Origin of the sequence: Bradyrhizobium sp. LB8.2, assembly GCF_040548035.1 — a bacterium.
In the GTDB taxonomy this organism is placed as follows: domain Bacteria; phylum Pseudomonadota; class Alphaproteobacteria; order Rhizobiales; family Xanthobacteraceae; genus Bradyrhizobium.
Genome location: NZ_JBEPQV010000008.1, coordinates 56,388 through 113,533 on the forward strand (window position 1 = coordinate 56,388; position 57,146 = coordinate 113,533).

Annotated in this window: 53 protein-coding genes, 1 tRNA gene and 2 pseudogenes (2 of these 56 cut by a window edge); 19 read left to right on the forward strand and 37 right to left on the reverse strand. The window is 62.3% G+C overall.

Going from position 1 to position 57,146, the window contains the following annotated elements:
• The 7 genes and pseudogenes from ABIB06_RS12435 to ABIB06_RS12465 form a co-directional block, all read right to left on the reverse strand.
• Positions 1–178: the 5' end (the start) of a transposase gene (locus tag ABIB06_RS12435; RefSeq protein ID WP_354047227.1), read on the reverse strand. Its footprint begins 497 nt before the window's first position; 178 of the gene's 675 nt are visible here — the first part of the coding sequence; the start codon lies at positions 176–178; its stop codon lies off the left edge, out of view.
• Positions 179–206: 28 nt separating this feature from the next.
• Positions 207–544 (reverse strand): annotated as a pseudogene (locus ABIB06_RS12440) (transposase domain-containing protein); the annotation flags it as partial.
• 238 nt (positions 545–782) lie between these two features.
• Complete coding sequence (locus ABIB06_RS12445; protein ID WP_354047226.1) at positions 783–1,046, reverse strand: SDR family NAD(P)-dependent oxidoreductase; 264 nt, start codon at positions 1,044–1,046, stop codon at positions 783–785.
• Positions 1,047–1,287: 241 nt separating this feature from the next.
• Positions 1,288–2,513 (reverse strand): annotated as a pseudogene (locus ABIB06_RS12450) (TRAP transporter large permease); the annotation flags it as partial.
• A 481-nt stretch (positions 2,514–2,994) separates the two neighbouring features.
• On the reverse strand, positions 2,995–3,597 hold the full coding sequence (locus tag ABIB06_RS12455) for a PepSY domain-containing protein (protein WP_354047225.1): 603 nt from the start codon (positions 3,595–3,597) through the stop codon (positions 2,995–2,997).
• A gap of 128 nt (positions 3,598–3,725) precedes the next feature.
• Entirely contained in the window at positions 3,726–4,130 is a 405-nt protein-coding gene (locus tag ABIB06_RS12460) for a DoxX family protein (RefSeq protein WP_354047223.1), read from the reverse strand.
• A 73-nt stretch (positions 4,131–4,203) separates the two neighbouring features.
• Positions 4,204–5,067: a pirin family protein gene (locus ABIB06_RS12465; protein ID WP_354047222.1), complete on the reverse strand. Its 864-nt coding sequence runs from the start codon at positions 5,065–5,067 to the stop codon at positions 4,204–4,206.
• Positions 5,068–5,162: 95 nt separating this feature from the next.
• On the opposite strand from ABIB06_RS12465, the gene ABIB06_RS12470 reads away from it, so the two are divergent.
• Positions 5,163–6,053: a LysR family transcriptional regulator gene (locus ABIB06_RS12470; RefSeq protein WP_354047220.1), complete on the forward strand. Its 891-nt coding sequence runs from the start codon at positions 5,163–5,165 to the stop codon at positions 6,051–6,053.
• Positions 6,054–6,496: 443 nt separating this feature from the next.
• Here ABIB06_RS12470 and ABIB06_RS12475 read toward each other — a convergent pair whose 3' ends face one another.
• The 5 genes from ABIB06_RS12475 to ABIB06_RS12495 all read right to left on the reverse strand — a co-directional run bounded on the left by ABIB06_RS12475 (position 6,497) and on the right by ABIB06_RS12495 (position 12,545).
• On the reverse strand, positions 6,497–7,723 hold the full coding sequence (locus ABIB06_RS12475) for an ABC transporter substrate-binding protein (RefSeq protein WP_354047218.1): 1,227 nt from the start codon (positions 7,721–7,723) through the stop codon (positions 6,497–6,499).
• A 63-nt stretch (positions 7,724–7,786) separates the two neighbouring features.
• Positions 7,787–8,662, reverse strand: coding sequence for a VOC family protein (locus tag ABIB06_RS12480; protein WP_354047216.1), 876 nt, complete (start codon positions 8,660–8,662; stop codon positions 7,787–7,789).
• Entirely contained in the window at positions 8,659–9,861 is a 1,203-nt protein-coding gene (locus ABIB06_RS12485) for an FAD-dependent monooxygenase (protein ID WP_354047214.1), read from the reverse strand. Before ABIB06_RS12485 ends, ABIB06_RS12480 begins: the two co-directional genes overlap by 4 nt.
• Positions 9,858–11,480, reverse strand: coding sequence for an FAD-dependent monooxygenase (locus ABIB06_RS12490; RefSeq protein ID WP_354047212.1), 1,623 nt, complete (start codon positions 11,478–11,480; stop codon positions 9,858–9,860). Before ABIB06_RS12490 ends, ABIB06_RS12485 begins: the two co-directional genes overlap by 4 nt.
• Before the next feature lie 192 nt (positions 11,481–11,672).
• Positions 11,673–12,545, reverse strand: a complete 873-nt coding sequence (locus tag ABIB06_RS12495) for a fumarylacetoacetate hydrolase family protein (RefSeq protein WP_354047210.1) — start codon at positions 12,543–12,545, stop codon at positions 11,673–11,675.
• A 131-nt stretch (positions 12,546–12,676) separates the two neighbouring features.
• Here ABIB06_RS12495 and ABIB06_RS12500 point away from each other — a divergent pair, with 131 nt between their 5' ends.
• Positions 12,677–13,438: a GntR family transcriptional regulator gene (locus tag ABIB06_RS12500; RefSeq protein ID WP_354047209.1), complete on the forward strand. Its 762-nt coding sequence runs from the start codon at positions 12,677–12,679 to the stop codon at positions 13,436–13,438.
• 54 nt (positions 13,439–13,492) lie between these two features.
• Here the strand turns inward: ABIB06_RS12500 and ABIB06_RS12505 are convergent, their stop codons facing one another.
• From ABIB06_RS12505 to ABIB06_RS12530, 6 genes are all read right to left on the reverse strand, one after another.
• Positions 13,493–14,494, reverse strand: a complete 1,002-nt coding sequence (locus tag ABIB06_RS12505) for an NADP-dependent oxidoreductase (protein ID WP_354125594.1) — start codon at positions 14,492–14,494, stop codon at positions 13,493–13,495.
• Between the two features lie 475 nt (positions 14,495–14,969).
• Positions 14,970–15,953: an HlyD family secretion protein gene (locus ABIB06_RS12510; RefSeq protein WP_502916531.1), complete on the reverse strand. Its 984-nt coding sequence runs from the start codon at positions 15,951–15,953 to the stop codon at positions 14,970–14,972.
• Between the two features lie 59 nt (positions 15,954–16,012).
• Positions 16,013–17,653 (reverse strand): efflux MFS transporter permease, encoded by a 1,641-nt coding sequence (locus tag ABIB06_RS12515; RefSeq protein WP_354047205.1) that lies wholly within the window; start codon positions 17,651–17,653, stop codon positions 16,013–16,015.
• 99 nt (positions 17,654–17,752) lie between these two features.
• On the reverse strand, positions 17,753–18,394 hold the full coding sequence (locus ABIB06_RS12520) for a hydrolase (RefSeq protein ID WP_354047203.1): 642 nt from the start codon (positions 18,392–18,394) through the stop codon (positions 17,753–17,755).
• A 107-nt stretch (positions 18,395–18,501) separates the two neighbouring features.
• Positions 18,502–18,915 (reverse strand): DoxX family protein, encoded by a 414-nt coding sequence (locus ABIB06_RS12525; protein WP_354047201.1) that lies wholly within the window; start codon positions 18,913–18,915, stop codon positions 18,502–18,504.
• A 5-nt stretch (positions 18,916–18,920) separates the two neighbouring features.
• Positions 18,921–19,148 carry an NAD(P)H-dependent oxidoreductase gene (locus ABIB06_RS12530; protein WP_354047199.1) on the reverse strand — a complete coding sequence of 76 codons (228 nt, stop codon included), beginning with the start codon at positions 19,146–19,148 and terminating at the stop codon, positions 18,921–18,923.
• Positions 19,149–19,274: 126 nt separating this feature from the next.
• On the opposite strand from ABIB06_RS12530, the gene ABIB06_RS12535 reads away from it, so the two are divergent.
• On the forward strand, positions 19,275–20,186 hold the full coding sequence (locus ABIB06_RS12535; protein WP_354047197.1) for a LysR family transcriptional regulator: 912 nt from the start codon (positions 19,275–19,277) through the stop codon (positions 20,184–20,186).
• Positions 20,187–20,317: 131 nt separating this feature from the next.
• Positions 20,318–20,836: a hypothetical protein gene (locus tag ABIB06_RS12540; RefSeq protein WP_354047195.1), complete on the forward strand. Its 519-nt coding sequence runs from the start codon at positions 20,318–20,320 to the stop codon at positions 20,834–20,836.
• Positions 20,837–21,234: 398 nt separating this feature from the next.
• Here the strand turns inward: ABIB06_RS12540 and ABIB06_RS12545 are convergent, their stop codons facing one another.
• From ABIB06_RS12545 to ABIB06_RS12560, 4 genes are all read right to left on the reverse strand, one after another.
• Positions 21,235–21,675, reverse strand: a complete 441-nt coding sequence (locus ABIB06_RS12545; RefSeq protein ID WP_354047193.1) for a hypothetical protein — start codon at positions 21,673–21,675, stop codon at positions 21,235–21,237.
• Complete coding sequence (locus ABIB06_RS12550; RefSeq protein WP_247821067.1) at positions 21,668–21,877, reverse strand: helix-turn-helix domain-containing protein; 210 nt, start codon at positions 21,875–21,877, stop codon at positions 21,668–21,670. The genes ABIB06_RS12545 and ABIB06_RS12550 overlap by 8 nt, the downstream gene beginning before the upstream one ends.
• A 608-nt stretch (positions 21,878–22,485) precedes the next feature.
• Positions 22,486–22,557: transfer RNA gene (locus ABIB06_RS12555), tRNA-Glu, on the reverse strand.
• A 361-nt stretch (positions 22,558–22,918) separates the two neighbouring features.
• Positions 22,919–23,119, reverse strand: coding sequence for a hypothetical protein (locus ABIB06_RS12560; RefSeq protein WP_354047191.1), 201 nt, complete (start codon positions 23,117–23,119; stop codon positions 22,919–22,921).
• 623 nt (positions 23,120–23,742) lie between these two features.
• Between ABIB06_RS12560 and ABIB06_RS12565 the strand changes: the two genes are divergently transcribed.
• Positions 23,743–23,979 (forward strand): helix-turn-helix domain-containing protein, encoded by a 237-nt coding sequence (locus ABIB06_RS12565; RefSeq protein WP_354047190.1) that lies wholly within the window; start codon positions 23,743–23,745, stop codon positions 23,977–23,979.
• 870 nt (positions 23,980–24,849) lie between these two features.
• Here ABIB06_RS12565 and ABIB06_RS12570 read toward each other — a convergent pair.
• The 11 genes from ABIB06_RS12570 to ABIB06_RS12620 all read right to left on the reverse strand — a co-directional run bounded on the left by ABIB06_RS12570 (position 24,850) and on the right by ABIB06_RS12620 (position 36,372).
• Positions 24,850–25,530 carry a response regulator transcription factor gene (locus ABIB06_RS12570; protein ID WP_038944287.1) on the reverse strand — a complete coding sequence of 227 codons (681 nt, stop codon included), beginning with the start codon at positions 25,528–25,530 and terminating at the stop codon, positions 24,850–24,852.
• Between the two features lie 295 nt (positions 25,531–25,825).
• Positions 25,826–27,406 carry a Do family serine endopeptidase gene (locus tag ABIB06_RS12575; protein WP_354047188.1) on the reverse strand — a complete coding sequence of 527 codons (1,581 nt, stop codon included), beginning with the start codon at positions 27,404–27,406 and terminating at the stop codon, positions 25,826–25,828.
• 225 nt (positions 27,407–27,631) lie between these two features.
• Positions 27,632–28,114, reverse strand: coding sequence for a cytochrome c-type biogenesis protein (locus ABIB06_RS12580; RefSeq protein WP_354047186.1), 483 nt, complete (start codon positions 28,112–28,114; stop codon positions 27,632–27,634).
• 4 nt (positions 28,115–28,118) lie between these two features.
• On the reverse strand, positions 28,119–30,101 hold the full coding sequence (locus ABIB06_RS12585) for a heme lyase CcmF/NrfE family subunit (RefSeq protein WP_354047185.1): 1,983 nt from the start codon (positions 30,099–30,101) through the stop codon (positions 28,119–28,121).
• The gene (ccmE, locus tag ABIB06_RS12590) at positions 30,098–30,607 is read right to left on the reverse strand and encodes a cytochrome c maturation protein CcmE (protein WP_354047183.1); all 510 of its coding nucleotides are present in this window, start codon (positions 30,605–30,607) and stop codon (positions 30,098–30,100) included. The genes ABIB06_RS12585 and ccmE overlap by 4 nt, the downstream gene beginning before the upstream one ends.
• A gap of 37 nt (positions 30,608–30,644) precedes the next feature.
• The gene (ccmI, locus tag ABIB06_RS12595; RefSeq protein WP_354047181.1) at positions 30,645–31,760 is read right to left on the reverse strand and encodes a c-type cytochrome biogenesis protein CcmI; all 1,116 of its coding nucleotides are present in this window, start codon (positions 31,758–31,760) and stop codon (positions 30,645–30,647) included.
• 131 nt (positions 31,761–31,891) lie between these two features.
• A complete protein-coding gene (locus tag ABIB06_RS12600) occupies positions 31,892–32,161 on the reverse strand; it encodes a hypothetical protein (RefSeq protein WP_247350265.1) in 270 nt (89 codons plus the stop codon).
• Positions 32,162–32,261: 100 nt separating this feature from the next.
• Positions 32,262–33,659 carry a hypothetical protein gene (locus ABIB06_RS12605; RefSeq protein WP_354047342.1) on the reverse strand — a complete coding sequence of 466 codons (1,398 nt, stop codon included), beginning with the start codon at positions 33,657–33,659 and terminating at the stop codon, positions 32,262–32,264.
• A gap of 159 nt (positions 33,660–33,818) precedes the next feature.
• Positions 33,819–35,195, reverse strand: a complete 1,377-nt coding sequence (locus ABIB06_RS12610; RefSeq protein ID WP_354047179.1) for an ATP-binding protein — start codon at positions 35,193–35,195, stop codon at positions 33,819–33,821.
• 121 nt (positions 35,196–35,316) lie between these two features.
• Complete coding sequence (locus ABIB06_RS12615; RefSeq protein WP_247349962.1) at positions 35,317–35,988, reverse strand: response regulator transcription factor; 672 nt, start codon at positions 35,986–35,988, stop codon at positions 35,317–35,319.
• A gap of 228 nt (positions 35,989–36,216) precedes the next feature.
• Complete coding sequence (locus ABIB06_RS12620) at positions 36,217–36,372, reverse strand: hypothetical protein (RefSeq protein ID WP_247317895.1); 156 nt, start codon at positions 36,370–36,372, stop codon at positions 36,217–36,219.
• Positions 36,373–36,608: 236 nt separating this feature from the next.
• On the opposite strand from ABIB06_RS12620, the gene ku reads away from it, so the two are divergent.
• The 4 genes from ku (at position 36,609) to ABIB06_RS12640 (ending at position 38,603) form a co-directional block, all read left to right on the forward strand.
• Positions 36,609–37,592: a non-homologous end joining protein Ku gene (gene ku, locus ABIB06_RS12625; protein WP_354047177.1), complete on the forward strand. Its 984-nt coding sequence runs from the start codon at positions 36,609–36,611 to the stop codon at positions 37,590–37,592.
• Positions 37,593–37,652: 60 nt separating this feature from the next.
• Positions 37,653–37,889 (forward strand): hypothetical protein, encoded by a 237-nt coding sequence (locus tag ABIB06_RS12630; RefSeq protein WP_354047175.1) that lies wholly within the window; start codon positions 37,653–37,655, stop codon positions 37,887–37,889.
• Between the two features lie 175 nt (positions 37,890–38,064).
• Positions 38,065–38,247: a hypothetical protein gene (locus ABIB06_RS12635; protein ID WP_354047173.1), complete on the forward strand. Its 183-nt coding sequence runs from the start codon at positions 38,065–38,067 to the stop codon at positions 38,245–38,247.
• A gap of 191 nt (positions 38,248–38,438) precedes the next feature.
• Positions 38,439–38,603 (forward strand): Flp family type IVb pilin, encoded by a 165-nt coding sequence (locus ABIB06_RS12640; protein ID WP_247349953.1) that lies wholly within the window; start codon positions 38,439–38,441, stop codon positions 38,601–38,603.
• Between the two features lie 38 nt (positions 38,604–38,641).
• Here ABIB06_RS12640 and ABIB06_RS12645 read toward each other — a convergent pair whose 3' ends face one another.
• A complete protein-coding gene (locus ABIB06_RS12645) occupies positions 38,642–38,950 on the reverse strand; it encodes a phosphatase PAP2 family protein (protein WP_354047340.1) in 309 nt (102 codons plus the stop codon).
• A gap of 639 nt (positions 38,951–39,589) precedes the next feature.
• On the opposite strand from ABIB06_RS12645, the gene ABIB06_RS12650 reads away from it, so the two are divergent.
• Together ABIB06_RS12650 and ABIB06_RS12655 are read left to right on the forward strand one after the other, a co-directional pair.
• A complete protein-coding gene (locus ABIB06_RS12650) occupies positions 39,590–41,152 on the forward strand; it encodes a hypothetical protein (RefSeq protein WP_354047171.1) in 1,563 nt (520 codons plus the stop codon).
• A 157-nt stretch (positions 41,153–41,309) separates the two neighbouring features.
• On the forward strand, positions 41,310–42,305 hold the full coding sequence (locus tag ABIB06_RS12655) for a glycosyltransferase family 2 protein (RefSeq protein WP_354047170.1): 996 nt from the start codon (positions 41,310–41,312) through the stop codon (positions 42,303–42,305).
• 108 nt (positions 42,306–42,413) lie between these two features.
• Here the strand turns inward: ABIB06_RS12655 and ABIB06_RS12660 are convergent, their stop codons facing one another.
• Positions 42,414–43,796 carry a hypothetical protein gene (locus ABIB06_RS12660; protein ID WP_354047168.1) on the reverse strand — a complete coding sequence of 461 codons (1,383 nt, stop codon included), beginning with the start codon at positions 43,794–43,796 and terminating at the stop codon, positions 42,414–42,416.
• Positions 43,797–44,060: 264 nt separating this feature from the next.
• Between ABIB06_RS12660 and ABIB06_RS12665 the strand changes: the two genes are divergently transcribed.
• From ABIB06_RS12665 to ABIB06_RS12680, 4 genes are all read left to right on the forward strand, one after another.
• Entirely contained in the window at positions 44,061–44,483 is a 423-nt protein-coding gene (locus ABIB06_RS12665) for a hypothetical protein (RefSeq protein ID WP_354047167.1), read from the forward strand.
• Positions 44,484–44,668: 185 nt separating this feature from the next.
• Positions 44,669–46,333, forward strand: a complete 1,665-nt coding sequence (locus ABIB06_RS12670; protein WP_354047339.1) for a thiamine pyrophosphate-requiring protein — start codon at positions 44,669–44,671, stop codon at positions 46,331–46,333.
• Between the two features lie 107 nt (positions 46,334–46,440).
• Positions 46,441–48,942, forward strand: coding sequence for a GAF domain-containing sensor histidine kinase (locus ABIB06_RS12675; protein WP_354047165.1), 2,502 nt, complete (start codon positions 46,441–46,443; stop codon positions 48,940–48,942).
• Between the two features lie 18 nt (positions 48,943–48,960).
• Complete coding sequence (locus ABIB06_RS12680) at positions 48,961–50,664, forward strand: alpha/beta hydrolase (RefSeq protein WP_354047163.1); 1,704 nt, start codon at positions 48,961–48,963, stop codon at positions 50,662–50,664.
• 3 nt (positions 50,665–50,667) lie between these two features.
• Here ABIB06_RS12680 and ABIB06_RS12685 read toward each other — a convergent pair whose 3' ends face one another.
• Together ABIB06_RS12685 and ABIB06_RS12690 are read right to left on the reverse strand one after the other, a co-directional pair.
• Entirely contained in the window at positions 50,668–52,251 is a 1,584-nt protein-coding gene (locus tag ABIB06_RS12685; RefSeq protein ID WP_354047162.1) for an MDR family MFS transporter, read from the reverse strand.
• Positions 52,252–52,406: 155 nt separating this feature from the next.
• Positions 52,407–52,922 carry a YcgN family cysteine cluster protein gene (locus ABIB06_RS12690; RefSeq protein WP_354047161.1) on the reverse strand — a complete coding sequence of 172 codons (516 nt, stop codon included), beginning with the start codon at positions 52,920–52,922 and terminating at the stop codon, positions 52,407–52,409.
• 294 nt (positions 52,923–53,216) lie between these two features.
• On the opposite strand from ABIB06_RS12690, the gene ABIB06_RS12695 reads away from it, so the two are divergent.
• From ABIB06_RS12695 to ABIB06_RS12710, 4 genes are all read left to right on the forward strand, one after another.
• A complete protein-coding gene (locus tag ABIB06_RS12695; protein WP_247447743.1) occupies positions 53,217–55,505 on the forward strand; it encodes a transglycosylase domain-containing protein in 2,289 nt (762 codons plus the stop codon).
• 9 nt (positions 55,506–55,514) lie between these two features.
• Entirely contained in the window at positions 55,515–56,093 is a 579-nt protein-coding gene (locus ABIB06_RS12700) for a DUF1214 domain-containing protein (RefSeq protein ID WP_354047157.1), read from the forward strand.
• Positions 56,090–56,674, forward strand: coding sequence for a DUF1254 domain-containing protein (locus tag ABIB06_RS12705; protein ID WP_354047155.1), 585 nt, complete (start codon positions 56,090–56,092; stop codon positions 56,672–56,674). The genes ABIB06_RS12700 and ABIB06_RS12705 overlap by 4 nt, the downstream gene beginning before the upstream one ends.
• 358 nt (positions 56,675–57,032) lie before the next feature.
• Positions 57,033–57,146, forward strand: the beginning of a protein-coding gene (locus tag ABIB06_RS12710) for a hypothetical protein (protein ID WP_354047153.1). 123 nt of this gene lie beyond the right edge of the window; 114 of the gene's 237 nt are visible here — the first part of the coding sequence; it begins with the start codon at positions 57,033–57,035; the stop codon falls past the right edge of the window.

Consider the following 57,146-nt stretch of genomic DNA (forward strand, 5'->3'; position numbering starts at 1 on the left):
CGGCTTCCTCGCATGCCAAGATCTGTCCGCTGCTGAAGTAGCCGCGATCGGCGACGACATCGAGGCTCGTGGCTTCCAGCGTCGTTTTCGTCTCTTTGGCCACGTTGGCGAGCTGCGACCGGTCGGTGCCGACGTTGGTCACCTCATGCGTGACGATCAGTTGATGCTTGGTGTCCACGGCGACCTGGACGTTGTAGCCTACGACGCTGGCGCTCGGCGCGCTTGCGTGTAAATCCGCGCACCGTCGTCGTCCTCGCGACAGCCCGCTCCGCCGCAAGCTCATCTTCAGTGGCGTCGGCTTCCAGCTCTTCGAACGTCAGCGCCAATTGGTCAGCCGTGATGATCGCTCCGATCGCTGTCCATAAATTTGGCGCTCGAGCTTGGCGATCCGAAGCTTCTGATGGACAATCAGCGCGCTGTCCTCCGACGCCTTCGCGCGGGCAACCGCAAGCTCGGCTGCAATCTCCAAGGCCTTGGCGCGCTCGACCGCCAGAGCCTCCCTCAGGGCTGCGATATCAGAACCAGAGTTGTGATCAGCATCCATGCGACGCAGTGAATCACAGATCGGATGCGTTGTGACTCCCCAAAAAAGCGAAGATCGCAGATTTATTTCCTCAGCCCGCGCTTTGCGGCCGCCAGCTGAGTTGCGGGTTCCTCCAATCGATGCCCTCGAGCGAGGGGATTGAGGAATGTCCCCAATAGTGAATCTGACAAATCATTTCCGGAGGTGGTCGAGGTTCGGGACCCCCACCATCCTTTGTGCGGCCGCTCATTTCGAGTGATCAGGAAGATCGGCCAGCGAGGCCGAGGCATTCCCGCTTCGTATGAAGTTGAGTTTCGCACAGGAAGCAGTCTCCTGATTCAGGCATCTGCTCAAACCGACCCTTCTCATCCGCCCCTCCGAGAGCGTCGCGGCAGCGGTCAAGGCTTCTTTGGTCCATATCCGCAACGATTGCCCACCAGCCCTCTGCGAGCACGGCTTCGACGACGGCGAGCCCAATGCCGGATGCTCCGCCCGTGACAAGTATTGTCTGCTGACCCGTCATCACTATCTCCAGGACTGCTCTAAGCTGTCTTCAACGAGTGAGGTGCTGCACACGTAGGTGCCTCGTGGTCGCGCCGGCATTCCTTCCGCATAGGGATTATTAAGCTCCTTAAGCAGATTATGGGCAAAGCCCACGATGGATGCGCGTGGCATGTCCTCGTCTCCGTGTTTGGCGGGTCTGCCGAAGGACCCGGCTTGATTGCACTAGGGAATGTCCCTAGCCCGATGGCTAGGGACGGGGCTCACGAGAGAAAGCCGATCGAGATCCACGGCACGGCCGCGACGATGATGGTGCCGATCAGCAGAGCAAGCATGTAGCCCAGAATTGGCTTCGTACCCTCCGCCGGCTCGACCCGACCGATTGCACAGGCGGCGTAGTAGCCAACGCCGAAAGGCGGGGCGAACAGGCCAATGCCCATCGCCAGAATGACCACCATCGCGTAGTGCACCTCATGGATGCCAACCGCCTTGGCGATCGGGAATAGCAGAGGTCCGAACAGCACGATCGCAGGGATGCCTTCCAGGACCGAGCCCAGTATGACGAAGGCGACGATCGACACGGCCATGAACGTGGCAGTGGCGGCTCCGCCGGGCAGCCCGGTCATGGCGGCTGCGAGCGAGCGCGAGAAGCCGGACTGGGTCAGGCCCCATGCCATTCCGGTGGCCGTTCCGATGATCAGCAGGATGGAGCCGGACAGGCAGGCTGTGTCGACCAGCATCGGCTTCAACTTCGTCCAGTCGAACTGGCGGTACAGGACCAATCCGATAATGATGACGTAGACGATGCCGATCGTGGACACCTCGGTCGCCGTCGCAATACCTTCGACGACGGCGGCCCGGATCACGAAGGGCAGTGCGATCGCCAGGATCGCAATCAGGAAGTTGCGTCCGATCTCACGCTTGGTCGCACGCTTGACGTGGCTGAGATCCTCTTTCCGGTAACGCCACCAGACAACGAAGCAGAGGGTAATAGCGAGGACGACGCCCGGCAGAAGCCCGCCCGTGAAGAGGGCCGCGATTGATACGCCTGTCACCGAGCCAATGGTGATCAGGACGAGGCTTGGCGGAATGGTCTCGGTCTGGGCTCCGGTTGCAGAAAGCAGTGTCACGAGATCGCCAGGCTTCGCGCCACGCTGTTTCATCTCCGGGAACAGGACCGGTGCGATCGCCGCCATGTCGGCCGCCTTCGCGCCTGAGATGCCCGACACCAGATACATCGCCCCGACGAGCACATAATAGAGCCCGCCCGGACGTGCCCCAACAGGCTCGCCAGGAAAGCCACCATCGCTCGCGCCATCCCCGTCATCTCGATCAGAAGACCGAGGAGGACGAAGAGCGGCACGGCCAGGAGAATGAGATGCGACATGCCCTCGTCCATGCGACCGACGAGAACCATGAGAGGTGTCTGTGTTGTCAGCGTGAGATAGCCGAAGATCGCGAGCCCGAAGGCAAAGGCGATCGGGACTCCTCTGCGAACGAGAACTGTCTCGATCTGGTGCTGTTCCTCAACGGCCTTCCGGTGGCAACCGCCGAACTGAAAGACCGATTTCACTCAGAGCATCGACGACGCCATAGACCAGTATAGGTTCGACCGTCATCCGCGACCGAAGGGACAGGCTGTCGAGCCGTTACTGAGCTTCCCGAGCGGTGCCTTGGTTCATTTCGCTGTCAGCAATAGCGAAGTCCACATGACGACGCAGCTTGCTGGTCCAGCGACCGCTTTCCTGCCCTTCAACGAGGGCGACCACGGGGCGAAGGGTAAAGCAGATCTGATCGACGTTTGACTGCCGCGTCGCACGACCGAAATTCGACATAGGCGACGGACCGCTCGCGCTTCGGCTCGCGCAGGAAGCTGATGCAGCATTAGGCTGATGGGATCGGCCGCTGGCTCGATCCCAAGATGGCGCGCAGGCTTGAATCTCCTATCATCAGGCTGGTTGCGCAGCGCCTTAGTGGTGAGTTGACCTTTGCTTTTCGACTTTGGGGGGCTCGAGCATGACTTCCTTCAAGCGTTCGCCGCTGGCAACGACGATCACGAAGTTGAGTTTGCCATTCTGTTTCACCAGCCCCCCAGCCAGAGCGCTTCCGGCTGCGGCCTTCTCGGCAACGCGCACGGCATCCGACAGCTCCTGCTCGATCCATTTCAGGGCTATGATGTTGACCAGGTCTTCTCGATCGAGTTCCTTCAGGGATGACGCAACTTCCCTTTCGGTGATGCTTCCAGTATTGGCGTCTATGACATTTTCCCAAACTTGTTCGTTTTTCACAGTCCTCACGCGATAGACCGGCACGCCCGATATCTCGAAGCTAATATCGGCGGTCCTCGAGCCGTCGTGCAAATGCTCCGCGATCGCTATGGCCTGACTGAGTGCTACGCGTGTTGTTCGAAATTGCTCGAGCACGCGACGGGTTGCTTTCTCCTCGGCGTCGCCCTGTGCGGCCGCGGCTGGGCTTTCTGCGCCTAAATGTGGATCAGCGACGCCGGCTATCGCTCCGGTAGCCGCGATCGTGGCGGACCAGAGCATGAAGGCAAACAAGCGCTTCTTCGACATAGGCTGAATCCCGTGATTGTTGCTTCAAATCCAGCCGCTTCTTGCTTAGTTCGCTTGTGAACATTTCTGGAGGATTTGCCGCGCCGCGGCGAGATGGGTCTCGCCGCTCCTTTTTTTGATCCGGCCGCTCACGCGGAGACGGAAGCGGACTGGTGCCGGTTGTCCAGGCTGAACGCGCCGGCACCGAACGCAACCACCTGTAGAAGGCCTCCGGTGATCGCGAGGTTTTTCATGAAGTGGATCATCTGGTTCTGGTCGGCCATGCTGTTGTGGAACAGCACGGCCGCGGCCAGCGTGAAGATTGCCAGGGCTGCAGCGACGAGGCGGGTTTGAAAGCCAACCAGCAGGGCGAGCCCGCCAATCACCTCGACGATCGCGGCGACGGCGAAAGCAGCCGGAGCAAATGGCGCCCCAGCGGATTGGATGTAGGCGATGGTGTTGGCGGGAGCAGCGATCTTCGACAGACCCGACAAGACGAAGATGAGTGCGATCAGCAGGCGACCCAGTGCAGGCAGATACGTAGGCGTAGGCATGGAAGAACTCCTGGTTTGAGTTGGTTGGATTGACGGCTTGTTCCGACGGTAATGATGGACCCGATGAGGCATGTCAGATCTGTCCCATCCGTCCCGCGTGATAGTCACGGGCCGCGCGTTCGAGTTCGGCGATGGTATTCATGACGAAAGGACCGTGGCGGACGATGGGAGCATCGATTGGGTCGCCGCCAACCAGCAGCAGCTCACTGTTCTCCTGCACTGCGAGTTGAAGCGTGTCCCCGGACGTAAGGCGGGCAAGCTGCCCCGGCCCGATGGTCTCGTCGGCAATGGCGATCTTGCCCGTCATGACATAGAGCGCAAGTTCACGTGCGCCCGACGCATCAATGCGCAGTGTGCCGCCGGACATCAGGCTGGCGTGAACCACGAAGGGACTGCCGGAAGTCCAGACGGGACCGGTGACGTTGCCGACCTGCCCTGCAATGAGGCGCACGGTTCCGTTGTCATGCGGCAACAGCGGAATCTCGCCGGCCTTTACATGCCTGTAGGCAGGATCCGCGTGCTTTCCGCCTTTCGGCATATTGATCCACAACTGCACCCCATGCACCCGGCCGCCCGTGCGCACCAGGGCCTCGTCCGGCGATTCGTCATGGATCACACCGCGGCCGGCGCGCATCCACTGCACCTCGCCTGGCCCCATCGCGCTGACATTGCCGAGGCTGTCCTTGTGCACCGAGCGCCCTTCGACGAGCAGGGTCAGAGTCTCGATGCCGGCGTGGGGATGAGCCGAGGCGCCCTTGGCTTCGCCCGGCTGCACGTCGATTGGACCGAAATGATCCAGGAAGATGAAGGGGCCAATGGCCTCGAAGGCGGACGAGGGAATCGCGCGACGAACCTCGAATCCGTCTCCTTCAAGGGTATGGAGGGCGGCATGGAGGGTCGCGACGTTGCGCTCGCGCGGAAGCGTTAAGGTATTCATGGGCGATCTCGTTTGTACCGATGCGTGAGCGATACCCGCCCTTCACATTTCAGAAAATACGGATAATGTAGAATAGATTGTTCAGGATTTTAGAAATGATAATCGGCACGCCCACAATCGATCAGCTCCAGATTCTGGCGACCGCGGTGGAGTGCGGCAGCTTCGCCGCGGCCGGACGGCGCCTCAACCGTGCCACCTCCGCGATCGCCTACGGGATCGACAATCTCGAGGAGCAGCTCGGGGTTGCCGTGTTCGATCGCTCGGGGACAAGGAAGCCTGAACTGACCGAAGCCGGACGTGCGCTGCTCGCTCACGCACGCTCAGTTCTGCAGGGTATGGAGAAGATGCGCGCAAAGGCCGCGAGCCTCCGCGAAGGCGAGGAAGCAGAGGTCTCGCTGGTCGCTGACGTGATGCTCCCAACTTCCCGCCTGGTCGACGCTCTGCAAGCCTTCCAGATTACGTATCCGACAGTTCAGTTACGGGTGCATGCGGAAGCGCTTGGTGCGGTGACCCAGCTCCTGGCAGACGGCACCGCACGGCTTGGAATCAATTGCGCCATGCATCCACTTCCGGATGACATGGACAGGCAGCAGATCGGAAGCGTCAGGCTAATCCCGGTCGCATCGCCGTCTCATCCGCTGGCACGCTCGCGGCGACATTCGCCTGGTGAGCTGCGCGAGCATGTCCAGCTGGTCCTGACCGACCGTTCGCCCCTGACGCAAGGCCAGGATTTCGGTGTCGTCAGTAGCAAGACATGGCGGCTGGCAGATCTTGGCGTGAAGCATGCCTTGTTATTGGCCGCGATCGGTTGGGGCTTGATGCCGGAATTCATGGTCCGCGGCGACCTGGAGGCAGGACGACTCATCGATCTGGATATCCATGGCGTGAAGGATGCGCTGTATCCGCTGCAGGCGATCTGGCGAGTCCAAACGCCACCAGGTCCTGCAACGCAATGGCTGATCGACCGATTTGCAGCGCAGGTCTGAATTCTGCGCTATTGCATGTGCAAGAACGGAAAGCTCTCGCACATATAAAATCCTCGGGCGTCGTGACATCTGCGGTTGCCGTTGACGTAGCTAGCATTCTTTCGCTGATGATACGGACGGCTTCACTCTACCTTTTCATAGAGGCGGATCGTCCAGAAGGCCTCTCTGCGTCAGCCCAATCTGACGGATTCGTGTGCCGTCCCACTGGGGGTGCCGTGCCAATGACGGCAGGCCATGCAGTTGAATCCCTTTTCCAACTTCCTGGCCGTTGGAGAAGCCCTAGAGGCTTGCCGCTGATCGGCGATGCGACGAGCGCGGAATCGCTGGCAGTACGATAACGACAGCGGCCGAGTTGATCGATGCCGGAGAAAGGCTCGGCGTCATCCGCGAGGGAGCAATCGCAGACCTTCTTGTCGTCCAGGAAACCCTTTGCCATGGGACCATCACTTCTCGCTCAGCGTTCCTTCAATGACAGGGCCAAACCGCACCCAGTTCTGTCCGTCGAACTTCTGCAGTTGCATTTGTTCGATCGGGTAGTGGTCGCGGGGCGACGTGCTCAGCCCGACGTCCGGAAGTAGCATCTCGAGATGGACCTGGTTCAAGGCCTCAGCCTGCCTCATTATGTTTTCGCGTGTGAGGTCATCCCAGCACTGCTGGAGTACTGCGACGAGCGCTTGGGCGGCATTGTATCCATAGACCAAATAGAAATTGGTCTTGTCCTCTCCCGGCATGTATTTATCGATGAACTCGGAAAACCTCTTCAAACCGGGATCATCCTTCCAGGCGGTGTCGGCAGGATCCTTGCTGTAGCTCGCCGTGATGATGTCCTTGGCGTTCTCGAAGCCGGCGGGCTTCAAGACCGCGCTGATGGATTGCGAATTTCCGTGCAGGACATGTACGGGCTTCCAACCGATCTCAGCCGCCTTCTTGATGGCTTGCGCCGCGAATTTCGCCGACGCGAAGTTGACAAGGATGCTTGCACCGGAGAATTTCAACTTCACCAATTCGGAATCGATCGTCGGCGCGCTGGTCTCATAGGTGACTTCGGCAACGATGTTGCCGACGGCATTGCCGAGACCATCCTTCAGGCCCTTGATGTTGTCCCGCCCGAAGTCGTCATTGGACGAGAGAACGGCAATCCTGCCATCGGGATAGTTGTTGCGCAGGTATCTGCCGTAAATGCGTGTTTCACTCTGGTAGCTCGGCTGGAATCCCATCGACCAGGGATAGATCTTGTGATCGCCGAAGACGGTTCCTCCGGCCGCGATGAACAGCTGCGGCACCTTCTTGGCGTTGACATATTTGATAACCGACATGGTGGTCGGCGTACCGAGTTGATTAAAGAGGAGAAGGACCTCGTCGCTTTCGATCAACTTGCGCGTCTGTTCCACCGTTTTCGGAGGACTATAGGCGTCGTCGTAAGAGATGAACTCAATCTTGCGGCCGTTGATCCCGCCCTGATCGTTGATCATCTTGAAATAGGCGCCTTCCGTTCTCGCGATGATGCCGTTCGATGACAATGGCCCGCTGTAGGGCGCGGTATTGCCAATCTTGATTGTCGTATCGGATGCGCCGGTATCGTATCGTTTCTCGTCAGCGGCGCCCGGCGTCGCAATAGCGAAGCAAACAAGCACCGCCGCCGCGATACCCAAACAAGCGGCGCCCCGCATGCGTGCGTTCCCTGACATCTCTCTCCCCTCGACTTGTTGTTTCATCAGCCGACGGCCGGACGGTCATGCCGTCTTCAGGTCGAAGTCGAACCGGGTTCCCCAGGTCGTCAATTGCTCGATCGTCCACACCCGAGGACGTTGGGGCAGGTCCTCATGCCAAGGCCGCGGCTCGAAAATGTTGAGCTCCGGAATGAGCACGTCCATGTCGGAATAGAGCTCGATCAGGAAACGGCTCGGGTCGTAGTGATAGGAAGCGAGGTTGTGCCCCGCAGTGTGCCGCGACGGTCCCCACAGGATCGGATGATTTTGCTTTGCAAGAAAATCGGCCACATCATGATGCGCGGCGCGGCTGCGCAGCTCAAACGCAAGGTGATGAAGCCGGGTCTCCGGCGCACCGATGACGTTGAGCACGTGGTGATCGTGATTGCAGGTCAGGAACGTCGCAACTCCTTCGAACCAATCGGTCGTGCGGAATCCGATGGCCGAACAGAATTCCACGAATTTGTCGGCCTCCGGCGTTATCAGGGCAACATGCCCAAGACGCGTTGGAACGACGCCCGAGGCGCGGAAGCCGGGGCCAGGCATCGCCATCTCCGGCAACAGATGGAGCGTGTGCCCCGCAACGACGACCTCCACCAGGACGGGAACGCCCGGCCGCGCGTCGCTTTTCTTTTCGGCAGAGAGGCCGAGACCGCGGAGCGACTTCACCGTCTCGTCGGCCGTTTCCTGTTCGATCCTCAGGCCGAGCGCCGTGAGACGCTTCTCGGGCGCCGGCTTGATGGTGATGTTGTGGTGATCGAGGCCGAGGCTGAAATAGGAGCGGCCGTCGGGTCCACGCTCGGCAGGCGTTCCGCCGAGCACGCGGTCATAATAGGCGACCTCCTCTTCCGCGGCAGGCGTATCGAGATCGACATAGGCGATTTGGAAAGCGCGGGTCATGGTTGTTCCTCCAGATTCGCCGCGATGGCTTCTGCGTCGTAGGCGTAAAGTCGGTTCATTGCCTCGGAACTGCCGCGCACACCTCGCGTGGCGAAGAGGTGATCCCTCTCGAGCTGTTGTGGTCCGTCATGCAGGTGGAAGCTTGTGGCATTGGCGCGAGATCTTTCCTGCACCCCGGTTGCGCGCGGCTTGCGCAATGTGACGTAGGCGCGAAACGCCGACGGAATGTCGAAGGCTGCGTACTTCAGGCAGGCCGCCAGCGCAGCACTGTCCTCGATGGCCTGCGCCGCCCCCTGCGCCATGTAAGGCAGCATGGGATGGCACGCGTCCCCCAGCAGCCCGACACGCCCCCGCGTCCATTCCGGAAGTGGATCGCGATCGAACAACGCCCATTTGAACGTCTCGTCGACGGCGTTGAGGATCGTCGCGATCTGCGGATGCCACCCCTCGTATTTCCTTGCGGCATCGGAGATCGAACCGCGGTCAGACCATTGCTCCCGAGTCCAGGTCGCCTCTTCGCTGACAGCCACGAAGTTCAGGAATCGACCCGAGGAAACGAAGTAATGAACGAAGTGTCCGCCAGGACCCACCCAGTTCGTGACATCGAGCGGAAGGCCGAGATGCGCGATCCGTTCAACAGGTGCGAGCCCCCGATACGCGATCTGCCCCGAGAACCGCGGCTTTTCGACGCCGAACAGGCGCTCGCGAACCTGGGAGTGGATTCCGTCGGCGCCGATGAGGAGATCGCCGCGCTGGGACGTGCCGTCCTCGAAGCGGGCGGTCACGCCCGTTTCGTCTTGTTCGACATCGACCAAACGTCGTCCAAGCTTGATCTCCTTGCGACCGAAGGCGTCAGCTAGAAGGGCGATGAGGTCAGCCCGGTGGAAATGGTAGTAGGGCGCCCCGTAACGGTTCTCGATGGCATCGCCCAGTTCCTCGCGCCCCAGGACTCGGCCGTCCTGCCAGCGACGAAACACGACCGAGGAAGGACGAACCGCGGCCCGCGCCATGGCGTCGCCAAGCCCGTAGCGGCCCAGCAGCCGGGAGACATTTGGGCTGATCTGAATGCCCGCGCCAACCTCGCGCTGCGCCAGCGTCTGCTCGAACAGGGATACGTCGAGGCCGGCCCGACGCAACGCGATGGCCGCCGCCGTGCCTCCGATGCCGGCGCCGATCACCAGGGCATGAAGCGGCTTCACCGGTCCGCTCCCCAGCCGAACGCCGTCGCGAGGATCGCGTCGGCGTTGGGCGTTTTGCTACCCGTTCCCCGCCACGCAATGTGGTGGTCGGGCCGCACCAGCAGCATGTCCCGTCCGTAGACCCCCTTCAGATCGGGCTCGTCGAGCTGCAGGATCGACAGCGGTATCTGCCGTCGCGCCGCCGCATCGACAAAGGGCGACGGATCACTCCCGCGGAAATCGATCAGCGTAAAATTCGGGCCCAACCGATCGTAGAGCGCCGTCCCGTCTTTCAGATATGTACTGGGCAAGCGGGCGCCGGGCGTCGTCGTCGGCTTGTAGACAATGGAATCGAATGGAAAGCGAGTGGCCGAGCTATCTGCGACGATCGGCGATCCCTCATAGATGAAGCCGTGTTCGATCCCGAAACATTCGTTCTCGACGTTGCCGAGCCCGGCGATCGCTGCACTGACTTCCGCCCGGCGCACGGGATTGTCGCTGTTGTCGCCTTCCAGCAGGCCTCCATAGGCTTCGGCAATCTGCATTCGAACTTGCATGTGGCGGCCGGATGCGTCGCGATTTCGTGCCGCCACGGGACGCCGCTCGATCTCATACGATTCGAGCAGGCCGGGCCCGCCGAAACCGTGCAGCGTCGCCGCCAGCTTCCAGCCGAGGTCGACGGCATCGCCGACCCCGGAATTCATCCCATAGCCGCCTGTCGGGATGAACTGATGTGCGGAATCACCGGCGAGCAAGACACGTCCCCTGCCATAACTTTCGGCGACCAGGAGGTGGGGCGTCCACGCATTCGCGACGAGAATGTCGAAGGCGAATGGCCGGCCGGCATAAGCCTCGACGAGAGCGCGCGGATCGAGCTTGGTCGCGTCCTGGCCGGGAAGGACAGGCACGTGAAGCGTCCAGATGTCGTCGTCGTTCTGGGCGATCATCGTTCCAAGCGGCGACTGGTAGTGCCAGGCAACGCCCCAGCGCTGCAGCAGATCGCGCTCGGTCGATCGGAAGTGGATCATGTAGAGCTCGCCGACGCGCGATTGCCCCTCGAGCTGGATGCCGAGCCCCGCCCGAACGCGGCTGGAGCCGCCGTCGCAGCCAACGAGATATTGGCAGCTCACTTGCTCCTGCGCACCAGTCCCCTGCTCCCGCAGTACCGCGATGACACGATCGTCCTTCTCTTCAAAACTTTCGAAGGCGACGCCGAACCGCACATCGACTTCCGGACGCGCATCGATGGATTTCTTCAGAACCGGCTCGATCTCGACCTGCGAGACCCGCATCGGGGGTTCGAGCGGTTGGGTGCCGTCGTTCTTGACACGGATCTGCTTTCGAAACTCGCTCGGGGTCATGTACCGAAAGCGATGCAGCTCATATCCGGCGAGACTTGTGATCCAGGAGACATCGAAGGAATGATCTTCCGGCACCGCGGCATGTCGCAACGCGTCCGCTAGGCCGAACTTGCGAAAAAGCTCCATGCTGCGACTGTTGGTGATGTCCATCTTCGGATGGCGGGTCGTGGTCGCGTTCTTCTCGACCACCATCGAGCGGATTCCGAAATGGGCCAGGACATTCGCGAGCGTCATCCCGACGGGACCGCCCCCTGCTATCAGAATCGGAACTGATTTCATTGTTTCCTCCCGATACAAGCGGCGAACGATCTACGTCGTGCTGCCGCCACCGAATGACGCCCGATCAGGACCCGACCTGATCAACTCCGTTGAGCCAAGGCCGTGCGTTAGTCGACTCTGGTCAAGACCTCGTCTCCACGGCAACCGATACGATGCCCGCTCGAATCCGCGAGTGACAGGATCACCCCGAGTTCAGGCGGCCGCGCGCACCGCGTCTTCTTCAAGCACGATCGGATTGCGCAGAACGCCCAATCCCTCGATCTCGATCTCGCAGACGTCACCGGGCTTCATATAGAGAGGCGGCTTGCGCGCAGCACCGACGCCAGACGGCGTGCCCGTGACAATGATGTCTCCCGGAAATAGCGTAATACCCACGCTGATCAGCGCGACCAGGGTTGCGACATCGAAGATCAGATCGGAGGTCGATGCCCTCTGCATCACCGTCCCGTTCAATCTCGTCTCGAGTTTCAGGCCGCTGGCACCTGACGGAAGCTCGTCGGCCGTGACGAACGCCGGCCCGAACGCTCCCGTGCCGTCGAAATTCTTGCCGATGGTCCATTGTGGCGTGCGGAACTGATAATCGCGAATTGTACCATCGTTGAAGATCGAATATCCGGCGACATGGTCGAGGGCCGCGGACTGCGGGATATGGCGGCCGCCGCGCCCGATGACAGCGACAAGTTCGCCTTCATAGTCGAGCGCCTCCGAGACGGCCGGACGTACGATCGGCGCACCGTGCCCGATGAGGCTCGAGGCGAACCGGCCAAACAGCGTCGGGTAGTCCGGCTGCTGGATGCTGCTTTCGGCGGTGTGGTCCGCGTAATTCAATCCGACGCAGATGATCTTGCCGGGCGCGGACAGCGGCGGCAGGAAGCTCACCGCTTCCGGATCGATCGGCTCGCCCTTGAGCAGCGCCGCGGCGAGATCCTTCAGTGCGTCCGTTCCACCGGCAATGGCGCGCTCGAGCCGGCCATCTCCGCCGTCATTGAGCCCCCAGTGCCGGCCGGCTTGATCGGCCACCGCAAGGCCGCGCGTTCCGTTACTTTCATAAGCAATGAAGCGCATGGCGCGTTTTCCTCCGTGTGCGATCTTCTATATCACATAAACTGCATAATACAATGAAAAATGCATAATTTCGGTAATATGCATATTTATAAGTGACTCCCGCCATTTCGTCCGCTATCTCTATGAGCACCATGGAATCACCCACGAGCCTCACCCACGGAGCCTATGCGGAGCTTCGCTCCGAACTGCTCGCGTGCAACTTCGCGCCCGGAGAGAAGCTGAAGATCGACGATCTGTGCCGTCGATTTGCGGTCGGTTCGAGCGCCGTGCGTGAGGCGCTGTCGCGCCTCGCATCGGAGGGGTTTGTCGTCAGCGAACCGCAGCGGGGCTTCCGCGTCGCCCCATTGTCGGTCGATGCCCTTCGCGATCTCACCGATGTTCGATGCAGCATTGAGGCGCTGTGCCTTCGAGGCGCGATCGAAAAAGGTGGCCTCGAGTGGCAATCGCAGGTCGTCGCCGCCCTGCACCGTCTGACGCATACCCCAGTTTGGGCCGACAAGGCCGCGCGTCGCTACAGCAACGAATATGCGAGGGCTCACGAGACCTTTCACGAAGTCCTCGCAGCGGGATGCGGCAGCCCCTGGCTTCTTCATCTGCGCGCGGTTCTTTTCAATCATTCTGCACGCTACCGGTGGTTTACCGGTCCCTTGTCCAAGGTGGATCGAGACCTCGATAAGGAACATCGCGAGATTGCCGAGGCCGCCTTGGCGCGGGATAGCGAACGCGCGGTCGCACTGATGAACGCGCACCTGCAACTGACCGCAAAAATCGTCCTCGACGCTGTATCGTCCGAGCGCGAGCCGGCTGAGAGAACATCAAAGGCAAAGCCGAGCAAGACTCACGCGCCCGATGGCCCAGGTCTCAAACGCAAGCGCAGCACGGCATCTGCCTGACGACCTGCCCGCTCCCGCCCGGCATGAGCAAACCGGGCGCGGAGCCGGGTGCCGCTACAATTTGATGACCAGCTTCCCGCCATTCTCCCCGGCATAGAGCATCGCAATCGATGCCGGCGCGGCCTCGATGCCGTCCTGCACGTCCTCGCGATACCGAAGCTTGCCGGAACGAATCCAGCCAGCCAGCGCCGCAACTGCCTCTTCATACCGTGGAGCAAAATCGGTGGTGAGAAAACCCTGCATGATTGCGCGCTTGACGAGCAGATGCCGCTCCGGCCGCGGTCCCTCGTTCCAGGGATCCCAGCTCGCATAAGAGGCGGTACCGCAAATCGCGATGCGTGCTCCTACATTGATCTGCCGGACAACGGCATCGTGAATTGCACCTGACGTATTGTCGAAGAACGCGTCGACGCCATTGGGGCAAAGCCCGACAAGCGCTTCATCGAGATCCGCCGTCGACTTGTAGTCGACGGCGGAATCATAGCCGAACTCCTCGATGCACTGCCGGACTTTCTCCGCACCACCGGCGAACCCGATCGTGCGACATCCCTTGATCTTCGCGATCTGGCCCACAGCCGAGCCAACCCCACCGGCGGCCGTCGAGACCACGACGGTTTCCCCTGCCTTCGGCCGGCAGACGTCCAGCAAGCCGAAATAGGCCGTCAAGCCGTTTAGTCCGAGCACACCGAGCGAGAGCGACAGCGGAAGGTCTTCCTCGAGGACCTTCCGCATGACTTGCTGCGCTTTGCCTGCGGCATAGTCCTGCCAGCCGAATATGCCCATCACCTTGTCGCCGACTGCATAGCCAGGGCTTCGCGATTCGATCACCTCTCCGACCGCGAATGCGCGCATGGTGTCGCCGACTTCGATCCTCGGCCAATAGGTGCTCTTGTCGGCAATCCATCCGCGCATGGCCGGATCTGCCGACAGGAAGATGTTACGAACGAGGAACTCGCCGTCCGAAATCCTCGGCACCTCCGTTTCGCGCAGCGCGAAGTCCGTCGGCTGCGGAATTCCGTTGGGACGTGAACTTAGCCATACTTGCCGATTCTTCATTGCTGCTGCCTTTCTATCTCATCGCGCCTTAGGGGGCCGAACTGCGCGTTTCGGTCCAGTCGACCATCGGCTTGCGCTCGGCGAAGAGCCAGGCGCCGTCGTGCTTCACGAACTTGTCCAGGTAACCCACTCGATTGTTTTAAGCGATGGTAATGCGCTGAATGTTCAGCGCAAAATTTTTCTGTGCCTGATGAAGAACCGTCTCACCGATCCGTCAGAAACTTTCGCTCTTGATTTCAAGCATCAATTTCGACGGTCCACGATTTGCTCGGTTTTCAGCGACTATCGACGTCGATCGGTCGATTTTTTGTGAAATCTCCCGCAGGACGGAATCACCAGCCACGCCAAAAGACCGTCAGCGATAGCAAAGCGGATCCGTCCGCAGCGTAGCGGTCACGCCGATTGCGAGACGGCTTTGGACCCGCGCAGCCGGCGAGCAGCAGGATCGCAATCAAGCGCGCCGGCCTTTTCGATTTCATCGCGCGTCGCCAACATCGACGTGTGTCGTCACGGACATTCCCGGTCGCAGCCGGGTGAACATCGCCTGACCTGGATCGATGGATACACGTACCCCAATCCGCTGAGGCACCTTTACGAAATTGCCAGTGGCGTTGTCCGGTTTGAGCACCGAAAACTCTGAGCCCGCTGCCGGTGAAAGCTGTTCGACGTGACCATGGAATTGCGCCCCTCCAAGGGCGTCGACCCAGAAGGTCGCAGTTGCGCCAGGCTGCATGTAAGCGGTTTGGGCCTCCTTGTAGTTTGCGATCACCCAGCGCTCGCTTGGCACAAGCGACATGAGCTGGGTGCCATTTGTGACGTACTGACCCAGGCGCACGCCCACTTCTCCAACCTGTCCAGCCACGGGCGCGCGAATTACCGTGTGGTCCAAATCGATCTGCGCCGCGTTGAGCGCGGCTTCCGCGACGGCTACCTGCGCAATGAGTCCATTTCGGCCCACCTCGACCGATCGGATTGCTTGACGGGCGACTTCAGTCTGAGTGACGGCTTGTGTCAGCGCTAAGCGGGCTTGCTCTTGTGCGCGCACCGAGATCGTACCGCCCTTCACCAAGTTGTCTGCCCGCGCCATATCCGCCCTTGCAAGGGCTAATGCCGCGTTAGCTCCCTGTAGATTCGCGTCGGCCGTGGCTCTTGCCTGGCTGGTGTTCGCCAAAGCAGCCTGAGCGGCCTCCAGTGCAGCGCGCGCCTGATCCACTTTGGCGCGATAGGTGCTGTCATCGATGCGGGCGAGAACCTCCCCAGCCTGAACAACAGCATAGTCGCTTACCGAAACTTGAACCACGTAACCACTGACTTGCGGAGCGATTACGGTGGTCCGGCCACGCACATAGGCGTTGTCTGTGATCTCGACCCCACGCGCGAATGGCCAAAAGCTGAAGGCATAAAGAACTCCAATGGCGGCGGCGAAGGCGAGCGCCACGATTACTATGAGGGCGCGAATGCGAACTGGCGGAGGGCTCCAGTAATGAACTTCAGATGGGCCGATGGAAGCGGTCTCGGTCACGCGGAATGTCCAGTTTGGGCGTGACGCCATTCCCGCCATGTGGAGTAGGAAATGCGGTAAACGAGGAAGCCCGCCGTCAGGAGCGCCAAGACTGCAACGAGACGAAAAACATCATCGAATGCGAGAATGTTGGCCTCGGCAGTTAGGCGCTGGCCGAGGAGAGCCACGCCTTCTGCACTGCGCAGCGCCGGATCGGGCAGCGTGCCCGAGACGAGGCCGGCGCCGCTCTGCAGGCGTTGAACAACTTGCGGGTCTGCAAGTGAGATGTGGTCGGCCAATGATGCGGCGTGCCGTCGTGCTTGGCTAAACTCATAGCTTCCGAGAAACGCCGAACCCGCCAGGCCGCCGACGTTCTGAGTGGAAGCGAACAAAACGACGAAGCTGATGAAGTGGTCCTGGCCCTTAGGTATCATTCGGAAGAAAAAATATACTAAGGCTGGGCCGATAAAGAGCGTGGTCCCGAAGCCAATCAACGCTTGGCTGAGATAAATCTGCGGTGGACGGGTGAGGTCGTTAGCGCCGCTGTCGATGAAGGCTCCCAGCGCGATGACTAGCGCCGCGGCCGTCACTTGCAATCCGATTCTTTCCTTCGAGAAGGTCAGGCATGCGACGACTGTGCCCGCCAAAATGGCGAGCGCGACAAGCATGAAGAGCACGTGAAGCTGATCGTTGGTGAGACCGCCGCTAGTGAGCAGTCCTACCGAACCGTAAGTCTGCTCGGCCAGCGCGACCCTCACCAGTGTCGCGACGGCAGCGAGACGCAACATGTCGCCACTGGTCAGCCAGTCGAGCCGCAGCAGCGGCCGGGCACGATGGCTTTCGATGACGAAGACACCGGCAAAGAACGGGATACAGCCCACCAGCATCCACCCAAGAAATGGAGCGTCCGTCCACCAATAGATGCGACCGAGCCCAAGCACACCACAGAACAGCAGCATGGCAGGTACTGCGAGACCTATAGTGAGGAAATCGATCGGCTCGAACGCCTTGCTCCGCTCGCTCGGGGGTAACGGCGTCAGTTTGATTGTGGCAAGGAGGAGGAGACAAACCGCCGGCTCAATGAGGTGCAGTCCCCGCCCGTGGTCCAGGGTCAGTACGTCTAGAGGCACAAGTCGGGCTAGCGGCGCCCCAAGCTGCGCCAGGCTGATCGCGGAAATCGCTCCCCAGAGCCGATGCTTCGGTGGAAACGCCTGCAGCATATAGAACATACTTAGCGCTATCAGGCTCGCTGCGGTCAGGCCGTTCGCAGCGCGTGCTGCTGCGGCTATTACGAAGTCCGGCCAAATAAGCTGAGTCAGGCCCAAAACACAGTTCATCGTTAAGACGAAGGCAGTCACCGCGGGGAAGCCGAATTGAATGCGCGCTTTCGCGAGAGACAGATTGGCCGTAGCCATGATCGCTACGAAGATCGCAGGCAACCAACTGACCTCGGCGATATCAAGCCCAAGGCTGCCGGGAAGATTGGGAACATTTACTGTGATCAGTGAGTTGGGAAAGGTGGCCGCAATCCCGATGAATGCACCGGCGAGGCCGTATTCCAGCCGACGACCTGGATGGAGCTTTGGTAGGAATGGCCCACCAGGCAACATCGGACCTTCGTCTGGCGCGAACTTGTACTCGCCGACCGTCCCGCGCATCGCTAAAGACCTCCACAATTCCGTCGCGGGCGGGGCGACGATTTGCGGGGCGCGCCGTTTTCAATCGGCTACGCCCCGCAGTTCAAAAACGAGTCGCGATTATTTCTTTTCGGTATTCAGCAGTTGCTGTTCCCAAGCGAACGCGACGCCGGATGCGCCGCCGTGATCAATCATGACCTCGGCAACGGCTGGGATCGTGCCTTCGCGCGCCCAGTCGCGCTGCCACTCGCTCAACACGGCCATCCAGGTAATGGGCACAGCTCCGGCCTGCATCATTCGCAGAACCGCCATGTCGTGTGCTTCTCTCGATACGGCGCCTGATGCGTCGGTGACAAAGAACACGTCATAGCCGTCAGCCAGGCTCTGGATCACGGGCATCGCAAGGCAGATGTCCGTCCATAGCGCGGCGACCACGAGTTGCTTCCGACCCGTTTTTTTCACCGCCGCGACAACGCGCTCGTCCTGCCAGGTGTTGATGAAAGTCCGATTGATCGGCTTTTGCTCGGGATAGACCGCCTGAAGTTGCTTCAGGAGATATCCACCTCTCTCCTCCGTCACGGTGGTCAGGACCGTCGGGACGTTGAACGCCTTGGCTGCCTTGGCGAGCCCCACCACGTTGTTGATCACCAGCGTCGGATCGTGGCTGTTCAAGTTGGAGAACTGGAAAGGCTGGTGATCAATGAGTAGAAGTACGCTGCGCTCCGGCGACAGTAGTGCGTCAAGCCCTGTCCTGGTGTTCATTTAAGTTCTCCTTTTACGGTTAGTTTTCGACACGACAATAGAAGGACTGAAAGTTCTGCGGCGATGGTTCTATGAACTCGGTCGGGATCAGGTAATTGCACACAGATTCAATGGCCAACGAGGCGTTCGGCCAGAAGGGCGTCGAGTGCGAAGGCGGCGATCAGCCCAAAGTGCATGAGAAAGACCCCGATCGCTTCCTTCCGCGCTGGGCCCGATTTTTTCCAGAAGGCGTGAGCGGTAACGGCGCCGATCGCGGTAAAGACCCCGAGCATGCCGGCACCAAGCCAAACCCAGCGATTGATCAGAACGAGAACTGAGCCACCGAGTTCGACAAGGATACTCAGAACCGCCATTGCAGCTGGTGCAGGCAATCCGGAATCAGCCATCTCCGCAACACCGCCTGAAAAGTTGACGACTTTGTTGAGCCCGGAGGCCAAGAAGGTCACAACCAGCGCGAAGCGTGCGATTGGCCAAAGCCAGGGCCACTCCAGGATGGCGTGGATGAAGTCGGGCGAGGTCAAGCTATTCATGGCGTGGAATTGCCGTCTTGAACCGCCGCCGATTCCGGCGCCAGGCCCTCGCGGGCCGCGAAGTGCTCGCCCGAGAGGTGGGAGAGCGGATTGGCGGCGAGGTCGCGATGGATAATCTCAAGGGCGGGCGTTGCCTTTGCCAACTGCTCCACCGTGGCGGCGGTCAACTGGCGGCTGGCGGAATTGCCGCCAAGGATGCTGGAATTCAGGTGCAGAAGTTTCATGGCTTGGCCCCCAATAGCTCCTGATTGTTCGGCAGAGGCGTATTTGGCCCTTGTCCCACCCCCGGAACAGCCGGTATATTCCGAAGGTATCTATCGGATTTTCAGATATATAGGACTCGAGATGCGGTGCTAGACGGCGTTTCTTTGGACCAATTGCGGGCTTTTATCGCCTCCGCGGACGAAGGCAGCTTTTCCGCAGCAGCCCGTAAGTTGCGTCGCGCGCAATCCGTGGTCAGCGAGTTGGTCAGCGGCCTGGAAGGCCAGCTCGGCGTGACTCTGTTTGACCGCTCAGGCCGCTATCCCGCGCTCACGCCCGAAGGCTCGGTGATACTCGCAGATGCGCGAAGCATCGCGTCGGGGTTGGATTTCATGAAGGCGCGCGCAAAGGGCATGTCGGCCGGCCTGGAGGCCGAACTTTCCGTCGTTGTCGACGTTCTATTTCCAATTACTGCGATCACCGAGGCGGCAAAGGAATTCCGTCAAAAATATCCCGGTACACCGTTGCGGCTTTACGTCGAGGCGCTGGGGGCTGCCTATCAGCCCGTGCTTGACGGCATCGCCGGGATTGGCATTGTTGGCTCACTGCCAATACTGCCCCCCAGCCTCACAGCCGAGCGATTGACGGGTGTGGCAATGGGCATGGTCGCCACCGGCGATCATCCACTCGCAAGCCAGAAGGGCATCATCCCGAAATGCGAACTCGCCAAGCACGTTCAGCTCGTTCTGACCGACCGTTCGAGCCTGTCGAAAGGGCGAGAGTTTTTCGTGATGTCGCCATCGACCTGGCGGCTGGCCGACCTTTTTGCCAAGCACGCCTTCCTTCTAAATGGGCTTGGATGGGGCGGCATGCCGATGCACGTCGTTCAGGCTGACCTCACGGCCGGCAGACTGGTGGAATTGCAAATCGAAGATGTCCCGCCTGGCGGAATGATCCTACCGATGATGGCAGTCTATCCAACATCGGCGCCGCCCGGACCGGCGGGTCGATGGCTGATCGAGCGGATAAAGCTCTGCAGCAGTACGCATTCGAGGACCTGATCGCGATATCTATCGACGACTATCGCTAAGACAACATCGAATTTGGTACGCTGCACTATCCGAAACTACTCTATAGTACTCCCCGTCACTCCCACTCGATTGTTTTAAGTGATCGTAACGCATTGAATTCCATGCACAAATTCTTTCTGCACGCAATGAAGAACCGTCTCCCTGATCCGTCAGAAATTTGCGCTCTTGAATTCAAAGGAGAATTTCGGCGATTCAAAATCTGCTCGGTTTCAGCGACTAACCGAAGTGGCCACTCCCCGAGCGGCGACGGCCATTTCCAACGCAGACAGAAGTTGCCGTCCTTCGTCCGTAATTTCCCGGCCGTGAAGATCGCGAACGATGTACTTGGCCGAGAAGATATTCTGGCCAGGCGTATGTTTGGCCAACCGCTTCACGCGATCGGTCTAATCCTTGCTGCTGTTCATCAGAATTTTGTCCGATCGCCGGATCTCGGCGGAAGCCTGCCGGCGGGCTCGCCGGCCAGCGCTTTTCAAGACGGTCAGCTGGAAGGAAACTTCCAGATCTCCGAGCAGCCCAGTCCTGCAGCTTTCAACACACTGGAGCGCCCAGAACCGCGCAACGTCATTAAGATGACCCCGCTAGCCCAGAGTATAGTGATCAGCCGCAGACATGATGGTTGAGATTGACCTCGTCGCCCAGGATCAAGCTTAACGAACACATTGTTTACCCCGATCCCGTCGGTGTTCGCCGTTATCCGGCAGCCCGTATGCTCCAAAAGTACAGCTAGCGCACTTCCTACCAGAAATGGACCAATCGAGCGCGGCATTGTAGGTAGACTACGAGTAGACGCCGGCATTCTCTACGGGCCGCCAGGTACTGGAAAGACGTTCGCGACCGTTGATGCTGCACTCGAAGTGCTTGATCCGGACGCCACCCACGCCGATCCGTGAATCGCCAGCTACTCAATCATGGTGGATGCCCGTAGCAGTCGATCCACCATGAACCGGCTGAGAACTGATAAGCTTTTGTTAGAAAGCTTATCAGTCTGCGAACTAGCTTCGCGGCCTGATCTGCGTACTCAGGTTTTGTAATCGGATGGTCGGCCGCCCTTATTGCCGCTCGCGCCGGGTTGAATCGGCTTGCCAACCGGCTTACCGTCCGCTCGTTTTTTCGTCGCAGCTTTTCCGCTTTTCACCCCGTAGTTATGCACACAGGGCGCGCTGGGTTGGCAAGACATGCCGCTATTCCTCATATCTGACTGCCCGCCAGAGATGCCCGGCAGCCTCTTGTCGCTCACCAACCAGGCGATCGAGCGCTTGCAGGCGAAGCTGCTCGATACCATGGTGATTGGCTCGCGGAGCAGAGCTTGATGTCCCTTGTTGGACTTCCTCAACTTACGTCCGCTGTTGTTAAGTTCCTCCAAAAAACTTTCGATCGTGACAGTCGCCTTTGGAGTGTTCACTTTGCCGCTCTGCTTGCGTGGGAAGGAAGGAGGGCCACTTTTTTTACGCTTAGTCATGGAGAAGCCCCCCAAAAGCGGGAGCATTACCAAACCAGCGCGCCTCTTCTTCAATTGAAATCAAGGTACGCTTTCCGACTTTCCTCGGGCGAAGACGACCTTCTTTGATTTCCTTGTAGGCGGTAGTCCGTCCAATTCCGTTACGGAAACAGAACTGCTCCAAGCTGACGCAATTTCGTTCCGTGTATTCCGACTTGCTCATGGACATAGTCTCCACACCGCTCGATCGAGCGGGAAAGATCCGATTCGGGTGAAGCTGAAATTTGAGTGGGCTTAACGGTCGACCGCGAGCTGCAGGCCTCATGCCTGCCACGTCCGGCGCGAAGCACCATTCGAAACATCAGTCTTCGGTGAATCTGAAATTCGTGGATTCAACGGTCGGCCGCGAGTTGCAGGCCTATCGCCTGCCGCGTCGAGCCGCGAAGTACCATTCAGTACGTCTTCGCGGTCACTCGTTGTCTGCAGGGCGGAGCATAGGATGCCCGCCGGCAGAGACATGAAGCCTCGACGTTCTAGTCGTCCAGCGACTTCGAAACGTCTCTCCTGCTCAGTCGGCCAGTCTAGGATCAGTTCAATATCTGACGTGATCCATAAGAACGACAATACCGCGTCAACGCTGGAATGCTCTGATCCATCCTGCGTACTCGAGAAGGGGTGAGGGCAACGGAAAATACGTGCTGCTAGCTCGAGGCGTTCATTGCCGCCCGGGAACGTTCGTCAAAGAGCAACGGTTTCGGGATTCGCGTTGAAGAAAATTTGAAGAAGGCCATCAAGACTTTTACCAGCAGTGGCGTAAAGTCTTGATTTCATTGGCGCTCCCTAGGGGAATCGAACCCCTGTTTCAGCCTTGAGAGGGCCAAGTCCTCAGCGATCATCTGAAAAGGGTCGTATAGAAGTCAATCCCGGCTCGTCTGCACGAGCAGGCGTGACCGCACCAGTTTCGCACCAGAAACGACCTCACCAAAACGCAACAAACGCGATCGAACGCAAATGAGACCGCAGCAAAATCAACGAGGCTGATCGGCAGTCTGTCGCTCATAGCGGCCTGGTTGCAGGTTCATCGTGGTCGAAGCCTGCTCAGACTTCCAGGGTTCTTCTGGTCAACCGCTAACTGCGGCTGCCCAGCTGAAGTCATAGTGAGCGCTCAACAGCTTCATTGCGACAACAGCGACGAGAACACAGATGATTTGCAACAACGTTCTGGTCGAGAACACTCTACTGAAGAGCGTCATGATGCCGCCTTCTAGCGCTGGTGACCGAGCCGAATTCCGAGCTTGAGCGCCTTTTGGCGGAGTGAGCCTTCGGAGCGTTTTGTGAGCTTCGCAATTTTTGCAACCGGAGTCTTCGCTTTCGAATGAGTGCGCAGCTCCTTCACATCAGCCTTTGTGTATTCGCGACGCACAACATTCTTCTTCGTAGCCGTCTTCTTTGCCCTCTTCGCCACTTCTAGCTCCTCGATTCGCGAGTGGGCGTAGTAACACAGCCGCACTGAGGCGCAACTCTCCATCAGTTGACTCTATATGCCGGTCCGATGCGTGGCTCTCTCATGTTCAGTTTGCCGGCGACTACCCGACCTATCAAATTGTTCCGACAATTCCTGTTGGAATTACAAGTAATCTGACCGAGGTAAGACCAAATCCTACTTCACCGCGGGCCCGGCAATGTTTGGTAGATCACCCACGAAGCCTAAGAACGCAGACGATTGCTTGCAAGCAGCGACCTAGATCAGCTGCGTAGGAGGGGCTTGACGTGCCTCTCTCTCCAAATGCCGCCGATAGGGGCGAAGAAATTGGGAAGACGAGAACCTTTCCTTTCATTCGCTTTGGTATCCAATTGTACCACGCATTTTTGACAACCATTTTCCTCTGGCACGGCCAATTGCATGATGTGGGCGATGATCACGTTTTCCGATGCGCTCTTTGACGGCGTAGCAAGCCACTTTGACGGCGTAGCAAGCCACGCAAAGGAGGCGCGTGAGGTTGTCGCCTGTGCCGGAATCGCAGGTCGAGAACGGGCGACGCGACTGGCCACGCCGTTGTGGCCCGCAAACGATAAGGGACTTAAGTGATGAACGAGTTCGGGCAGAAGGGAAAGGTACCGCTCTCGGAACGGCTGTCGGTGTCACCAGAGGAGGCAAGCGCCCTCACCGGGATCGGGCTGACCTCCATTCGCGAGGCGATCAGCAACGGTGATCTCAAGGCCAAGAAGCACGGGAGGCGTACGATCATCCTGCCCGACGATTTGAGAGTATGGCTCAAAACGCTGCCGGATGCCTGCAAGTCGATTGAAGTAAGCCCCGCTTAACGTCTTCCGAATGACGTACTGGCGCGCTGGCGAACTTACCGTTCTTCGACATCGAAGACGAACATCTTGTGCGATCTTTGGGTTGGCCGCTTGAACTGGCCGACTGGTTCTATGTCATGTTCGAGCTGGTTTGGATTGCCGCCTTTTACCAAATAGGAGCGGCGATGCGCCGCCTTATTCCTTAGCGCCCCATCCCGCCATTGCCGTCTTGTAGCAAGTCCGTGTCGGTCATTTTGGCCTTGGGCGAGTGGGGCGCCTTCCGTCACCGCTTCAACGAAGCCGGGCATGAACTGATCACGTTCAGCCCTTTATCAAGCCGGCCGTCTATCGATGGGCGTCTGGAGCACTTTGGCAGTGTCGCATGGCCGCAGCACACTGTGCACATTCCGCTGGTCGCGATGACCGCTGACAAGGGGCAGCGGTCACCGGCAGGGCGAGTGGCGAGGTCTCGGACACGTTCGCGTTTACGATTTGTTGAACAAGGAAGCGGCGATCCGCGCCCTCTCAGCCGAGCTGGACCCAGTTCGACTATGCGAATGCGCTGACGCAGCAACAGCGTGAGCTCCGCTGGAGCAGCCGTAGGAAGGCCGTACAGCCGGGAGGGCGGGGCAAAGGACTAGGACCAGCCGTCGCCAGCGCACAGGCAGTCGCGCGTGTCGCAAGAACGCGGCGCAAAAGCGGTAAGTAACCGGACCCAGCAAAATGAAGAAAGCCCTTTGAAATGGACACTTCTTCGATCGCGTCACGGACAAAGCATTCGTGACGGGTTGCATTGTTGAAAACCATCGACTTAGACGCGCGCTAATAGCGGTAATAAATCGGTAAGCGATCGGAGGGATAAAATCTCGAAACCTCTATTTTTATGGAGCTTCAACGTATTCCGTCACGGATCATGTACCCGGCGCCGCGGATCGTGTGCAGCAGCGGCCGCTCAAAGCCCTTGTCGATCTTGGATCGCAGCCGCGAAATGTGCACGTCGATCACGTTGGTCTGCGGATCGAAATGATAGTCCCAGACGTTCTCCAAGAGCATGGTGCGGGTCACCACCTGGCCGGCATGCTTCATCAAATATTCAAGCAGGCGGAATTCGCGCGGCTGGAGCGTCAGCTCGTCCTTGCCGCGAGCGACGCGATGCGAGAGCCGGTCGAGTTCGAGATCGCCGACCCGGTACAGCGTGTCCTCGGCCGGACCGCCGCGGCGGCGTGACAGCACCTCGACCCGGGCCAGGAGCTCGGCAAAGGAATAAGGTTTTGGCAGATAGTCGTCGCCGCCGGCGCGCAAGCCCTTGATGCGGTCGTCGACCTGTCCAAGCGCGGAGAGAATCAGCACCGGCGTCGAATCGTCCTTGTCGCGGAGCGCGCCGATCAGCGACAGGCCGTCGCGCTTGGGCAGCATGCGGTCGACCACCAGCACGTCGTAATCGCCGTTCTCGGCCATGGCGAGGCCTTCCTCGCCGTCGGCGGCGTGATCGGCAATGTGCCCGACCTCGCGAAACGCCTTCACGAGATAGTCGGCGGATTCGCGGTCGTCTTCAATGATGAGGAGGCGCATCGTGCGTTCGGCGACGGTCAAGGGAGGGAACCTTCTCTAAACATGGCGCGAGCGGCAATCGCATGCAAGCCGAGTGAGAGACTCTGGCAACGAGAAAAAGGCGGGCGGTGAAGCTGGGGGGACCTCACCGCCCTAGGCCTTCCGACGGAGGGGGGCGTAATTCCACCGGAAGGTAGACAGGGGAAGCAAACGTTGCGCTGCTTCCCCGAAGGACGCCGTCGGCGGGGGCGACTGATGCCGTCGACACCCTTCATCTCGTGGGCCTCCTGAGGCCTGTCCCTTGGTTAACCCATCGTTAACCCTTGGCGATGGGCACGGCGACGAAGCGCGACTGGCCGCCGCTCTTGACCCGCATCAGGACACTGTTCTTGTTGTCGGTCCGCGCCGTGGTGATGGCGTCGCGGACTTCGCCGGCAGTGCTCACGCTCTTGCCGCCGACTTCGAGAATCACGTCGCCTTCCTTAAAGCCGCGTTCGGCTGCGGCGCTCTTCGGATCGACTTCGGTGATCACGACGCCCTCCTTGCCGGCGCCGGCCACAGAATCGGCGGGCGCGACCGTCATCCCGAGCTTGGGCACGTCGGTGCCACGGCTCGCGCCCTTGCCGGTGTCCTTGTCGGTGTCGGCTTTGGCCTCGACCGTGTTCGGCAACTGGCCGAGGGTCAGGTTCACGACCTTATCCTGGCCCTTGTGCAGCACGTTGAGCTTCACGGTCGCGCCGGGCGCCAAACCGCCAATGGTGCGGGCGAGCTCGCGGGCGTCCTTGACCGATTCGCCGTTGACTGACGTGATCACGTCACCGGACTCGATGCCGGCCTTGGCCGCCGGGCCATTCGCCTGCGGCTCGGCAACCAGCGCACCTTCGGCCTTCTTCATGCCGAGGCTGTCGGCGATGTCGGAGGTGACCGGCTGAATCTGCACGCCAATCCAGCCGCGGCTGACCGAGCCCTTGTCCTTGAGCTGCGCCACCACGCTCTTCACGGTGCTCGCGGGAATCGAGAATGCGATGCCGACGCTGCCGCCGGAGGGCGAGTAGATCGCGGTGTTGACGCCCATCACCTCACCGTTGGTGTCGAAAGCCGGACCGCCGGAATTGCCCTTGTTCACGGGCGCGTCGATCTGGATGAAATCGTCATAGGGGCCGTTGCCGATGTCGCGGCCGCTGGCCGAAACGATGCCCGCGGTCACGGTGCCGCCGAGGCCGAACGGATTGCCGACCGCGAGCACCCAGTCGCCGATCCGCGGCTTGCCGTCGGCAAGCTTGGCGAACGGGAAGTTCGAGCTGCCCTCGACCTTGATCAAGGCGAGATCGGTGCGCTGATCGGTGCCGATCACCTTGGCGGTGTAGGTCTTGCCCTCGTCGGTCGTGACCTCGACCTTGTCGGCTCCGTCCACCACGTGGTTGTTGGTCACGGCGAAACCGTCGGCCGAGATGAAGAAGCCGGAGCCCTGACCCTGCACGACGCGGCCACGGCCGCCCCCCTTCTGGCCCGGGAAACCGTCCGGACCGCCGAAGCGGCGGAAGAAGCGCTCCATCGGCGAGCCCGGCTGGAACGGCGACTGCGCGTCATCGCCGTCATCATTGCTCGCGGTCTTTTCCTTGATGTTGACTTTCACCGAGATCACCGACGGCTTCACGCGCTCGACGACGTCGGCGAAGCCGATCGGACGCTCGACCTTGCGGACCTCGTTGTTGACCTGCGCATGCGCCGGGGTCGAGAACAGGTCGGCTGGCGAGGTCGACGGGCCAAAGCCGTAGACGGCGGCACTGAGCCCGGCGACGACCGAGGCCATCAGCGCGATCTTGCGGGCCGAGAAAACCGACCGGCGGGGCTGCCGGTAGGACGGAAGGTTCGAGAGGTCGGGACGGTCGGTCATGCAGAGATCTCCAAGGCCTTGGAATCCATTTGGTGCCTGATGGCGGCACCTTACGGAGCTGAAGATGGGGGCTCCCGCCTTACCGTGCGCTGGCGGCGGGGTTAAACTTTTGTAATGAACGGCAATGCGAATGCGGCAGTTCATCGCAGGACGAAAGTTGTGATCCCGTAGGAACTTAACGAGGTTCCGCTTCGGAGTGTCGGCTTGATGCGCGAAGCGACGCAACTAGGGCGATGAGGCTTCTTCGGACATCAATGCGGCGAGCCGCGCTTCCTCGTCGGGCGTGAGCGGCGGAGCTGGGACGTCTGCGCCAGTTCGCGAGCGCCGGCGGATTTGCAGCCACAGCACCAGGCCGCCGCCCATCAGCAGCAGCGGCGCGAGCAGCCACAACAGCATGGTGTTGCGCTCGAAGCGCGGCTTGAGCAGCACGAACTCGCCGTAGCGCGTGACTAAAAAATCGAGCACTTGCGAATTGCTGTCGCCGGCGGCGATGCGCTCGCGCACCAGGAGCCGCAAATCGCGCGCGAGCGGCGCATCGGAATCGTCGATCGACTGGTTCTGACAGACCATGCAGCGCAGCTCGCGCGACAAGTCGCGCGCGCGCGACTCCTTCGCAGGATCCGACATGATCTCGTCGGGCTGCACGGCGTGCGCCGCAGGCAGGGCCAGCAGCACCAGGGCGACGAACGCAATCATCATCCGGCGCATCGGATCACTCCGCCGGCTGCAGGCGCTGCTTGGCCCGCGCCGGGCTTGGCGCGCCGACCCGCAGGCGCCGGTCGGACAGCGACAGCATGCCGCCGAACGCCATCAGCACCGGTCCCCACCAGATCAATAGCACCAACGGCTTGTGATAGATGCGCACGGCGATGGCGCCGTCGGCGTTGGCGTCTCCGAGAGAGACGTAGAGCTGGCTTGCGCCACGCGTCAGCAGCGCGGCCTCAGTGGTCGACGAGCCGCGGGTGGTGAAGCTGCGCTTGGACGGCGTCATGACGCTGATTTTCTCGCCGTCACGGCTGACGTTGAATTCGGCGATCATCTCGTGGAAGTTCGGCCCTTGACGCTGAAACAGGCCGTCCAGCTTGACGTCATAGCCGGCGACATGGGCGACGTCGTTCTGCTTCATGGTCGCGATATATTCGCTGTTCCAGGTGGTCTCGCAGACGATTCCGATCAACGCGACGCCGAGGCCAGCATGCGCGAACATCGAGCCCCAGGCCGAGCGCGGCAGACCCCGGGCACGATGCAGCGTCGTCGCGAACGGCAGGCGAAACAAGCCGGTTCGTTCGGCCATATCCGTCGCGGCACCGGCAATGACGAAGACGCCAAGTCCGATTGCCAATGGCGCCAGCGCGCTGCCGCCGCGCGCCCAGCCCCAGACCATGGCGACGGCGACGAGCCCGGCAACGCCGGCCGCGAGCAGCCGTTGCGTCACGCCGAGCAGATCGCCGCGTTTCCACGCCAGCATCGGCCCGAACGGCACGGCGAGCAGCAGCAGCGTGAACAGCGGAGCGAAGGTGAGGTTGTAGAAGGGAGCACCGACCGACATCTTGAAATCGGCGAGCATCTCCATCGCCAGCGGATAGAGCGTGCCGAACAACACCACCGCGCAGGCGACCGTGAGCAGCAGATTGTTCAGTACCAGCGCGCCCTCGCGCGAGATCGGCGCAAACAGGCCGCCCTGCTTCAACGACGTCGCGCGCCCCGCAAACAGCGACAGGCTGCCGCCGATGAACAGGCAGAGGATCAGCAGAATGAACACGCCGCGGGTTGGATCGGTCGCAAAGGCATGCACCGAGGTGATGACGCCCGAGCGCACCAGGAAGGTGCCGAGCAGCGACAGCGAGAAGGTCAGGATCGACAGGAGGATGGTCCAGACCTTCAGCGCATTGCGCTTCTCCATCACCAGAGCCGAATGCAGCAGCGCGGTGCCGGCAAGCCACGGCATCAGCGAGGCGTTCTCGACCGGGTCCCAAAACCACCAGCCGCCCCAGCCCAGTTCGTAATAGGCCCAGTACGAGCCCATGGCGATGCCGAGCGTCAGGAAGATCCAGGCGACCAGCGTCCACGGCCGCACCCAGCGCGCCCAGGCGGCGTCGATCCGTCCCTCCAGCAACGCTGCGACAGCGAAGGAGAACGAGATTGAGAAGCCGACATAGCCGAGATAGAGCATCGGCGGATGCACGGCGAGACCGATGTCCTGAAGTACCGGATTGAGATCGCGTCCCTCGATCGGCGGATTGGCGATGCGCAGAAACGGGTTCGACGTCACCAGGATGAAGAGATAAAAGGCGCTGGCGATCCACGCCTGCACGGCCAGCACATGCGCGCGCAGCGACAGCGGCAGATTGTTGCCGAAGGCTGCGACCAATCCGCCGAACAGCGCGAGGATCGACACCCACAAGAGCATCGAGCCTTCATGGTTTCCCCACACGCCGGTGATCTTGTAGAGCAGCGGCTTCATGGAATGGGAATTCTCGTAGACGTTGACGACGGAGAAGTCCGAGTCCACGTGCAGCATCACCAGCGCGATGAATGACGCACCGACGAACAGAAGCTGCGCCAGCGCGGTGGAGCGCGCCACATTCATCAGCGCATCATCGCGCAGGCGAGCCCCGATCAGGGGAACGATGGACTGGATCAGTGCCAGTCCGAGCGCCAGCACCAGCGCGTAATGTCCGGCTTCCGCAATCACCGCACAGCTCCCTGCGAGTTGCCCTGCGCCGTCGTAGCCGCAGGCTTTACGCTATCAGAAGCTTTGGCGTCATAATCATCCTTCCAGTGCCCCTGCTTCTTCAGGGCATCGGCGACGTCCTTGGGCATGTAGGTCTCGTCGTGCTTGGCGAGCACGCTGTCGGCCTTGAACACGCCATCGGCGTCGAGCGCGCCTTCGGCGACGACGCCCTGCCCTTCGCGGAACAGGTCGGGCAAAATGCCCTTGAAGGCGACCGGAAGCTTGGCGCCGCCGTCGGCGACCTCGAAGGTCACTGCGAGATTGTCGCCGCGCTGGAGCGAGCCGGGCTGCACCAGGCCGCCGAGGCGAAACCGCTTGCCGGGCGCGACGTGCTTTTCGGCGACCATGGTCGGCGTCGAGAAGAACACGATGGAGTCGCGCAATGCGTTGAGCACCAGCGCGGCCGCGAGCGCGAGCACGGCGAGCGAGCCGCCGATGATGGTCATACGTCGCTGCTTGCGCGTCATGGCGTATCCGTTCCCTGCTCGTCTCGCCCTGATGTCGTCATCCGTCGAGCCCGAGTGTCTTGAGGCCTTCATTGAGCTGGCGCAGCCGCGCTGTATCGTTGGCAACCGCCTGGCGGGCATCGGTTGATGCGCCCACCGCCTTGTCGCGGTCGCCCATCACGAGATAGGCGCGCACCAGCCGCAGCCAACCCTCGACGTCATCGCCGTTCTGCCTGAGGCGCGTGGCGAGCCGTTCGACCATACCGCGAACCATGGCGTTGCGATCACCCTCCTTCATGTCCTTGGAGGCTGCAAGGGTCTCATCCGACAGCGCCGGCATCGTCGCACCACCGCCGCCGACCCGCGCGAGCGAGGTCTGCACGAGTGGGCGCCACGGCGCATCCGCGGGCGCTTTCGCCAGCAGTGCGCGCCAGATATTGGCGGCATCGTCCTTGCGGCCGTCCTGCTCGGCGGCGAGACCGAGGAAATAGTTCGCTTTGGGATCGTCGGCGCTAAGCGCGCGCGCGCGCTCGAACTCGGTCTTGGCTTCGGCGGTCACGACGCCACCGGCCGCGGCCGACATCGCTTCGCCGAGATCGGACCGGCGCTCCGCGCTCTCGCCATTGTAGGTGAGCGAGTTGCGATAGGCGCGCACCGCGTCGTCGAAGCGACCAAGCCGCTCCAGCACGGGCGCGATCACGTTCCAGCCACGCCCGTCGGTCGGATTCTTTTCCAGATGTTGCTCGACCTGCACGACCAGATTCTCAAGCGACTGCGCCATTCCGGACCCGGATCCGCGCTCCCGCTGTGCCAGCGGAAAATCCTGAAGCCTGGGCGAGCCGAGCGGCATGTAGACGCCGATCGCAACCAGCGGCAGACCGGCAAGCGCCAGCACGGCCGCCGCGCGGCGCCATTTGAGGTTGGATTTCGGCGCTAGTGCGGGCTCACTGCCGGCCGCGGCGAGCAGCCTGCGGCTAACCTCGACGCGCGCGGCTTCGGCCTCGGGCGCTCCGATCAGCCCCGCGGCAACATCACGGTCGATCTCGGCCAGTTGGTCCTTGTAGACCACGACCTCGCTGCCCTGATTTTGCGCGCGTCCGCTACGGCCGAGCGGCAGAAGCACGGCGAAAATCGCCGCGACCGTCATCAGCGCGAACACGAACCATAGCGTCATCTGGCAAGCTTCCGGCAGCGCGCGAGCCGCGCCCACCCGTGGCTTTACACCACGGCCGGACGATGCGGCAATTGACAATTGTCAATTTGCCGCGACCGCGCACAGTCCCGAAACGGTGAGAATCCAACGGCTTAGCCGATCTCGAAGTCCACGCTTTGAGCGGCGTCCTCGCCGTGCCCATTGAAGGCCTTCAGGAAGTATGTTCCCGGCTCGATGGCGTCGGGCAATCTGATGCGCAACGCCCCGACGGGAACCGGCGATGCAACCCTGGTGAGGGTCTCAGGCAGCTGCCGACCGCTTGCCTTCTCGACCAGCACTACCTTCGCGCCGACCATCAATCTTTGATACTTGGCAACGATGACGCGATTCTCGATTTCGATAGAGCTGATAAGGGATTTCATGCGCCCACAGATAGAAATTCCAAAAACTTGCGCGGCGACCGTAGGGCCCGTCGCCGGCATCGTCAACCTCAAATTGTGATCGCTGAAAGATACGCCCGGATCAGCTCGCGCGCGACGATTTACGCTCGCCCGTGGCCGCGTTCTCCGCGGCGCGGCTCATCAGCGAGGCATAATCATCGCCGAACAGCACCTGGCAGAAACGGATCGCAGCCTGCACCTGCTGCTGCCGATAGGTGCGAACCTTGTGATCGGCCCCGCGCAGCGACTGCACCAGTTGCTCGGTCGAACGCTCGACATATTGCTGGAGGTCGGAATAGGTGCGCAGTGTCACCTCGTTGATCGCAAGCTCGCTCGCATAATTGCGGCAGGTCGCGACAAAATCGATCAGCGCCACGGTTTCCTCGACCTCGGTGCTGTCGATCCGCGCGCCCGGCGGAATGTCCTTCTCGGCGCGCTGGCGCAGGATGCGGCGGACGCGGCCGGGAACGCTGTCGATCTCGGATTGCAGTGCGTTGGAAATGTCGGCCCGGATCGCGGTCAACTGCTTGCCCCAGGCGGAATCGTTGCGGAGGTCGAGCTCGGTGCGCAGACCGCGTACGCCGTCGTGCAGCGTCTTGAGATTGCCGGCCACGTTCTCGAAACGGCTGCGCTTGATGTCCATGCGCAGGATCGCGGCGACACAGGACAGATCATGCAGCGCGATCGTGACGGCGACGCCATAGGGCGTTGCCGCGACGCGGATCTCGTCGTCGGAGGCGGCAATCTTGATGGCGAGGCGGATGATCTGCCACGGCGCGGTCATCCGCTGCATGACGATCGACAGCGCGAAGGGCAGCATCTGCGGCGTCTGAAGGACGGGAGTGTTGAGCGCTGAAGTCACCGAGACGATCTGCGCATCGCCGAAGGCGCGCAGGGCGCGCGGCAGCTTCTCGTTCAGGGTGGCGACGGCCTCGCGAACCGCGAGCACCGCCCCGATCGAATAGAGGTCCTCGATCACGTTGGGGGCCCCAACGCGGGCGAGCGCACGCGACTTGTCACCGCCGCCGGGCCCCGTCAGCTCGAAGATGGCCTCCGCGGCGACCGCCTGGAGCTTCGAGGCCAGCGCTTCGACCTGCCCACTGTCGGCCGGCATGCGCGCCAGCGCCGCCTCGAATTCGTTCAGCTTGTCTGGAGCACCGTCGCGGCCGAGCCATTGCCAGATCGGAGCCAGCGAGGAACGGCGGACCTGCCCGACCCGGATCGGGGTACCCGCTTCGATGAGGAATGGTTCCAGCACCTGGAACAGCAGCCGCGACAGATCGTCCGTTCGCGGCGGCGGGGCCTCGTCGGCTTCGGTCTTGCGGACGACCTTGCGCAGCTGATCAAGCACGAGGGTCGCCACAGCCGTGTCCTGACCACGCTCCAGCGCACGCTCGAACTCCCGCATCAGCAGCGCCTGCGCCTGCGGCGGGAGCTGCGCGAGATATTCCCTCAGCCGCTCGATCGATGTCTGGCTCATGCGCCCGGGTAATGCACGGTAAATGGCGGACATGGGATGCGTCCGGGCGCGATCTTAGGAGGTCCCACTTAAGAAGCCGTTTAGCAAGTGGCTCCGAATCCCAGCAGTCCCCTTCGGGTGGGTGTTGATTGCGGCGAATAAGCCCATGGGAACAAAGGATTATATTCCGGGCAAGACCAGCTCAGCCCGCAAGCCCCCGGTCGGCGCCCCGCCGAGCGAGAGGCTGCCGCCGTAGAGCGCGGCGAGGTCGGTCACGATCGACAGCCCCAACCCCGATCCGGGCTTGGACTCGTCAAGCCGCTGGCCGCGTCGCGAGACCTTGGCGCGCTCGGCCTCCGACAGGCCGCGGCCGTCGTCGTCGACGATGATACGCAGCCGCGGACCGGCGCCCGCTTGGTGCAGCGTCTCCACCAGAACTTCGATGAAGACCCGCGAGGCCGCCCATTTGCAGGCGTTGTCGACGAGATTGCCGACCATTTCCTCCAGATCCTGCCGCTCGCCACGAAATTTCGCCGACGGATCGGCCTCGGCCTCGACCACGATGCCACGGTCGCGGTGGATCTTCTCCATGGTCCGCCGCAGCGCCTCGATGGCGGGGGCAACCTCGGTCACTGTTCCGACGACCGAGACCCGCGCCGCGATGCGTGCGCGCTCCAGATGATGGGCGAGCTGGTCGCGCATCACGTTCGCCTGCTCCATCACCTTGGTCGCGAACGGATCGATGGCATGCGCGCCGGCCTCGTTGACGATGACCGAGAGCGGCGTCTTGATGGCGTGGGCGAGATTGCCGACATGGGTGCGTGCGCGCTCGACGATTTCGCGATTGGCGTCAATCAGCGCGTTGGTCTCGCGCGCCAGCGGCGCGATCTCGACCGGGAATTCGCCCTCGAGCCGCTCCGCCCGCCCGGAGCGAATGTCGGCGATGGATTCCGAGATGCGCTTGAGTGGCGCGAGGCCGAAGCGGACCTGGAACACGGTGGTCAGCAGCAGCACGATGCCAAGCGCGGTGAAGGTGCCGCCGAGATAGTAATCGAAACTGCGCGTCTCGTCGAAAATCTCGGTGTCATCACCGGCGACGCTGACGAGAAATTTGCCGTCCGCGCCGAGATCGACCGGCCGCTCCACCATGCGCAGGTTCTGTCCCTCGGGACCGTCGACATAAGCGATCCGGATGCCGGCGGCGGTGAGCTCTGTGCCCTGCTCTTCCAGCTTCGGCAGCTTCTTGTCCCAGAGCGAGCGGGAGGAGCGCACCTCCGGCTTTTCGGTGTCGGTCCGCGTGATCTGCCAGTACCAGCCGGACAGCGGCAGGTCGAACAGCGGCTCGCCGAGCGACTGGAACTGGCGGTCCGGCGGTTCGTCAGGGGTGGCGACCTCGGCGATCAGCGTGCGCAGATAGAGATTGAGCCGGCGGTCGAAGGCGCGCTCGGTGGCGTTCTTGTAGACCGACGACAGCACCACGCCGGTTATGGCCAGGATCACCACGAGCCACGCGGTCGCCGACAGGAACAGGCGGTTCGCAAGCGAGCTGGCGGGCATCTGAATGATCCCGGAGGCGCGGGGCGGCATGGCATCGGAACTCATGACCCGACCAAGGCCCGCGCCGGGCCGCCCGTCAAGACAAGATACTTCCAGACAAGATACTTCGAGACAACACGCTTCAAGCGCCGGGGGCCGGCGGGGTCAGGAGATAGCCGAGGCCACGGACGGTCTGGATGATGTCGACGTCGAGCTTCTTGCGGATGCGGCCGACGAAGACCTCGATGGTGTTGGAGTCGCGGTCGAAGTCCTGGTCGTAGAGATGCTCGACCAGTTCGGTGCGGGACACGACGCGCCCGGAATGGTGCATCAGGTAGGCCAGAAGCCGATATTCGTGCGAGGTCATCTTGATGGGATTGCCAGATACGCTGACCCGGCCGGTCCTGGTGTCGAGCGTGACGGGGCCACAGCTCAGCTCGCTCTGGGCATGGCCGGTGGAGCGGCGCAGCAGCGCGCGGATGCGTGCCAGCACCTCCTCCAGGTGGAACGGCTTTGCGACATAGTCGTCGGCGCCGGCATCGAAGCCCTGGACCTTGTCGCTCCAGCGGTCGCGTGCGGTGAGGATCAGGACCGGCATGGTGCGGCCGTTGCGCCGCCAGGCTTCCAGCACCGAAATGCCGTCCTTCTTCGGCAGGCCGATGTCGAGCACCACGGCGTCGTAGGGCTCGTTGTCACCGAGATAATGCCCCTCCTCTCCGTCGAAGGCGCGATCGACGACATAACCCGCGTCGGTCAGCGCCTTGGTGAGCTGGCGATTGAGATCGGGGTCGTCCTCAACGACGAGCAGGCGCACGCTTCTCTCCAGAATTAGGCCGCATGAACACCAGCAGAGATGAGCAATTCCGGCGTGAACTGAATATGAACGCGGGGAACCGGCCGCGTTACTTTTTGGTCATATACGACCTGTTCGCGGCCAACGCACTGCGCCCGCCGGGCCACCGGACGAACGGGGCATGGCGGGCGCAATGTGCCGCGTTACGCGGCGAGTCGGAAGGTACGAACCGTCCGGTCGATGTGCCGGTCAGGTCCGGAAGAACACGAACCAGATGACGGCGAGGATCAGGATCGCGAGCCCGGTCGAGATGGCAAGCAGCGCGGCCACTGACGGCCCGGGTTCGCCCTGACGGGCCTCGGTCGCAGTTTCGACGATCTGACGTTGGTCTCGCGTGGTTGCCATGGTGACCTCAAATCTCTGGCTGTCGCGTCGGATGGCCGCGACCTCCTCGCAACGTGATGTCCCGTGGCAACGCGTGATTGGATATGATGTTCCCGTTTTCACGTCGGGATCAGGCTGCAACCGTGCGCCGGGCGGCCGGTTAACGCAGTTGCAAGATTCCGCAATCCGCCTTGCTATGATTCGTTGTTCCCCGATGGTATCTTCGTCTTCTGTCCCCGTTGCGTTTGGAGTAGCCCATGGCCCCCCGTGCCAATTGGAAGGGTTTTTTGCGCCTCTCGCTCGTGACCTGCCCGGTCGCGCTCTATCCGGCCACGTCGGATACCGAGAAGGTCTCGTTCAACCAGATCAACCGCAGGACCGGCCACCGGATCAAGTACCTCAAGGTCGACGCCGAGACTGGTGACGAGGTGACCTCCGAGGACATCGTCAAGGGCTACAAGGTCGACACCGACACCTATATCGAGGTCACCAAGGACGAGCTCGACGACATCGCGCTGGACTCCACGCACACCATCGAGATCGACGAGTTCGTGCCGAAGACCGACATCGACAGCCGCTATCTGATCCGCCCCTATTATCTCGTGCCTGACGGCAAGGTCGGCCACGACGCCTTTGCGGTGATCCGCGAGACCATCCGCAGCATGGACAAGGTCGCGATCGGCCGCGTGGTGCTGACCAACCGCGAGCACATCATCGCGCTGGAGCCGCTCGATAGCGGCCTGATGGGGACGCTGCTGCGCTACCCCTACGAGGTCCGCGGCGAGAAGGACTATTTCGACGACATCCAGGACGTGAAGCTGACCAAGGACATGCTCGACCTTGCAAAGCACATCGTCGAGAAGAAGTCTGGCGCGTTCGAGCCCGAGCTGTTCGAGGACCATTACGAGACCGCGCTGATCGATCTCATCAACAAGAAGCGCAGCGGCGCGCCCATCACCGCGAAGGCCGCGCCGAAGACCGGCGGCAACGTCATCAACCTGATGGACGCCCTGAAGAAGAGCATCGCGAACGAGAAGGACGCAAGCCCCGCGGCGAAGACGGCCAAGGACACCACCAAGGACACCACCAAGGGCAAGAAGCCGAAGAAGCGCGTCGAAGGCCAGCGCGAAATGCTGCTGCCGATCGCCGGCAAGGGTGGCAAGGACGCCGCTGCGAAAGCCGCTCCCAAAAACGCCGACAAGCCGGTGCGCGCGCCGACGCGAGCGAAGAAGGCCGGCTAGAAGCCATCGCAGCTCTCGATCTCGCTGTGATGTTTCCCCTCGCCGACCGGCCGACCTGACATGCCCTGGTCGACAGCGTTCGACGACCCCATTTCGTTACGAGGCGGGCGCAAGCTGCGGACGTTGCAAGAGGCTGCCGATCACATCATGCGACTGCCCGAGGATACCCAGCACGCGAGCCATTGGCAGACCGCGATCGAAACTCTGATCAGCGCGGCCGAAACCGGCGGCGGCTGGACGATGTTCGCCCGCATCGCAATGTTACGGGCGCTGAATGCGGACGGTCGGCGCGAGTGAGCCCGGCGCCCCGCTCAAGAACAGGCTCAACAATCCGTTAAGACGAGCCCGCGCTTTCAGCGCCCACCTGCGGTCGCGGGGGCGGCACGTAATCCTACGGAAGACAAAATTAACCGCCGGTTCCCGCTCAGCGCAGCATGGTCGCCCCTCGATTGAACCCGGGGTTTGCAGGCTCGTGCAGCAGCAGGACGCCAGAAAGAACTACATCGGCCTCGTGAACGACACGGCCGAGGAAGAGAGCCTCGCCGGCAACTCCGCGCGGGCGCAGCCGCGCGTGGTGAGCTATCTGGCCGGACGCCTTGCTGCGGTGCTGAAACGCCCCGGCAAGGCCGCGCCGGAACGCCAGATCTCATCCTGAGACGGGACGACGACCTCGGCAAATGCGTCTGAATTGGGTGACGGAACCTTAAGTCAATCGATGACACCATACAAACCGCAGGTGAGGACCATCCGGCCTGCGTTTTGACGCGCCCGCGAAAAATTAGTGAATCACTTTACCATTCCGATAACGGCACCAGCCTACGTTGGACGGATGAACAGGAGTTGACGATGACTGTGATCAGGTCATTTCTTGCCGATGAAAATGGTGCCACCGCCATCGAGTATTGCCTGATTGCCGTCGGCATCGCGCTCGCGATCATCACGGCCGTGAACAACACGGGCAGCGCACTGCTGAGCGGCAAGTTCAACTCGATCGACGCGGCGGTGAAGTAGCCGGCATCGCCGGCGCTTCACAATTCCGGCAGCGCGGGCTAAGACGGGCGCAAATGCAACTGGCGACCGGCTTCCATTCGCTCTCCCGCGGTGAGAGCACGCTGAACCGCGACCCAGCTCAGGAGCGCGATTGCCAGACCTGCGACCACATCGCAAAAGTAATGGCTTCCGTCCACCGGGGTCGCCGCAATCATCGCAACATTGAGCAACGCGGCGATCCAGCCGAAATATCTGACCGGCCAAAGCGCCAGCAGGAACAGAAGTCCAAGCGCCGCATGCAAGCTCGGAAAGCTGATGATTCCTTCGGCCCCTCCGCGACCAGATGGCGGAAAGTCCCGTCTCGCAATCCAAAGAACACAGGAAGGGGTAGATCTCGCGTCACCGGTACGATGGCGGGAGAATCAACTATCGACAGATGCAAGTAACCCCAAAACTCCCTGCGCCGGCATCAGACTAGAAACGCCGATTGTCAGAAGCGTCGTCAGCACGAAGCTCAGCATGAAGATGCGCAATCGCAGGGCGTGCCCTGTCGCAGCCAGTAAGACGACGACGGCCGTCGTCTACACGGTAAAGCTCGCATACGCTGTCGCCAGTATTCGATGCAGAAGCGGCGCAGCGTTCATCGCGGCAAGCAAGATGAGCAGACCGGCAACGAGGGCGGCCTTCCGGAATGAAAGCCATTCAATTTGGAAGGGCCCGAGCGTCGACGCGATCAACATGGCCCCGGCCGTGGCGCCGATCGCGATCCAGACGACACGATCGGCCTGCTTCGCCCGTCGAAGTGGATATCAGCCGGGCTCAGCGTGTCCGTCATGGAGCATCCGATCGCCGGCCTGTTCGTCACGGCTCTCTTGTCACGCTAGCGGGCAAAGTTGCGCCTCCGTTAATGCGGTGGCCCTAAGTTGATTTTGCGAGCTTCGCAGTATGGCGTTGTGTCGTGCAGTTGCGCCATCGTCGAGCGCAGGCTCAAACCCCAGCGGCCCGACATGGTGTCTTCCGATAGGCCAATCTTGAAAATCCCGGCTCCTCCTGGCCTGGACCGGTCCGTGACTTTGGTCGTTTTTGCTGTGCTGGCGGTCGCCTCGTTCCTTCCTGTGCTGCTGACCCCCATTCCCGCGATGGTCGATTATCCCAATCACCTCGCCCGCATGTACATTCTGAGCCAGAACGGCACCCCCGACGCCAATCCGCATTACGAGGTGGCCTGGGCCTTCTATCCCAACCTGGGAATGGATCTGCTGGTCCCGCAGATGGCGCGGCTGATCAGCGTCGAGAACGCCACGCGGCTGTTTCTGCTCCTGAGCCAATTATTGATCGTCGGGGGCGCGCTTCTGCTCGAATGGGCCCGGAAGGGACGCGTCCATCTCGCCGGCTTTGCGGCGCTCGCCTTCCTTTACTGTCTGCCGTTCAGCTGGGGCTTCGTCAATTTCGAGTTCGGACTGGGCCTCGCTCTCTGTGGCATCGCCGTTTATCTGATGCTGGCGGAACGCCGATGGCCACTGCGTTTCATCGTCAACATGGTCTTCGTCGCGGCGCTGTTTGCGGCGCACTTCTTCTCCCTCGGCATCTACGGCGCGACGCTTGGCCTTTACGAGCTCTCGCGCATTTGCGATCGGCGAACATCGTACCGGGCCGCCGCCGCGCGGCTCGGCGCGTTGGCTCTGCCGGCGCTTGTTCTGTTTGGGATCATGCGCATGACCGCGGGATCGATCGGAAGCGAAGGTACGAGCTGGTTCCTCGAATTCAAGCCGATCTGGCCGTTGCGGATCATGAACGGCTACAATTTGACGGTCGCGGCGACGACCGGGCTGGCGCTGATGATCTCGCTGCTGTTCGCCGCAAGACGCGGCGTCCTCAAGCTCGAGCCAGCCGGGATCTGGCTCGCGATCGGCTTTGCGCTGCTGTTCGTCGTCATTCCCTCAAAGCTGTTCGGGACCTCGTTCGTCGACCTCCGCGTGATCCCCGCGGCAGCTCTGATCCTGCCTGCCTTCTGCTCGCTGTCGCTGCCCAGTCGGACATGGCGAATGGCTGCACTCGCCGCGATCAGCGGCATCACATTGATCAATCTCGCTGTCGTCCTCGCGGTGTGGTTGCCCTACCGCACCGACTATGCGGCCATCATCGAGTCGTTCCACAAGATCGACCGCGGCTCACGCGTCCTTGTCGCCGGTACGGACGACAGTGGAGACCCGCCCTTCGCCGACCTCACCTCATATCCAATGTATTATGCGCCGACGCTGGCCGTGCACTACGCCAACGCGTTCGTGCCCAATGTATTCACGGAAACGGGCAAGCAGCCCCTGCGAACACGCGAGGCCGTGCGCCGTCTTGCCATTCCCGACGGCGGGCTAGTGCCGTCAGGCCTGCTTACCGCGATTGCGACAAGCCAGCCGCCGGCGGACGTCCCGCCATCTTTGCGCACCTGGTACCAGGATTATAACTATCTCTATGTGCTTGGACCGCTGGCCCCGAACCCGCTGCCGGATCTGCTGGAAGTGCTGGACGCATCGGAGCGATTTGTTCTCTACAAGATCCGCCGCAGGTCCTAGACCGGAGCAGCGCTGCCCAGCATGGTTAATCGGGCATCACCACCGCATCACCTATTGGAAGCCACCGCGGCGCCCATACCTTTAGCGGTTGTGGCAAGGCCACCTTAACCACCGCCGATATAGACTTCCGCTCCTGCAATGAGTTGGACTCTCTCGCATGGCGGCCAGTTTCCAGTCGATCCGCTACAGCCTCGTCATCCCCGTGTTCAACGAGGAAGCCGTGTTGCCGGTCCTGCTGCGCAGGCTCGACCTGGTCTTGTCCCGGCTCGACGGGCCGGCAGAAGCGATCTTCGTCGACGACGGCAGCAGCGATTCCAGCTCGATCGTGCTGCGGGCGCTCGCCATGCGCGACCCGCGCTATCGCTATATCGGGCTGTCGCGAAATTTCGGCCATCAGATCGCCATCACCGCCGGCATGGACGCCGCGCAAGGTGAAGCGATCATCGTCATGGATGCCGACCTGCAGGATCCGCCCGAAGTGATCGAGCAATTGATCGCGAAATGGCAGGAAGGCAACGACATCGTCCATGCCCGCCGCCTGTCGCGCGACGGCGAAAGCCGATTCAAGCGTGCAACCGCGCATCTCTTCTACCGGCTTCTCGGCAGGATGTCCTCGGTCGGCATCCCCGCCGATGTCGGCGACTTCCGCCTGATCGATCGCAAGGTGCTCGACGCACTTCGGCAGATGCCGGAGCAGGACCGCTACGTACGCGGCATGATCGCCTGGCTTGGCTTCAGGCAGACCGAGGTCGCCTTCCACCGCCTCGAACGCGCAGCGGGCGAAACCAAATACCCGCTGTTCAAGATGGTGCGGCTCGCGATGAACGCCGCGCTTGGCTTTTCCGATCTCCCCTTGCGATTCGCGATCTGGTGCGGATTGACCGTCTCGGGACTCGCACTGCTCTACGGCGGCTGGGTGATCCTGTTGTGGCTCAGCAACGACAGTCACCTTGTCACCGGCTGGTCCTCGACGATGGTCGTCGTGTCCCTGCTGTGTGGAATCAACATGCTGATGACGGGCATCGTGGGGCTTTACGTGGGCCGCATCCATGCCGAGGTGAAACGCCGCCCGCTCTACGTGGTGCAGACGCGCGCTGGCTTCGACCGCAACGACGCGTCGGCCGCACCCGCGATCCACGCCGTCAACGAGTGACCGAGCTTTTCGACGACTGTCACGATCACTACCGTGACGTGGTCCCAATCCTCGATCGGCTTCTGCGGTTTGCCGCATTATAGGCGCCGCCTTGAATACCGTTTGACCTTATCTTTGCGGCGTATCTCGCCGCTTGTGCACAACCGCCACATCGTCGCTGTAGACGCGCTGCCACTGGGGCAGCCGGTCGAGCATCGCTATCGCCGGTGTCCGCGGTGCGAGCAGCGTCGCGCCGATGTTGTATTCGTCGAGCAACTTGAGGAAGTCTCCGAGGTCGACCAGCGCTATGGCACGATTGTAGCGGTCGATGAAGGGTCCCCCGTACAGTTCGGCACGACCATCGATAAAGGTTGGAATGCCGGCAAAGATCAAATAGCCGCCGAAGGAATAATCGTTGAGCACATGCCCCGTCTTGGCGAGGTTGGCTTCAGCGATGGCAGTTCGAGGGGTGATGACCGGAGCCGGCAGTAGGTCACGCGCCAGCGCCGCCCCGCTCGCCACGATCAACACACCGAGCGCGGCCAGGCTCAGGCCGCGCGACGAACCGGCCGCATCGTCCCTGGTCGGGCCGCCGAACTTCCGGCCCAGCGGGGCCGCCAGATAGAGCGGCGCCAGCACGGCCAGCAGATCCGCATTGCGTACTTGTGCTAGCGAGAAATGGAGCAAGCCGATCACCACCAGGGCCCGCACGACCGGCAGCGTCACGCCGCCGCGCGCGAGCGCAAAGATGCCGCCCAGCAGCAGCAACTCGAAGCCTCCTACGTGGCTGAAATCTTGCGGCCGCCATTCCGAGATCCAACCGAGCGCGGGGCCGAGGCCGAGTGTCGTCAGCGGCATCAGCAGCGGTTCCGGCCCGTGGGGCGTCAGGCAGGACACTGCGACTGCGAGTGCCGTGAATGGTATCCACCGCAGGATCACATGCCGCCATTCGCTACGCTTCTCGCGCAGCAGCGCCTCGATCACCGCAGGGCCAATCAACCCAAGCGCCAGCACCCCGCTGCCGTGCAGATTGGCCCACAAGATCAGCAGCGGCAGGGCCCAGTACGGCGGCGGCCCTTCACGATCCATGCAGCGCACCAGGGCAGCCGCCCAGGTCACCATCACCGGCAGCACCAACACGTGTGGCCGCGCCAGCATATGCGGCGCCAACAGGATGACGGCCGCGATCACCATGAGTAGCGTATGGGTTGGCGAAAGCTCGCGCAGCAGGAAGGACGTGAACAAGCCAAAGGCGAGCGCTATCGCCGCCGCGGCGACGACGACGACGCCCGGCCAGCCGGCAAGCGCGTAGGCTCCGGCATAGATGACCTCCGAGAGCCACTCGAAAGTGATCCAGGGCGCGCCGTGCATCGAAAAGGAGTAAGGGTCGCTCGCCGGCAGCGAGCCGTGCGCGATGATCCAGCGCCCGACCTCGATGTGAGAATAGCTGTCGGGATCACTGAGCAGCCGCGGTCCAAGGATCAGCAGCAGGACATAGACGCCAAGGCCCACCAGCCAGGGAAGCGCCGCACGCGCCGAAAACGGTTGAACCTCGCTGTGGACGATTTGGTCACTCATGGCGAGCGCAAGTTAAGGCGCAAGCGTTAAATTCCTCTTTGACACTCACCACGCCTGGCCCTGTGCGGGCGGGCCGGTCACTCTTTGTGAACCATATTCCTGGCAGCGAAACCCGGGCTGCGGCGCTTTGACGACCACGTGAGTCCTGATACTCTTGCACCGTCCGATCGACGAACCAGAGCTGCTTGAAAGATGCGGATGAAAAGCGCGACGCTCTTGGTTTTCAGCCTCATGCTTGCCGGCCTCTGGTCGCAGGACAGCGCGAGAGGACAGACTTCGGCCGCGCCGCCGGTTTCGCTTTCTCCGCCCAATGCATCGCCGCCGCATGCGGGCGCCAAAAATTCCAGACCTCCGCCGGCAGCATCCATCAGAGAGGCTTCGCCGCCGGTGATCGGCGGGCTTCCATCGTCGCCGAACCCCGCTGCCGACTACGATGGCTTCAGCGTAGGCACCGGCGACGATAATGACATCTCGAGTCAGGTAGTCCCGCCTGTGAGGTCACGCACTACAAAGCGCTCCAGGGCCGATCAGGGTCCTAAAGGCGGCGCGGCTGAGCAATTGATCGATCAAGAAGACGAGGCGTTGAAACGCCAGCTGATGATCTGCCAAAGCTGCAAGTAAGCGGTCGTAGTCCGGATGGAGCGCAGCGAAATTCGGCACCGGTCTATCCGGGTGGAACGGCCCCCGAATTGCGCTGCGCTCCATCCGGCTACGGCAGCTCGCTGCATAGCTGATCTACCGCGGCTCTCATCCGCTCGCGCTTTACCCTCTCCCCGATTCCTGATCCTCTATCCCTAATCAGCCGGATCAACCGGCCTGCCCCAGGGAGAGACGCCATGAAGCTCGGCACCGCGATTGCGGAAATCATGAAGCGCGAGGGGATCGAGATCCTCTGCGGCTATCCCGTCAACCATTTGATCGAGCATGCGGCGAAGGCCGATATCCGCCCGGTGATGGTACGGCAGGAGCGCGTCGGCATCCACATGGCGGATGCGATCTCGCGGGTGACCTCGGGACGCAGCATCGGCGCGTTCTGCATGCAGCATGGCCCCGGCGCGGAGAACGCGATGGGCGGCGTCGCGCAATGCTACGGCGAATCCGTTCCCGTGCTGGTGCTGCCAATGGGCTATCAGCGCCGGCTTGCGCATATCGAGCCGAACTTCAGTTCCAGCGAGGCGATGAAGCCATTTTCGAAATCATCCGAGCCGATCATCCTGGCCGCCGAGGTCGCCAATATTTTTCGCCGCGCGTTCACGAAACTAAAGAACGGCCGCGGTGGTCCCGTCATCGTCGAAATTCCTGCTGACATGTGGAACGAGGAGGTGCCGGAGCCGCTGAACTACACGCCGGTGCTGCGCACCCGCTATGGCGCCGATCCCGTTCATGTGAAGGAAGCTGCCGCGCTGCTCGTCAACGCCAAGCGCCCGGTGATCTATGCCGGCCAAGGCGTGCATTACGCCCAGGCATGGGCGCAACTGAAACGGCTCGCCGAGCGGCTCGCCATTCCCGTCACCACCAGCCTCGGGGGCAAATCGTCGTTCCCGGAAACCCATCCGCTCTCGCTCGGCTCCGGCGGCCTTGCCGTGCCGCGCGCGGTGCCAAAATTCCTCGCCGAGGCCGACGTCATCCTCGGTATCGGGTGCTCCTTCACCGAAACTAATTTCGGCATCGCGATGCCGAAGGGCAAGACCATCATCCATTCGACGCTCGATCCGAACCATCTCAACAAGGACGTGGAAGCCAGGATCGGCCTCGTCGGCGATGCCGGGCTCGTGCTCGACGCGCTGCTGGAGGAGATCGGCAGGACCATCACCGCAGATCGCGACGCATCGGCGGTCGCAGCCGAGATCGCGGCCTCGCACAAGGAGTGGAGGGCGAAATGGATGCCAAAACTCACCAGCGATGACGCGCCCTTGAGCCCCTATCGCGTGCTGTGGGATTTGCAACACACCGTCGACATCAGCAACACCATCATCACCCATGATGCCGGCAGCCCGCGCGACCAGCTCTCGCCGTTCTGGAAGTCGATCGAGCCCCTCACCTATCTCGGCTGGGGCAAGACGACGCAGCTCGGCTACGGCCTGGGCCTTGCGATGGGCGCCAAGCTCGCAAAGCCCGACAAGCTCTGCATCAATGTCTGGGGCGATGCGGCGATTGGCTTTACTGGCATGGATTTCGAGACCGCGGTGCGCGAGCGCATCCCGATCATGTCGATCCTCCTGAATAATTTTTCGATGGCGATCGAATTGAAGGTGATGCCGGTCTCGACCGAAAAATATCGTTCGACCGACATTTCCGGCGACTACGCCGCGATGGCGCGCGCCTTCGGCGGCTATGGCGAGCGGGTGACGAAGCCTGAGGACATCATTCCTGCGATCAAGCGTGGCATCCAGAAGACGCGGGAAGGCGTTCCGGTGCTTCTGGAGTTCATCACTAGCAAGGAGACCGAAGTGTCGCGGCCGGGCACGTGAGGCGGGCCGGGTTTTGGCGGCAAACTCGCGGGCGCTGGCTCCGGCCGCAGGAGATGTGATAATCCGCCCTAGTGCCGCGCATGTCGCTGCATCAAGCCGGATTGCGAATGACCAGCCCTACCAACGACATTGAGGAACTCGAGCGCCTGTTACAATCGGCCTCAGCCGAAAACGCGCAGCTTCGCAGCGAGCTTGCGATTGCGCACGATCGTCAGCGCGCCAGCGCCGGGATCTTGCGCACCATCGCGGCCTCTCCGTCCGATGCCCGGCCGGTCTTCGAGGCGATTGCGTCCAGCTCCAGGCATTTGCTCGGCGGCTTCTCCGCCACCGTGCTTCAATTCATCGGCGACGAGCTGCACCTCGTGGCGTTTACATCAACGAGCCCCGAGGCGGACGAAGGGCTCAAGGCCTCGTTCCCGCGCAGGATTGCCGACTTTCCAACCTTCGCCTTGGTGCGTGGCGGCGAGACGATCCAGTTTCCAGATAGCGAAGCTGCGGACGTCCCGGAGCTGAACCGGAATCTTGCACGGCTGCGTGGCTTCCGCAGCGTGTTGTTCATGCCGCTGATGAACCGGGGTGCCCCGGTCGGCATGATCAGCGTCACGCGCGCCGAGCCCGGCGCGTTCGCGGCCGACCTCGTGCAGCTGCTCCAGACCTTTGCCGACCAGGCCGTGATCGCGATCGAGAATGCGCGGCTGTTCAACGAGACGCGCGAGACGCTGGAGCGCCAGACTGCCAGCGCCGACATTCTGAAGGTGATGGCCGCTTCACCGTCCGACGTACAGCCGGTGTTCGACGCCATCGCCGCCAACGCCAACCGGCTGATCGGCGGCTTCTCTACCGCGGTGCTGCGCTATATCGACGGCGCCGCGCACCTTGCGGCGTTCACGCCGACCGATCCGGCCGGCGATCGCGTGCTCCAGTCCTCGTTCCCGGTGCCGTTCGCGCAGTTCCCGCCCTACCAGCTCGTGGCCCATGGTGCGGCGGCGCAATTGCCCGACACCGAGCTCGAACCGGCGGCCCGCGACATCGCGCGCGCCCGCGGCTACCGCAGCATGCTGTTCGCACCCTTGATGAGCGACGGCGAAGCCATTGGAATCATCATCGCCACGCGGCGAGCGACGGGCGCGTTCGGCGAGCATCATGTGCGGCTGCTGCAGACCTTCGCCGACCAGGCGGTGATCGCGATCAAGAATGTCAGCCTGTTCAACGCCACGAGGGAAGCGCTGGAACGGCAGACCGCGACCGCCGACATCCTCAAGGTGATCGCGGCCTCGCCCGCGGACGTGACGCCGGTGTTCCAGGCGATCTCCGACAGCGCCAAGACGCTGATCGGCGGACATTCCTCCACCGTCACCCGCGTCATCGACGGCCTGCTGCATCTGGCGGCCTTTACCACTGACGTCGAGGCCGGCAACGCGGATCTGCTCAGCTCGTTCCCCGCGCCGCTGTCGGCATCCGGCATTCACAGCCGGGTGGCGACGAGCGGAGAGTTCGCATTCCGAAGCGACATGCAGAACGAGCCCGACCTCACGGACGCCATGAGGGAACTGGCGCGGACCAGAGGTTATCGCAGCATCCTCGTGATCCCGATGCTGCGCGACGGCGTTGCGATCGGTACTATCGGCGTGACGCGGCCGGAGGCCGGTCTTTTCCCGGACAAGGCGATCGCCTTGCTCAAGACCTTTGCCGACCAGGCCGTGATCGCCATCGAGAACACGCGGCTGTTCAACGAGGTGCAGGACCGCACCAGGGAGCTCGCCAAATCGCTCGACGATTTGCGCGCCGCCCAAGACCGGCTGGTCCAGACCGAGAAGCTGGCCTCGCTCGGCCAGCTCACCGCCGGCATCGCGCACGAGATCAAGAACCCGCTCAACTTCGTCAACAATTTTGCGTCGCTCTCCGCCGAGCTGACCGACGAGCTGAACGAGGCGCTCGCGCCTGTCCCGCTCGCGGACGACGTCCGTAGCGAAGTCGACGAGTTGACCGGGCTTCTGAAGGACAACCTCTCGAAAATCGTGCAGCACGGAACGCGCGCCGATTCTATCGTCAAGAACATGCTGCTGCATTCCCGCGAGGGCGGCGGCGAGCATCGGCTGAGCGACATCAACGCGCTGGTCGAAGAGAGCCTCAACCTCGCCTATCACGGCGCCCGCGCCGAGAAGCCGCAGTTCGACGTGACGCTGAAGCGCGAGCTCGATCCCGCGGCCGGGCAAGCGGAAGTGTTTCCGCAGGAGATCACCCGGGTGCTGCTGAACCTGATCTCGAACGGTTTTTACGCGGTCGCCAAGCGCAAGGCGGACAATGGTGCCGGCGACTACGATCCGGTCGTGACCGCCACGACGCGCGATCGCGGCGACAGCATCGAGATCCGCATCCGCGACAACGGCACCGGCATCCCGCACGAGGTGAAGGAGAAGATGTTCAATCCGTTCTTCACCACCAAGCCGGCCGGCGAAGGCACCGGCCTCGGATTGTCGATGAGCCACGACATCGTGGTAAAGCAGCACGGCGGCACGATCGACGTCGCGACGGAGCCCGGCGCGTTCACGGAGTTCAGGATTCTGCTGCCGCGCAAGAGCCGCTTTGCGGAGAACAACAAGGGATAGCGTTACCGGGAGGGAGTCTTGAAGGGTCTCGCGTGGTTCTTTCGGCGGCAACTGCTCTCGCTGTCCGGCGTCGGCCTCATCCTGGGCGCGCTGTTCTTCGCGGCCGCGCTCACGCCAACGCTGATCCCGCGCGGCTATCTCACGCAAGGTGCGCTTGCCGGCGGCTGCTTCGCGATCGGCTACCTCGCCGGCGTGCTGTGGCGCCGGCTGTGGCGCTATCTCGAATTGCCCGAGCCGTCGGCGCGCGCACGAGCGATTGCGAATGCGCTGGCGGCAGTCGGCTGCCTGCTCCTCGTCATCGTCTTCCTCTGGCGCACAACAGAATGGCAGAATTCGATCCGCAGTGTGATGAAGATGACCCCGGTCGAGACCGCGCATCCACTCAAGGTCTGCGTCATTGCCATAGTCACGTTCGTGGTGCTGCTGGCGCTGGGGCGGCTATTTGTGCTTGTCGCCCGCTTCCTTGCCGCACGCAAACGGCGCCTCATGCCGCGGAGAATCGCGAACGTCATCGGCGTGCTCGTTGCAGGCCTGCTGTTCTGGGCGATCGCCAGCAATATCCTGGTCCGCATGGCGTTCAACGTGCTTGATTCGTCCTTCCGTGAACTCGACGCCTTGCACGAGCCCGAGCGGCCGCAGCCGACCGATCCCGGTCGAACAGGAGGCGCGGCATCGCTGGTAAATTGGAGAGAGCTCGGGCGTACCGGCCGCCGATTCATCGCCTCAGGTCCGACCGCAACAGACATCCGTGCAATCACCGGAAGGCCTGCGCAGGACCCTCTGCGCGTCTATGTGGGCCTCGGCAGCCGCGACACCGCGCAGGCGCGCGCCAGGCTTGCGCTCGACGAGCTCAAGCGGCAGCACGGCTTCGACCGCAAAATCCTGATCGTCATCACGCCGACCGGCACCGGCTGGATCGATCCGTCCGCAATCGATACCGTCGAATATCTCCACCATGGCGATGTCGCAAGCGTCGCGATGCAATACTCCTATCTCAATAGCCCGCTGTCACTGCTGTTTCAGCCAGAATACGGCGCGGAGGCTGCGCGCGCGCTGTTCGCGGAAATCTACGGCTATTGGACGACGCTGCCGAAAGAAAAACGGCCGAAGCTGTATTTGCATGGGCTTAGCCTTGGCGCCATGAACTCGGAGAAATCGGCAGAACTGTTCGAGACGATCGGCGATCCCATCGCCGGCGCGCTCTGGAGCGGGCCACCGTTCGAGAGCCGCATCTGGCGCTCGGTCACCGCGAACCGCAATCCGGGCTCGCCGGCATGGCTGCCGCAATTTCGCGACAGCCGCTTCGTGCGCTTCATGAATCAAAATGGACCGACGGTGCCGGTTGACGCGCCCTGGGGTCCGATGCGGATCGTCTATCTGCAATATGCCAGTGACGCGATCACGTTCTTCGCCTACCGCGACGCCTATCGGGCCCCGGCCTGGATGAGCGCACCGCGCGGGCCGGACGTGTCGCCGGAACTGCGCTGGTATCCCATCGTCACGATGCTGCAGCTCGCCCTCGACATGGCGGTCGCAAACGGCACGCCGATGGGCTTTGGCCATGTCTACGCGCCCGAGCATTACGTCGATGCCTGGGTCGCGGTCACCGATGTCCGTGATTGGTCCGCCGACGCACTGGCGCGGCTTAAAGAGCAGCTTGCGGCGAAGGCGCGGAAGACGGGCGACGCCGGGGACGATCCCTACGACGATCGCGGCGGCTAATCCCTACTCCGCCATCTCGACCTGCTGGGCGACGGTGGGGCCGGCCAGCGGCCGCTCTTCCATCATGATCAGGCAGAGGGCGGCGCCGGTCATCAGCGCCGTCGCGGCGCCGAAAACGTAGCGGAACGCGTGGCGCATGTCGTCGGCCGGGATTGCGACGCTCCCCGCGACGTGATGCTCGCCGGCGAGCGGAATGTCGGCACCGAGCGCGATGAGCAGGATGGCCGCGAACGCCGCGACCGTGAACGAGGACATCAGCGAGCGGAAGAAGTTCAATGCGCCGGTGATGGTGCCCACCTGTGGACGCGAGACCGAATTCTGCACCGAGACCACGCAGACCGGAAAGGTGGTGCCGAGGCCAAGCGCAAACGCAGCCATCAGCGTCAGCAGGGCCCATAGCGGCAGCGTCGTCAAGGTGAGGCCGAGGCCGCACAGCGCAGCCCAGGACGTTCCGACGATGGCGACGCGCTTGTAGTGCTTGGCGCGCGCCATGGTGCGGCCGGCGACGGCCGCACCGATGGTCGAGACGGCCGCGAGCGGAATCAGCGCAAGGCCCGCCTCGCTGGCGCTGAGATGATACACCGCCTCGTAATAGAGCGGGAGCTGCACCGTGAGGCCCGTGATCGCACCGAGCGCGCAACCGCCGGCCGCCAGCCCGAACGGGGCAACCGATCCTCCGAGCAGCGGCAGCGGCAGGAACGGCTCGTCCGCACGACGCGCATGCCACACGAAGGTGACCGCGAGCGCGACGGCGCCGCCCACCATCGCAAGCACGGTCGGCGAGAGCCACGGGAAGCGCGTGCCGCCCCAGGTCAGCACCAGCATGAAGACGACGGCGGAGGCCATCAACAACACGCCGCCGAGCCAGTCGACCTTGCGCTTGCGGTGGAACACCGGGATCTTCTTCATCCTGGGCAGCAGCAACGCGATCGCCGCGGCCGCGAGCGGCACATTGATCCAGAAGATCATCGACCAGTGCAGATGCTCGGCGAACACGCCGCCGATGACCGGGCCGAGAATGCCGCCCACCATCCAGACGCTGGAGAAATAGGCCTGATATTGGCCGCGCTCGCGTGGGCTCACGACGTCGGAGATCACGGTCTGCACGACAGGCATGATGCCGCCGCCACCCAGTCCCTGAAGACCGCGCGCAAGAATCAGCATCGGCAGGTTCGGCGCGATCGCGCACAGCACCGAGCCCGCGACGAACAGGCTGAGCGAGATGATGATCATGACGCGGCGGCCGTAGATGTCGCTCAGCGACCCGAACACCGGCGCAACCGCGGTCGAGGCGAGCAGATAGGCGGTGATGACCCAGGAGAGATTGGAGACGTCGTGGAACTGGCGTCCGATGGTCGGAAGCGCGGTGGCGACGATGGTCTGATCGAGCGCAGCCAAAAACATCGTCAGCATCAGGCTGATGACGATGGTGCGGACCTCGTCCTGTGACAGCGGCGCCGGCGGCGCCAGTGACGGAGCGTCATCGACGCTCAAGACCTCGGACGGCAGGCGGGACAATTCCTCGGCGATGTCGTCGGGCAATGTCTGGATGTCGGCAGAACTGCTCTGCCGCTCGAACTTGTTCATCTCGACCGGAAGCCATGAGGCGGCGCAACGCCGCGAAGGATTCGTTCTATGGAGCCCAATGTAGACAGCAAAGTTCTTCTCGGGCAGGCACTGCCGCGCATGGGTGCATCCCACCTCACGGTCTTCCCGAAGACGTGATCCAAATCCCCGCCGGATCAGTCCTTCGGACGTCGCTTCAGGCGCGCCCGCTTCGGCAGTTGCGCCGGCCATTGCACGATGTGGTTCTCGAGCTCGTCGTCCGGGATCTGCTCCTCGCTGCCCTCGACCCGGCCGCGTACGGAGACGCCGGCCTCATGCACGGTGTTCGGATCACCTGACACGAGCGGATGCCACCAATAGAGGTCGCGGCCCTCGGCAACGAGCTTGTAGCCGCAGCTCGGCGGCAGCCAGTTCAGGGTGCGGACATTGGCGGGGGTCAGGCGAACACAGTCAGGAACCTTGTCGGAACGATTCGGGTAGTCCTTGCAGCCGCAGGTCGCACCATCGAGCAGCTTGCAGCCGACATGGGTGAAATAGATGTCGCCGGTGCCCTCTTCCTCGAGCTTGTTCAGGCAGCAGCGGCCGCAGCCGTCGCACAGGCTTTCCCATTCCGGCCCCGACATCTCTTCCAACGTCTTGGTTTTCCAGAAGAATCCTTCCTGGCCTGAAGGTCGTTTGGGAGCTGCTGTCATGGGCCTCAACAAAAGTTCGAAAGAGCTACGGTTCATGTCATCTAGGGCGTGCGGCCGCGGGGCTGCAAGCAACGCCCGCGTGAGGCCCGTAATGAACCGGGGTCAATTAGGCCTGTTGTTCAAAATCGCGAGCGTGACCATTGGTTTATAGGCCCTGCTCGGCTAGAAGGAACAGCAAGTCCCCCGAGGCGCTAGCCGGGCGCCTTGGGTTTGCCGCAACACTCCCGCAAGACGTCTCGATGCCGCCCCGGCCGGGTGCTTGAACGCTTTCGAACCAAGCCTCAAGGGTTCTAGGTGCGCCAGATCATACCATCGCATTGGAAGCAGAAAGTCCGGAATTTCTTCCTGGACCTCGATGCGCGCATCGACTCCTCGCTGTTCTCCTCGGCCAAGGGCATCCGCGAGCTCTACGAGCGCTACTCGACCTTCATGGACCGCTTCTATGTCGGGCGGTGGAAGCGCTGGGTGTTCATCGAGCCGCTGTCGGAGGCTGCGACCATCGGACTCGGCGGCCTGGTCGTGATGCTCACGCTCGCCATTCCCGCCTTCCGCGAAACTGCGGACGAGGACTGGCTGAAGAAGTCCGACCTCGCGGTGTCCTTCCTCGACCGCTACGGCAATCCGATCGGCAGCCGCGGCATCAAGCATAACGACTCGATCCCGCTGGAAGATTTTCCGGACGTGCTGATCAAGGCGACGCTCGCGACCGAAGACCGCCGCTTCTACGAGCATTTCGGCATCGACATCGCCGGCACCGGGCGCGCGCTCGTCACCAACGCCCAGGCCGGCGGCGTCCGCCAGGGCGGCTCCTCGATCACGCAGCAGCTCGCCAAGAATTTGTTCCTGAGCAACGAGCGCACCATCGAGCGCAAGGTCAACGAAGCCTTTCTCGCGGTCTGGCTGGAATGGCGCCTGACCAAGAACGAGATTTTGAAACTGTATCTCGATCGCGCCTATATGGGCGGCGGCACCTTCGGCGTCGACGGCGCCGCGCATTTCTACTTCAACAAGTCGGCGCGTGACGTGACGCTTGCCGAAGCCGCGATGCTCGCCGGCCTGTTCAAGGCGCCGACCAAATACGCGCCCCACATCAACCTGCCCGCGGCGCGCGCCCGCGCCAACGTCGTGCTCGACAACCTCGTCGACGCCGGCTTCATGACCGAGGGCCAGGTGTTCGGCGCCCGCCGCAACCCCGCCTTCGCGGTCGATCGCCGCGACGAGGCGTCGCCGAACTATTATCTCGACTACGCCTTCGACGAGATGCGCAAGCTGGTCGACACCTTCCCGAAATCCTACACCGAGCGCGTCTTCGTGGTGCGCCTCGCGATCGACGCCAATGTGCAGAAGGCGGCGGAAGACGCGGTCGAGAACCAGCTGCGCCAGTTCGGCCGCGATTATCACGCGACCCAGGCCGCGACCGTCGTCTCCGATCTCGACGGCGGCATCCGCGCAATGGTCGGCGGCCGCGACTACGGTGCCAGCCAGTTCAACCGCGCCGCCGACGCCTATCGCCAGCCGGGCTCATCGTTCAAGCCCTATGTCTACACCACCGCGCTCCTCAACGGCTTCACGCCGAATTCGATCGTGGTCGACGGCCCGGTCTGCATCGGAAATTGGTGCCCGCAGAATTATGGCCATTCTTATTCCGGCGCGGTGACGCTGACGCAGGCGATCACGCGCTCGATCAACGTGGTTCCCGTCAAACTGTCGATCGCGATCGGCCAGAAGGAGCAGCCGAAGGCGCCGAACCCGGCCAAGATCGGCCGCGCCAAGATCGTCGAGGTCGCCCGCCGCTTCGGCCTCAAGGCGCCGCTGCCCGACACGCCGTCGCTGCCGATCGGCTCGGACGAAGTCACTGTGCTCGAGCATGCCGTCGCCTATGCGACGTTCCCGAACCGCGGCAAGGCCGTGACGCCGCATTCCGTGCTGGAAGTACGCACCGGCGCCGGCGATCCGGTCTGGCGCTGGGACCGCGACGGTCCGAAGCCGCGGCAGGCGATCCCCGCCTCCGTCGCCGCCGACATGGCCGGCATGATGAGCCACGTGGTCAGCGAAGGCACCGCGCGCCGTGCAGCCCTCGACGGCATTCCGACAGCGGGCAAGACCGGCACCACGAATGCTTATCGCGACGCCTGGTTCGTCGGCTACACCGGCAACTTCACCTGCGCGGTCTGGTACGGCAATGACGACTATTCGCCGACCAACCGCATGACCGGCGGCTCGCTGCCGGCGCAGACCTGGCACGACATCATGCTCGCGGCGCATCAGGGCGTCGAGGTCCGGGAAATCCCCGGCGTCGGCATGGGCCAGAAACTGCCGCGGGAGCCAATCGCCAACGCGCAAGCCAACGCGTCACCGAAGGTGCTGGAGACCAAGCCCGGTCCGCCGCCGGTGCTGACCAAGCGCGGCGCCGACGTCCTTGTTCGTGTCGAGAAGCTTTTGGACGACGCCGCCAAAACCGCGACCAAATCAACCAGCAACGACCCCAAGGCGGCCAACCCCGCCTCGGCGACAAGCGCGCTCGCCTTCCCGCAGAACTATGCGGAAGAGAATGCGAACGCGTCCGTCCCGCGCAAGAACTGATCGAAACAAGTGCGGCTGATCCTGATCACATTGACGGCCCTTCTGCTCGCAACCGTCGTGGGCGTCGGCGCGACCTGGATGACGACGACGCGCGGCACCGAGATCGGCGCGCTGACCATCGGCCCCTGGACCGCGCGCCCGCGCACCGGCACTGCCGACGTCGATCCCTATTCGCGCGCCACCATCGTGCGCAACGGCGAGCTGCCGATCGGTACCGGCGACGGCGTCGCCTTCACCGCAACCGCCGACGACAAGAAGAAGGGGCTGGACGGCCGCTGCGATGTCGTGGTCTCCGGGGTGACGCCGCCGGCGCGGTTCTGGACGCTGACACTGTACGACCGCAAGGGTCATCTGGTCGCCAATTCGCTGCAGCGCTATGGCTTCACCAGCCAGGAGATCGTGCGCCAGTCCGACGGCTCGTTCGAGATCCGCATCGCCTCGCGCTCGCGCGCCGGCAACTGGCTGCCGACCGGCGGCATCGAGCGCTATGCCCTGATGCTGCGGCTCTACGACACCCCGGTCGGCGTTGCCACGCGCACCCAGCGCGATGCGCCGATGCCCACGATCACGACGGTGGGCTGCTCATGATCCGGCTGCTGTTCACCATCGTTACCGGCGTGGTGCTGGGCCTCGTGGTCCATCTGGTCAGCGTGCTGGTGCTGCCGCGGATCGCGACCCAGGACGCCTATTCGCGGCTGACGCCGATGACCAAGCTCAACGGCGTCACGCAGCTTCCCCTCGCCGATCCCAACACCTCGCCGATGCCGTTCATGGACCCGGCCTTTGCGCTCGCGATCTGCCGCTACGACCTGTCGAACGGACCGATCAAGCTGACCGTGCCCGTCAGCCAGGCCTACACCTCGGTGTCGTTCTACACCCGCAACGAAATCGCCTACTACGCCATCAACGACCGCTCGGCCGGCAAGAAGGTGATCGAGCTCGACCTGATGACCGAGCCGCAGCACAACGAGCTGCCCGAGGACGAAGAGATCACCGCGGCCGACCGCCTGATCATCGATTCCCCTGCTACCACCGGTCTGATCGTGATGAAGGCCTTGGCCCCCGAGCCCGGCCTGATGCAGCAGGCGCAGGCAACCCTCGCTGCCGCAAGCTGCGGACCGCAGACCGAGCAGCCGGCCAAGGCCGAAGCGCCGCGCGGACGGCGCTGACGCGCACCGCTTCGGCACCGCAAAAATAAAAAACGCGAAAACAACCCCATGCACAGTAGCGCGGGCACTGAAATCATTTGCAATTCTGAGCTCGTGCCGAGCACCCGGTCTCGGACTAAGCCGGCCGTGCAGAACGCCGCGCCGTTCAGCTTTGACACGTCGGGCAAAACACTGGCAGAATGCCACTATCGAGAATTCGTAGATCCCGCGCGGAGAAATCCGCCGCGGGTTTTTTCATGCCGGAGCAGCTCCAAGCTGATGTCAGCCTTTGACCCCGAACCGGACGTTGAGGCGTTCTCTCATGGCCCTCGAACGATAATTATGTCGTCGGCCGAAAATGCATAGCCCCGGAAGGCGGTTGTCCTCCATCATTGCTGTGGGCCGCGGGCATGGCCGCAGCGCTGCCTCTTCAACGTTGCGGTTTTTTTCCGAAGCGCAGGAGTTCGGTATGACCATTCCTCGACGAGGCTCA

What these genes read in the sequence shown, in the direction of transcription:
- ABIB06_RS12540 (WP_354047195.1), top strand. Translation starts at nt 20,318, where the DNA reads ATGCACAAATTCTTTCTGCACGCAATGAAGAACCGTCTCCCTGATCCG.
- ABIB06_RS12465 (WP_354047222.1), bottom strand. Translation starts at nt 5,067, where the DNA reads ATGAATACCTTAACGCTTCCGCGCGAGCGCAACGTCGCGACCCTCCAT.
- ABIB06_RS12630 (WP_354047175.1), top strand. Translation starts at nt 37,653, where the DNA reads ATGCCCTGGTCGACAGCGTTCGACGACCCCATTTCGTTACGAGGCGGG.
- ABIB06_RS12675 (WP_354047165.1), top strand. Translation starts at nt 46,441, where the DNA reads ATGACCAGCCCTACCAACGACATTGAGGAACTCGAGCGCCTGTTACAA.
- ku (WP_354047177.1), top strand. Translation starts at nt 36,609, where the DNA reads ATGGCCCCCCGTGCCAATTGGAAGGGTTTTTTGCGCCTCTCGCTCGTG.
- ABIB06_RS12705 (WP_354047155.1), top strand. Translation starts at nt 56,090, where the DNA reads ATGATCCGGCTGCTGTTCACCATCGTTACCGGCGTGGTGCTGGGCCTC.
- ABIB06_RS12500 (WP_354047209.1), top strand. Translation starts at nt 12,677, where the DNA reads ATGGAATCACCCACGAGCCTCACCCACGGAGCCTATGCGGAGCTTCGC.
- ABIB06_RS12565 (WP_354047190.1), top strand. Translation starts at nt 23,743, where the DNA reads ATGAACGAGTTCGGGCAGAAGGGAAAGGTACCGCTCTCGGAACGGCTG.
- ABIB06_RS12580 (WP_354047186.1), bottom strand. Translation starts at nt 28,114, where the DNA reads ATGCGCCGGATGATGATTGCGTTCGTCGCCCTGGTGCTGCTGGCCCTG.
- ABIB06_RS12685 (WP_354047162.1), bottom strand. Translation starts at nt 52,251, where the DNA reads ATGAACAAGTTCGAGCGGCAGAGCAGTTCTGCCGACATCCAGACATTG.
- ABIB06_RS12665 (WP_354047167.1), top strand. Translation starts at nt 44,061, where the DNA reads ATGAAAAGCGCGACGCTCTTGGTTTTCAGCCTCATGCTTGCCGGCCTC.
- ABIB06_RS12655 (WP_354047170.1), top strand. Translation starts at nt 41,310, where the DNA reads ATGGCGGCCAGTTTCCAGTCGATCCGCTACAGCCTCGTCATCCCCGTG.
- ABIB06_RS12605 (WP_354047342.1), bottom strand. Translation starts at nt 33,659, where the DNA reads ATGAGCCAGACATCGATCGAGCGGCTGAGGGAATATCTCGCGCAGCTC.
- ABIB06_RS12475 (WP_354047218.1), bottom strand. Translation starts at nt 7,723, where the DNA reads ATGCGGGGCGCCGCTTGTTTGGGTATCGCGGCGGCGGTGCTTGTTTGC.
- ABIB06_RS12520 (WP_354047203.1), bottom strand. Translation starts at nt 18,394, where the DNA reads ATGAACACCAGGACAGGGCTTGACGCACTACTGTCGCCGGAGCGCAGC.
- ABIB06_RS12490 (WP_354047212.1), bottom strand. Translation starts at nt 11,480, where the DNA reads ATGAAATCAGTTCCGATTCTGATAGCAGGGGGCGGTCCCGTCGGGATG.
- ABIB06_RS12455 (WP_354047225.1), bottom strand. Translation starts at nt 3,597, where the DNA reads ATGTCGAAGAAGCGCTTGTTTGCCTTCATGCTCTGGTCCGCCACGATC.
- ABIB06_RS12610 (WP_354047179.1), bottom strand. Translation starts at nt 35,195, where the DNA reads ATGCCCGCCAGCTCGCTTGCGAACCGCCTGTTCCTGTCGGCGACCGCG.
- ABIB06_RS12640 (WP_247349953.1), top strand. Translation starts at nt 38,439, where the DNA reads ATGACTGTGATCAGGTCATTTCTTGCCGATGAAAATGGTGCCACCGCC.
- ABIB06_RS12575 (WP_354047188.1), bottom strand. Translation starts at nt 27,406, where the DNA reads ATGACCGACCGTCCCGACCTCTCGAACCTTCCGTCCTACCGGCAGCCC.
- ABIB06_RS12545 (WP_354047193.1), bottom strand. Translation starts at nt 21,675, where the DNA reads ATGACTAAGCGTAAAAAAAGTGGCCCTCCTTCCTTCCCACGCAAGCAG.
- ABIB06_RS12515 (WP_354047205.1), bottom strand. Translation starts at nt 17,653, where the DNA reads ATGCGCGGGACGGTCGGCGAGTACAAGTTCGCGCCAGACGAAGGTCCG.
- ccmI (WP_354047181.1), bottom strand. Translation starts at nt 31,760, where the DNA reads ATGACGCTATGGTTCGTGTTCGCGCTGATGACGGTCGCGGCGATTTTC.
- ABIB06_RS12505 (WP_354125594.1), bottom strand. Translation starts at nt 14,494, where the DNA reads ATGAAGAATCGGCAAGTATGGCTAAGTTCACGTCCCAACGGAATTCCG.
- ABIB06_RS12530 (WP_354047199.1), bottom strand. Translation starts at nt 19,148, where the DNA reads ATGAAACTTCTGCACCTGAATTCCAGCATCCTTGGCGGCAATTCCGCC.
- ABIB06_RS12570 (WP_038944287.1), bottom strand. Translation starts at nt 25,530, where the DNA reads ATGCGCCTCCTCATCATTGAAGACGACCGCGAATCCGCCGACTATCTC.
- ABIB06_RS12495 (WP_354047210.1), bottom strand. Translation starts at nt 12,545, where the DNA reads ATGCGCTTCATTGCTTATGAAAGTAACGGAACGCGCGGCCTTGCGGTG.
- ccmE (WP_354047183.1), bottom strand. Translation starts at nt 30,607, where the DNA reads ATGACGCGCAAGCAGCGACGTATGACCATCATCGGCGGCTCGCTCGCC.
- ABIB06_RS12690 (WP_354047161.1), bottom strand. Translation starts at nt 52,922, where the DNA reads ATGACAGCAGCTCCCAAACGACCTTCAGGCCAGGAAGGATTCTTCTGG.
- ABIB06_RS12550 (WP_247821067.1), bottom strand. Translation starts at nt 21,877, where the DNA reads ATGAGCAAGTCGGAATACACGGAACGAAATTGCGTCAGCTTGGAGCAG.
- ABIB06_RS12470 (WP_354047220.1), top strand. Translation starts at nt 5,163, where the DNA reads ATGATAATCGGCACGCCCACAATCGATCAGCTCCAGATTCTGGCGACC.
- ABIB06_RS12460 (WP_354047223.1), bottom strand. Translation starts at nt 4,130, where the DNA reads ATGCCTACGCCTACGTATCTGCCTGCACTGGGTCGCCTGCTGATCGCA.
- ABIB06_RS12480 (WP_354047216.1), bottom strand. Translation starts at nt 8,662, where the DNA reads ATGACCCGCGCTTTCCAAATCGCCTATGTCGATCTCGATACGCCTGCC.
- ABIB06_RS12445 (WP_354047226.1), bottom strand. Translation starts at nt 1,046, where the DNA reads ATGACGGGTCAGCAGACAATACTTGTCACGGGCGGAGCATCCGGCATT.
- ABIB06_RS12650 (WP_354047171.1), top strand. Translation starts at nt 39,590, where the DNA reads ATGGTGTCTTCCGATAGGCCAATCTTGAAAATCCCGGCTCCTCCTGGC.
- ABIB06_RS12600 (WP_247350265.1), bottom strand. Translation starts at nt 32,161, where the DNA reads ATGAAATCCCTTATCAGCTCTATCGAAATCGAGAATCGCGTCATCGTT.
- ABIB06_RS12620 (WP_247317895.1), bottom strand. Translation starts at nt 36,372, where the DNA reads ATGGCAACCACGCGAGACCAACGTCAGATCGTCGAAACTGCGACCGAG.